Below are 57,671 nucleotides of genomic sequence, written 5' to 3' on the forward strand. Positions count from 1 at the left end.
GATGGGGAGAGGGGGAGATGGGGAGAGGGGGAGATGGGAGATGGGGAGATGGGGAGAGGGGGAGATGGGGAGAGGGGGAGATTGGGAGAGGGGGAGATTGGGAGATTGGGGAGATTGGAGAGATTGCCCAAGAGAGAGAGATGCGGTTTTTGGGAAAAATCTTAGTCTATCGATAGCGTCAGGTGCGCGAGGCGCACCCTACAGACGCTACAGAGGGCTTTTTTGTCTCAAAAGCCACCAATCAGCAGGTAGTTTTTAGCCGCAAACTCACGACTAATGACTAATGACTGATGACTAATGACTGATGACTACATCATGCCCATGCCGCCCATGCCGCCCATGCCGCCCATGCCGCCCATGCCGCCCATACCGCCCATGCCGCCCATGCCACCCATGCCGCCCATGTCGCCCATGTCACCGCCGGCTTTTTTCTTCTCGGGTTTTTCGACAATCACAGCTTCAGTGGTCAAAACCATACCAGCAATGGAACCGGCATTCTGCAAAGCCGATCGCACCACCTTAGCCGGGTCAATAATCCCGGCGGCAATCATATCTTCGTACACGTCGGTGAGAGCGTTGTAGCCAATGTTGAACTCGCTAGCCCGCACTCGCTCGATGACGATGGAACCTTCAACGCCGGCATTATCAGCAATTTGACGCAAAGGTGCTTCCAAAGCTTTCTTCACCAAGTCAGCGCCTACTTGTTCTTCGGTGTCTAAAGTATGTGCGATCGCATCTATTTTTGTAATCAGGTGAAGTAGCGTCGTGCCGCCTCCAGCCACGATACCTTCTTCCACAGCAGCTTTAGTAGCGTTGAGAGCGTCTTCGATACGCAGTTTGCGGTCTTTGAGCTCGGTTTCGGTAGCTGCGCCGACTTTAATTACAGCGATGCCGCCGGCGAGTTTAGCGATGCGTTCGGTTAGCTTTTCCTTGTCGTAGTCGGAATCCGTCGCTTCTAGCTGCTTGCGGATTTGCTCGATCCGTTTTTGCACGTCAGCTTTGTGTTCGTCGCCAGCGACAATGATGGTGTTTTCTTTGTCGATCGTAATTTTGCGGGCGGTACCGAGCATTTCTAGAGTTGCGGTATCGATGCTGAGTCCGACTTCTTCGGAAATCAGTTGACCGCCGGTGAGCACGGCGATATCTTGAAGCATAGCTTTGCGCCGGTCGCCAAATCCGGGAGATTTGGTTGCTGCAATATTCAATACGCCGCGGGCTTTGTTGACTACCAGAGTTGCCAAAGCTTCGCCTTCAATATCTTCGGCGATAATTAGCAGCGGTTGACCGGTGCGGGCGATTTTTTCGAGAACTGGAATTAGTTCTTGAATCGAGCTAATTTTTTTGTCGGTAATCAGGATGCGAGCGTTTTCGTACTCAACTTCCATGCGATCGGTGTTAGTGACGAAATACGGAGAAAGATATCCGCGATCGTACTGCATCCCTTCGACAACTTCCAATTCTGTGGTCAGAGATTTCGACTCTTCAACAGTAATTACGCCGTCTTTCGTGACTTTTTCCATTGCTTGAGCAATCATGGCGCCGACTTCTTCGTCGTTACCGGCGGAGACAGTGGCGACCTGAGCAATTGCAGCCCCTTCGACGGGTTTCGCCAATTTCTCGATTTCCAGCACCAAGTGGGCGATCGTTTTTTCAATACCCCGGCGCAGCGCGACTGGATTCGCGCCAGCAGCGACATTCTTCAAACCTTCGCGGATCAGGGATTGAGCTATAACCGTTGCGGTTGTAGTGCCGTCGCCTGCGATATCTTTAGTTTTGGAGGCGACTTCTTGAATTAAGCGAGCGCCGGCATTTTCCAGGGGGTCTTCGAGTTCGATTTCCCTAGCAACGGTGATACCGTCGTTAACGATTTGGGGAGCGCCGTATTTTTTTTCTAAAAGGACGTTCCGGCCTTTGGGGCCCAAGGTGATGCGGACAGCATCGGCGAGTTGATTGACGCCGCGTTCTAGTGCCCGCCGAGATTTGTCGCTAAATGCAACTATTTTGGTCATGTTTGTCTCCTATCGCTTACATTAGCAAATTTAGCACTCTCTGAGTCTGAGTGCTAAGCCGATCGATTTTAGATTGTAGCGCGCCCCAGCGGTGCGGGGGGTTGCGGGGGCGGATTGGAGATTTGGGCGATCGTTCCGAATGGGTAGGGACACGGCACTGCCGTGTCCTCACAGATATCCTGTCCCCGCAGATATCGTGTCCTCACAGATATCCTGTCCCCGCAGATATAATGTGGTTTGTGACATCTCGTCGATCGAATTTTGGCTCGGCCCCAAACCCAACTTTTATGGCGCGTCATCCCCAAGCAGAATTTTTATTTAAAATTTCTTAACTTGTGTTTTCGGTCATCTACCTTTCGATAGAGCTTCTATTCTTTTTTCAAACTTCTACCTTCTATAGCAACCGCCAAGACTATTAGGACGTTCTTAATTGCTGAAAACCTTGAGGAAGACTCCTTCTTCCTTCAGTATCCATCCGTTAAATCCGTTACAAAATCCGCTGCCGAACCTCCTTCCTTCTTCCTTCTTCCTTCTTCCTTCTTCCTTCTTCCTTCTTCCTTCTTCCTTCTTCCTTCTTCCTTCTTCCTCCTTCCTTCTTCCTTCTTCCTTCTTCCTTCTTCCTTCTTCCTTCTTCCTTCTTCCTTCTTCCTTCTTCCTATGGCTCGTTATTCTCGACTGCAAAAACTCGGCTCTTATATGCGCCCGCACTGGAAACCCACATTCTGGGGCATTTTTTCGCTGTTAATTGTCAATGCTGTGGGCGTTTATATTCCCCTGCTGATTCGGAATTCAGTTGACACTCTCCAAATTGCGACTAAATTTGACCAAGTTTTCAACTACGTCGCACTAATTCTGATCCTCGCCTCAATTATGTGGGTAATTCGGATGGTGTCGCGGATTTTGCTGTTTGGCGTGGGGCGTCAAGTTGAATTTGACCTCAAACAGCAAATATTTAATCATTTATTAACATTAGAACCGTCTTATTTTGCAGCCAATACGGTAGGAGATTTAATTAACCGCGCTACTTCCGATTTGGACAATATTCGCCGCTTGGTGGGATTTGCGGTGCTGAGTTTGGCGAATACGGCATTTGCCTATGCTTTGAGTTTGCCGGTGATGCTGGGCATTAATTTACGGCTGACGCTGTTGGCGATCGCAGTTTATCCTTTCATGCTAGTTTTGGTGCAGTTATTTAGCGACAAACTTCGCATCCAACAGTTAGCCGTGCAAGAAGAACTGTCAGCGATGAGCGATTTGATTCAGGAGGATATGAGCGGGATTTCTGTAATTAAAATCTACGCTCAAGAAGAAAACGAACGGCGAGCTTTTCGCGATTGCAACGCACAGTTGCTATCAGCCAACTTGGAATTAGCAAAAACTAGAAACTTTATTTTTCCCCTGCTGGGCGGTTTGGCAAGCCTCAGTTTGTTGGTGCTGCTTTCGGCCGGGGGCGGGGCAATTGCTAAGGGCGAAATTAGTATTGGCGATTTTGTGGCGTTGCTGATTTATGTCGAGCGTTTGGTGTTTCCGACGGCGCTGTTGGGTTTCACAATTACTGCTTACCAGCGGGGAGAAGTGAGTGTCGATCGCATCGAATCAATTCTGACTGTGGAACCGCAAATTAAAGATGCTGCCGGTGCAGTTGAACTGCCAACTCCAGTCAAAGGCGAAATTGCGGCTCGCCATCTAAATTTTACTTATCCGGGCGCTAAGACACCCGCACTTAAAGATGTTAATTTTACCATAAAACCGGGAGAAACTGTCGCAATTGTTGGGGCGATCGGCTCGGGAAAATCAACTTTAGCTAATGCGCTACCGCGACTGCTGGACATTGATGCAGGTGAATTATTTGTAGACGGATTAGATATTACTCAAGTACAATTGAAGGAATTGCGCGGGGCGATCGCCTACGTTCCCCAAGAAAGCTTTCTTTTCGGCACTAGCATCAAAAATAACATCCGCTACGGGAATCCTTTAGCGGAACAGCGGGAGATTGAAGCAGCGGCAAAACAAGCCCAAATTCACCCAGAAATCCTCAACTTTCCGCAGCAGTACAAAACTGTTGTCGGCGAGCGCGGAATTACTTTATCTGGCGGACAGCGGCAGCGGACAGCACTTGCTCGCGCTTTGTTAGTTGATGCTCCAGTGCTGATTTTAGATGACGCTCTTTCCAGCGTTGACAATCAAACTGCTACGGATATTTTGAATAATTTGGCAACGGGAACCGATCGCAAAACGGTGATTTTTATCTCGCACCAAATGTCGGCGGCGGCTAGTGCCGATCGCATTTTTGTGATGGAGAAGGGAGAAATAGTTCAGAGCGGAACTCACGCAGAATTGGTAGGGCAAACAGGGCTTTATCAGTATTTGTGGAACCAGCAAAAATTAGAGGAATTGCTGCACTGAACCTTGGCGATCGTGTCAAACTGTTTTGCAGTCATGACTTGAGTTATTTCAAGCTTTTAAAAATTCTGGCAACACAGAAGCAGGCAGATCATTCAATTGACCCGATCGCACAAATTCAGCATAAGTATCAGCTTCTATTGCCTGCAAATCCCCTTCGAGTTTGTCGATCGTCATCTGCCGCAGTTCAGGAGAGCGATCGTACATTTGGTTGATTTCTGCTTGCAGCAAGTTTAATTTTTCTTGAAGCTGACTCACGAGATGATTGGAAAACTCAGGCTCGATTTTACGATCGCCCGATACTTCAAATAGATGCTTGAGAACCCGATTGAGAGCAACACGTTGGGCGATCGCCTCCAGATACTTCTGACGCAACTCCTGGTTGCTCAACAACCCCAATTTTTCCAGCAGCGCCTTGGTGGTTAAACCTTGTACTAGCAGCGTAAATAAAACTATGCCAAACACGATCGCAATAATTTTTGGTCGATCGGGGAAAACCTCCGGCACGCTCAAAGCTAAAGCAATCGAGACAGAACCCCGCAATCCTCCCCACCAAATCACAGTTCTATCGGCTAATGAAATTTCTGATTTTGCCAACCTATTGCTCAACCATCCTAAACCAAAAATAGCGATCGCTCGTGTCACAAACATCGCCGCCACAGTTATGCCAATGACTCCTAAATTAGCTCCCAAACCAGCAAAACTAATTCGATCGCCAATCAGCAGGAACACGATCGAATTTACAAAAAACGCCACAAAATCCCAAAATTGTGTTACCGCCAGTCTGGTACTGGGTTGCATACCGATACGAGAGCCGAAATTTCCAAATATCAAGCCCATCACCACCACACCAATCACCCCAGAACCACCCAACTCCTCAACAATTATATAAGTGCCGTAGGCTGAAACTAAGGTTAACGATTGCTCCACCAAAGGTAAATCAAACCGTTGGGTGAGATAGGAGATACCAAAACCGATCGCACTCCCGACAGCAATCCCAATTCCCACAAAAGCTAAGAAACGCCCCACCAGAAATGGGATGCCAACTTCATCCGTCCCTAAAGAGAATCCCACCAAAAAACTAAAGGCAACAACAGCAATGCCATCATTAAATAAACTCTCTCCCTCCACCAGCAAAGCTAGGCGTTTTTCAACTCCCAGTTCCCGGAACAATGCAATAACTGAAACAGGATCTGTAGCAGATATACTAGCTCCTACCAAAAGGGCGATTCCTAAAGAAACTCCAGCTATTTGGTTGAGAGCAAAAGCCACGCCAGCAACGGAAATAACCACACCCAAAACCGCATAAAGAGCGATCGGCACTAAATCCCGCTTGAGTTTAGACCATTCCAGATTCCAAGCAGCTTCAAACAAAAGAGGCGGCAAAAAAATCAACAGAATCAGTTCGGGCGAGAGCGACACCAATCGCACATCTATAAAAGCCAAACCCAACCCGACAATTACTAAAAGCAGCGTGTAGGGAATTTGGCGCAACCAGCCCCATAGTTGCGGCAGTATCGCCACACTTAAGGAAACTAATAGCACTAAAAGAAATTTCTTCAGATTGCCCTCGATAGTCGCTTCGTGAATTAGAGTTTCTGGGCTCATACAATTAGGGATAAAATAGTTAAAATTTCGGTTTCGATCGGGACTTATTCAGGGTTGAGCGCCGCACTTCTTCAACTTGGCTGACTTGAAAAATCAGGGTAAATTTTTGACCCATTTCTTTTTCGACAAATTCTTCTAAAAGCTGCACCTGTTTAGCTGTCAAAGCTTCGCTGCTGCGAACACTCAGACGAACTTCCGGCGGTTTCGCCAACCAGTTAGTATCAGTTGCAATCAGTTCCACCCGTTGAAAAGTAATAGTTCGGTTAAGCAACGCCCGCTTCAGACTGGCTTCGAGTTGCGCTTGCTCGATCAATTCCGCAAAACTCACGCCCAGAGGAATTACAAGTATAGCCGTCAATGCTAGCGCCCAAAAGAGGGCTTTACGGGCGCGATGCAGGGGGGTGTAGCCGGCCATCAAAAAGGTTAGCATACAGGAGAGAGTAATCCCCAGCAAATTAGTAAGATACAGGAGGCTGGCTCCCAAACTGAGCGACCAATTAGCTTGAGACAAGCCTAAACCTACAACACAAATTGGCGGCATCAGAGCCACCGCGATCGCAGTTCCCGCCAGAGTAGCAGAAACTTTGGGCTGAACTTTCGCATAGCCGCTGATTCCCCCAGCGGCGATCGCAATTCCTAAGTCTAGTAATGTAGGTTTAGAACGAGCTAGAACTTCGCTCCCAAAGTCGGGAATTTGTACCAAAGCGCCCAAAAAACAAGCTAGAAAAATTGCTAGCACCGTCCCGACTGCTAATGCAACTAAACCTTTGCGGAAGATGAGAACGTTACCTTCTACCGCTCCAAATGCTAACCCTCGGATTGGCAACATCAGAGGCGCAACGATCATAGCACCGATAATGACGGCTGCACTATTGGCAAGCAGTCCAAAGGTGGCAATTATACAGGAGCCGAGAATTAAGACAAGATAGTTAATATCTAGGATTGATTCTTCCAACAAGTCAACTCGTATTTGCTTTAAATGCTCTGGAGCAATCCTGCTCCTGGTGAAATATTTAAGACGGTCTCGAATATTGTTGAGCAAAATAATCTCCTTAAGTCGGGGGCTTGTATCTCTATGCAGGTGCGGTCAGTCGATTTTAGATTTTAGATTTTAGATTTTAGATTTACTCCACAAATTTTAGATTTTAGATTCTAGATTCTAGATTTTAGATTTACTCTACAGATGAATCTAGGAGCTTGAACTACGGTCTAAAATTTGGAGCTGCTCACGACAAGAGTCGGGGGCTTGTATCCCTGTGCAGGTGAAGTCAAAAGAATCAAAATCCCAGCAAGTTTTCGAGGATGTCCCGGAACTCTAAAGCAATTGCCGCGCCACTAATACCCAGCAGTTGAATCAAATCCCCTGCCTTGAATGACAAGATCGCGATGAATAACGCGATCGGCAATAATTGATTTATAATCAAGATATCTACTCCACCTCAATAATACCGAATCATGCTCGCAGAAGCAAACGCGACACTTTGGCCTAGTCTAATTACTGTTTCAGCATTAATTCTCTATTTCGTTGTTACCATCAACGTCAGCAGAGCTAGATTCAAACACAAAGTTTCTCCCCCGCAGATGACAGGAAACCCGGACTTTGAGCGAGTGGTGCGAGTTCAGCAAAATACCTTAGAGCAAATGATTCTATTTTTGCCCTCGCTGTGGCTGTTCTCGCAATTTATCAGCCCAATTTGGGGCGCAGGTATCGGCGCAGTTTGGATAATTGGACGCATTTTGTTTGCTTGGGGTTACTATCAAGCTGCCGAAAAAAGAGCTGCTGGATTTGGCATTAGTTCCTTAGCTATTTTAGCTTTGCTTGGTGGTTCCTTAACTGGCATAATTATGTCGCTGCTGAAGGTTTGAGCGTAGCTTCCGATCGACATAATTGTTTCTCTACTCGTTTCCAGGCTCTGCCTGATAACGCAGATCCCGAGGCTCAGCCTCCAATTTTCCTGCTGAAAAATCGAGGCTGAGCCTCTCGACAGCGGTTCCCTGGCAGAGCCTGGGAACCAGTTAAATGTAATAAATGTTAGGAGTGAATATGTCAGAAACCAACAAACCCGTATTTGAAATTAACCCGAAACTTTTTCAGCAGCTTGTCGAGTGGCAAGAAAAACTTGAACGAGAAGATGAATTAGCAAGCGAGTCAGAAGACGAGAAACCAACTGAGGCAAAAACTCCTCCCGACAGTGATGAACAGCATTCTCAAACAGATAATTCCTAGCTGGTGGCTGACAGCATCTTTTGTATTTCCGGCTGCTGTCTCGGCTCAATCGCTCACACCCAGCCAAATTCAGCAAGTCAATAGCGGTTTGTTTCGTTCTAACTCTCAAGATTTCTTTCAGCAAGGAAATCGCCAACTGGAAAGAGAAATCGCAACTTTGTTGCAAAAAAATGTCGCTTCTGAAGGTGAGATTCTGGAGATTGATGAAAAATTGCGCTCTCAGCTTTGCAGGCAAGAATTAAAAATATCTTCGCGCAATTTTGATACAATAAGTGCTGCTCAGATTGCTGATTTTCAGACCAAATTAAAAGACATTTGCAGACACAATTAAAATAAAAGTGAGGTCAATATTCAAAGTTTAGTGCTAATGGATAAAGAGGCAATGGCAAAGTTAAAAACAGTCATGCTGGAAGCGGAAACCGCTGCTCATTTGGCGGCAATCATTATTGATTATACTCATGAGGAAATAATGATAGTTTTTGGTGAGCTAGAATGGGAAGAGCAGGCTAGAATTAAGGATATTTGGAAGACAGTTTGAAGACTTACGCATCTACAAAGTCGCAGATATCTGTAGGGACACGGCATTGCCGTGTCCCTACAAATATCGCTTGCGATCTATATCTAGCTGTACTCTTTAGCAAGCGATTCGAGGCATAATTGACGGAAATGATCGCCCCGCTGCTCGAAGTTTTGGTATTGATCGAAGCTAGCACAAGCTGGCGAAAGCAGCACTACTTTAGCATGATTTTGTCTGCCTAATTCTGCGGCTCTCGGGATTGCTCGTTCCATTGTTTCGACTATTTCCCAAGCGTTGTAATTGGCTTGTTTGAGCCGATCGCCAAAAAGACTCGCTGCATCTCCAATTAACAGCACAGCAGCAGCTTTCGCCTTGATTGTATCAATCCACGCGCGATCGTCCCCTTCTTTGGCGTCGCCGCCCGCAATTAAAATCGCCGGTGCGCTAACAGAAGCCAACCCGACTTGGGCGGCGTCGTAATTAGTAGCTTTGCTGTCGTTGATGAAATCTATGCCTTCCCAAGTGCAGATGTGTTCGAGGCGGTGCGAAACTCCGGGGAATTTAGCGATCGCCCGGGCGATCGCACTTTTATCTATCCCCGCCAAATTAGCCGCCGCCACCGCCATTAACAAATTCTGCAAATTGTGTTCTCCCACCATCCGCAAAGAATCAGCAGGCAAAATTTTCTCGCTTTGAGCTATTACCCAACCATCTTGAATATAGGCTCCAAAATCTGTATTTCCCAACAGTTCTTTTTCACCTTTGACACTCGTCCAACACGCATCCGGCCAAATGTCAACTCCTTGTTGCCGCAAACAAGGATCGTCGCCGTTGATTACTTGCAATTCCGACTTTTTCAGCAAATGCGCTTTAATGTTGTAGTAATTTTCCAAAGTTTTGTGGCGGCTGAGGTGATCCGGCGTCAAAGTCGTCAAAACTCCGATGCGCGGCGCTACAAACGGCGAGGATTCTATCTGATAGCTGCTAATTTCTGCGATTACCCAATCCGGCGGTTTTTCGGCTAAAGCTAATTCGCACGCAGCATAGCCAATATTGCCGCAAGCGGGAGCGTAAAGCCCGGCCTCTGCAAAAATAGCAGCAATTAAAGCAGTAGTAGTAGTTTTGCCGTTAGTGCCGGTAATTCCCACCCAAGGAGATTTGAGGTAACGCCATGCGAGAGCCATTTCTCCGATTGTTTCAATGCCTAACTCTCTGGCGCGCACTAATGCTGGACTGTCCCACGGAACGCCCGGACTTACTACTATTAATTCTATAGATTCGACTGGTTCAAAAGATTGACCTAGCTCAACATGAATTCCTTCGTTAGCGAATTCCTGTTGCTGTTTGAGCAAGTTTGGGGAAGATGAGCGATCGCTCAGCGTTACTTCCCATCCTTCGCGTTTGAGCAGTCTGGCGGCGGCAATTCCTGATTTTCCTAGTCCAATGATATGAGCGATCGGCATAAGCTGTGTGTGTGATGGAGCGAACTTCCCTGGTTTTATAAGTTTATATCTTAACCTTGCATTGGTTTTTGGCTATTGGCCATTGTGCTTAATTTGGAATAGGGCGATCGCACGCGATATTTATTTGTAGGGAAACGGCACTGCCGTGTCCTAATTCGTAGGGAAACGGCACTGCCGTGTCCTCTTTTGTGATTTCGAGCGACCTTTTTTTGAGTTTTTCAAGGAGTGCATCTTTCAAGTTGTTCAATTTTTTCTTCTAACCGGACAATCTCTCTGGATAAACAGCGAAGCTGATATGATAATCCGGCCGCAGTAAGCGCCACCATTACAAATAAATATATCTCCTCGATCGGAGGGTTTTCTTTATATACTAGATAGTATATGGTAACAACGAGTGGCGCTAGCCAGAAACTGGCGTTTGACATTTGCGCCCATTTACGAATCTGTTGTTTCTCATTCATTGTTCATATCTTCCCTTTTCAAGAGCGAGGCAGAGCCTCTGGATATGGGTTCCCAGGCAGAGCCTGGAAACCAGTTAAATTCTAAAATCTAAAATCCAAAATCTAAAATCGATTGACGATCGCCCCAAAGTCAGCTAACACCCGCGCGTGATTCCGCAACAACCCCAGTAAATTCAACCGATTTTGCTTAATTTCCGGGTCAGAATCCATCACCAAAACGCTTTCTGGGCCGTCGAAAAAGTTGCTGACAGTCGGAGCAATCTCAGTCAAACTATCTACCAACTGCTGGTAATTCCGAGTTTGTTTGGATAGCAGAGTTTGCGGCACTAACTGCACGACTGCATCATAGAAAGCTTGTTCGGACGACTTTTGAAATAACTCCGGTTTCACCGCATTTTTCGGTTCCAATTCAACTTTATCCAAATCACCTTGAGCCGCCAAACGAGTTGAACGGTTGACTGTTTCGTAAATCAGATCCAATGTATTGTCATTGCGGATTTGTTGCAGAAAAAGCGCTCTTTCCAGTGCGTCTAACAAATCTCTTAATGCTCGTTCCGTATATTCTGGGTCATTTTCTCCCAAAACTGCATTCACCAAATCATAATCTACATTCTTTTCTTCTTGCAACAAAGTCCGAATCCTTTGCAGAAAAAACTCGTATAACTGCGATAGCAATTCCGCCGATGTTTCCGGGCGCGCTGCGGTAAATTCGGCAACAACTTCTGCGAGCAACTGGTGTAAATTGATGGGCAACTGAGCCGCCCAAATAATGTTAGTGATTGCATTAGCGGCGCGGCGCAGGGCAAAAGGATCGGATGAACCTGTCGGCAACATTCCCAAGCCGAAGATGCTGACTAATGTATCTAATTTATCGGCTATTCCGACAATTTGACCTGTCAGAGTTTGCGGCAAATTGTCGCCCGCACCTTTGGGCAAATAATGTTCAAAAATTGCTGTGGCTACTGCTTCCGGTTCGCCGCTTGCTAAGGCGTATTTCTGCCCCATGATTCCTTGCATTTCGGGAAGTTCGTAAACCATTTGGGTTACGAGGTCGGCTTTACAAAGTAAGGCTGCTCTTGCTATGTAAGCTTGTTCTTCGTCTGTGATTTGCAGTTGATTTACAATTAAACTGGCAATCTTGCACAGCCGATCGACCTTTGCGCGCACAGTCCCTAAATCTTCCTGGAAAGTAACTGTTGCCAACTTGGGCAAATAATCCTCTAGAGGCTTTACCAAGTCTGCTTTGTAGAAAAACTGACCGTCTGCCAATCTCGCCCGCACGACTCGCTCGTTACCGGCGGCTATAATCGCCGCTTTAGCAGGATCGCCGTTGGAAATGGTAATGAAATAGGGCAGCAGTTCGGGATAATCGGGACTTTTGAGAATGGGAAAATACCGCTGATTGGTGACAATAATTGTGGTGATTACTTCCGGCGGCAATATCAAAAAATCCTCGTCAAATTTGCCGACAACTGCGTTAGGCCATTCTACTAAGTCGGTGACTTCTTCTAACAAATCTTCGGTAATGTCGGCGTAACCGCCTTGTTTTGTTGCTGCGGCTTCTACTTGTGCTTTAATTTGATTTTTGCGCTGGGTTCGATCGACCTCCACGCAAGCAGCCCGCAGACACTCGACATAATCCTCGGCTTGCGGAATCGAGACCCCCCCCGTCCCCCCCTTGCCAAGGGGGGGTGTAGGGGGGGTGTATAACACCCGGTGTCCTTGGGAAATTCGATCGCTCTTGACCGTATCCGAACCGCTCACCAATGTAATTGGCAGTACAGTATCATCAAACAGTGCCGCGATCGATCGAATTGGGCGCGGAAACTTCAAATCTCCGTCAGCCCACCGCATGAATCTTTTGCCTTCTAACTTATTAATCCACTGCGGTACAAGTTCAGCCAAAATATCCGCACTCATCCGCCCCGGAATCTTTTTCAGCACAAACACAAAATCGCCTTTATCGGTAGCGCGAACTTCTAAAGCATCAATTTCTACGCCCTGCTTTTTCGCAAAACCTTCGGCTGCTTTCGTCGGTTTGCCATCTTTAAAAGCCGAACTTGCGGGCGGCCCTTTTACCTCTTCTTCTCTGTCTAATTGCTTAACTGGCAGTCCTTTCACGAGAACTGCCAAACGCCTCGGAGTAGCGTATACATTAATTGAGTCATTTGTCAAGGATTCTTCTGCCAGAGTTGCAGGTACAAGTCGCTGCCACTGCTGGGCGCTGCCTGTGACAAAAGATGCGGGCAATTCTTCCGTACCGAGTTCTAATAAAAAGTTAGGCATATCGCACCGTAATGGAATTTTGTTTAGGGTAATTTAAGGTAATTTATCCGATCGCGCGTTGGCGTTAGCTTTCGCGATCCGAAGGAAAGCCCTCGAAGAGGATCGTATATCTGAAAAATACTCAAAAATCCAGGATACCACGTAAAATCGGGGGTGAAAGACAAATAGCTCAACAGCTCATGACCTTGGCCCAAAGACTGGCACAAGATTGGAAGTCTCGACTTGAACAAGATTGCCCGGACGAAAATTCTAGCACCCGCGAGAGTGTTGTCCGCTGGCTGTTGGGAGACAAGCCCGAAAGATTTGACACTCTTAGCCCAACTCAATTGTCTGTCGCCTCTGGGGCGATCGACTTTTTATATCGAATTTTGATTTCTCGGTATCTGGGAGTACCGCCAGAAAAAGCTTACCGCAACTTGATCGGGCGGCTCGGCGGTTTGGTGATGCTGCGGCAAAAAATCCAAGCGTGGGTTTCCCTGAGTCGCGACAGACAGCGGAGTGCGGTGGAGGTACTCCAAGAAGTGATTCAGGAAATGCTCAATTCCGATCGCTACCTCCAGCAGCAAGTCGCCTGGATTGCCGAATGCACCTCAGACAGACGCCTGCGAAATTCTTTGCTGCTAGCAAGCACAGAAGAATACTGCTTGCGGCCGATCCGCAACCAGCCGCTGCTAGTGTACCGCTTTGTCAACTACCTGCGGCGTTCCCAGCGGGGCGGGTTGACGCAAGTGCCTGCGGGAGACTGGGTGCGGCTGGTGTCGGAACAGGTTCTACCCGACGATACAGACGAACCGCTCAGCCTGCTAGACGAACAGGCGATGTCTGAGTATCGAGAAAATCAAGCTTGGGAAGAGCAGCAAACTCAGCGGCAGATTGTCCAACAAGAATTTGAGAATTACTTGGCCGCTGAAGTCGATCCGCTGGCTTCCCAGTGGCTGCGGCTTTACCTGCAAGGCCGTTCCCAAGAGGCAATTGCCGAGGATTTGAACGTTCCGGTGAAGCAAATTTACCGCTTGCGAGAAAAAGTTAGTTACCACGCGATTCGCGTTTTTGCTGTCAAACAAGCACCGGAATTAGTCGCCAACTGGCTGGAAACTTCGCTCAAAGAACACAGTTTGGGCTTGACTCCCGCTCAGTGGCAGCAATATTTACAAAACCTCACGCCGGTTCAGCGGCAGTTGGTAGAATCGCTCAAAGCAGGGAAAAGTGTAGAGACGATCGCATCTGAATTAAAGCTGAAAACCAATCAAGTCATCGGCGAGTGGAGCAAACTCTATTTAGCAGCTCAATCCCTCCGCAATTCGCTCTCGCCCCTCGAAGGTTAACGGCAAGGCAATTAATGGCGATCGCTGCTGCGTAGGATAAGATACTAGCAGCGCGATCGACTTTTCAGGATTTTTTAACCAATCCTAAATTAAACGGTTGCCCGTAAATCATAGATTGGGGTGCATTTGTAATACTTGTGCATTAAAGACATAATTCTGTCGTTGCCATGCACGGGAATCAATCTCGCGCGATCGGTGATAGTTGGTCTAGACTGCGCTAGTCATCATCTAGTTGTCAATTTTTTGGTAGAATTTGAGGCTGCAAAACAGAAGGGAGAAATTTCTGGGACTAAAGAATTTTATTTAATAAAAGCTTCCGGTTGTTAGACCAATTCCTCCGTCAGGGAAGTTGCAGCGTTAAATTTTTTCGCATCAGGTTGGTGCGTCGCGCTCGATCGCGCTTCCAACTACAAAGCAGCTAATGGTACATACACCTTCAACAGACTCAGCAGCTACAATGGACTCCGATCGAATCTTTCAACTAATCGACACAGTTGTCCCCTTTGAAGCTTGCCTTTACTATCAAGTTTTGCCTTTATCTCTAGAAGGTAATCGGTTTAAATTGGGCGTAGTCGATGCCCAAGATGACTCCGCCTTGGACTACGTGCAGCGGATTTTAGCTTACATGAATTGCTCAGTCACAACCGAGCCAATTGCCTCGGAAACTCAGCGCTCGATGCTCTCAGCTTACTTGCTCCACGGGAGCCAGCTCCGAACACCCAGCCAGACAGTAACCGCAGCAGCCCCAACACCCAAAAATCCCGCACCAGCAACTTCAGGCCCCAAAGCAGAAACGCTGCTGTCTGGGTACGAACCCTCGATGCCCGCGAGCGATCGGTTTAAAAGGGTCACTGCTGCAATTAAACCTCCTGGCGCTGAGGTTTCCCCGACAACTGCCGAACTGTCCGTGTTGGATGTCAAGGCCTTGCACTTGTCAAGCCCTGTCCAAGTTTTGGCAACTTTGCCCGCGCCCCAACTGCTGCAAGAATTGCTCGGTAGAGTGCTGCTAGAGGGTATAGGCCGCTTGTTTTTTGAGCGGCACCAGTCCCAAGGTCGCATTCTTTGGAGTCAAGACGGCGTTTTGAAATCGATGATCGAAGGTATCGATCTCGTCCTGTTCCAAGAGGTCATCGACGAGTTGAAGCGGCTGACAGATATGCCTGTTTGCCCGGTGGAACAGCCCAAACAAGTCGAAGTTGAACGCATATATCAAAACACTCATTTGCTGTTGCGCTTGCGGGTAATGGCGGTCGGCGGCAAGGAAGAAGCCACGCTGCAAGTGTTGCGGGGGGCAGCTTTGAGGTTTTACCAACAGCAGCAGTTGTCTACTTTGAGTCGGGATGCGCTGCGGCTGGCCGAAGAATTGCAGCGCAAAGTTAATCAAATTCGCGATCGAACTCGGCTTTCTCCTGTGCCTTTAGAGGGGTTGCCCGCTTTGGAACAGGTGATTAGAAATGTTGACGACCAAATTGAAGCTTTGCTGCACGAAAAAAATCCCGATTAGTAATAGCCGATCGATTTTAGATTTTAGATTTTAGATTCTAGATTATACCAATTTTTAAAAGTCATGCAACAGTAGCTGTAGGGTGCGTCGCCCCACACTAATTCTCAAAAAAAGCGACAATCTCACAGCGACGCACCTTACACGAGCGGGTGAGCGTAAACAAACCAAAAACTCATAACTGTTGCAAGATTTTGGAGAATTGGTATTAACTGGTTCCCAAGAAGAGGCGGGGAACCGATGTCACTCTTGCTCTGCGAAGCCAAGCTTCCATGAAACCCGCCCCTTGTATATTGAAAGAGGTAGATTGCGATTTGCCGCCCTGCGTGGGGGCGGGTTTAGGAGATTTTGGGTTTTAGGAAGTTATTATCTGTAAAACCCGCTCCTACAGACATATACAAGAATGAATCAACCGGACACCATATTATCCGTGCTCGAAAACATCCTTGTACTGCAATAAATCCAAAGTTATAAAAACCGGCAAACATTGAAAACATTGCTGTGCAACTTCCCAGCGTTCTTCTCGCTGCAACATAGCAGTCAACTTTTGTTTAGCGCTCAGCAAATAGCGGACATCGTTAGCAGCATAATTTAGTTGATCGTCAGAAAGATTAGTCGCATTTCCCCAGTCGGAACTTTGAGATGTTTTATTTAATTCTACCTTTTCGAGTTCTATAATTAATTCTTTCAATCCGTGTCGGTTGGTATAAGTTCTAGCAAGTTTACTAGCTATTTTCGTACAGAAAACTGGTGCAATGTCAATACTTAAATTGTAACGCATTGTTGCCATATCAAAGCGCGCAAAATGAAATACTTTTTCAATATTTTCGGCTTCCATTAACTTCTTTAAATTCGGTGCTGATGTCTGGCCTTTGGCAATCCGCACCACTGCAACTTTACCTTCGGGATTGCACAACTGCACCAAACACAAGCGATCGCGCCACGGTAGCAAACCCATTGTTTCCGTATCAACGGCGATCGCCGGAGCAGTCAAATAATAAGATAAAAGAGAATCGGGAATATCGCCGTCGCACACTTGAAAATCTGCAAATTCCATTATTGGTAACTGTTGACTGTTGACTGTTGACTGTTGACTGTTGACTGTTAACTGTTGACTGTTGACTGTTGACTGTTAACTGTTAACTGTTGACTGTTGACTGTTGACTGTTGACTGTTGACTGTTAACTGTTGACTGTTAACTGTTAAAAATCTAAAATCTAAAATCTAAAATCTAAAATCGGTTGACTGTTGACTGTTGACGGCCTTCTTCCCTCTTCCCTCTTCCTTCTAACTTCAGCATCTACGTCACACTCGCTAATTAATCCGTGTATCCGTGTCCGAATCAGTGTCGTGCCTTCCTTCCGCTTACCGACTGCGAACAAAAAGCTGAGTAAAATAATACTCGCCTTTGGCATTTTTTGCAATCCCAATTCCAGTCAAATTAAACTGACCCTCCATATTCTTGCGGTGGCCCTCACTTTTAATCCAACCATCAACAGCATTGCGTACCGGGTCGCTGTAGCCCATATTGTAAGCAACATTTTCAGCTACACTTTGATAAGGAATAGTAATTGCTTTCGCCCGCCCTTCAAATCCATCGTGGCTGAAACGTACTTTACCGCTAGCCATATTTTCGCTGTGAATTCTTGCTTGCTTAGTAATTCGCGGATCGATATTCAGCGGCGGCAACTTTTTAGATGCTCGGTATTGATTTATCTGTTGGTTAACCGCTTTTTCTAAGTCAGTAATTGAACTCGAAGCAACATTAGTATTCATGGGAGTTTGTGGCAGCGATCGCGCAGGAATGGACGTATCACAATTAGGCAGGATTGTCAACAATCCCAAACAAATCGAAATCAAACCTTTAGACATGAAATCAAACGAGAAATAAAGTTAATTGTTACCGATTCCTACAGGGCGATCGCCCACAATTCCGCTAAACTAGATATCGAGAATCTTCGCCACAGTGTTCACGTCTTTGTCGCCGCGTCCCGAACAGTTAAGCACAATCCGCGGATTGCCTGTTAGCTGCGGGCACAGAATCTCCAAATAGGCGATCGCGTGAGCAGTTTCCAAAGCCGGAATAATCCCCTCCAACTGCGAAAGCCGCTGAAATGCTCCCAGCGCTTCTGCATCAGTTACGCTATAATATTCAGCTCTGCCGGCATCCTTCAAATAACTGTGTTCCGGCCCCACGCCCGGATAATCCAAACCCGCACTAATCGAATGCGGCTCAATCACTTGGCCTTCATTATCTTGCAGCAAATAACTCATCGCCCCGTGCAGAACTCCCACACTTCCCTTAGTCAAAGTAGCAGCGTGTTTGTCCGTATCCACACCTTCGCCCGCCGCTTCAATACCGATCAATCTCACAGTTTCTTCCCCGACAAACTCGTGAAAAAGACCCATTGCATTAGAACCGCCGCCGACGCAAGCTAATAAAATATCCGGCAAACCAGCCCACTTTTCCTGACACTGATCCCGCGTTTCTTGACCGATTACCGCATGGAAATCGCGTACCATCATCGGGTAAGGATGCGGGCCCGCTACGGAACCGAGAATGTAATGAGTTGTTTCGACATTTGTCACCCAGTCGCGAATCGCTTCGGAAGTCGCATCTTTCAGCGTTCCCGTACCAGCCGCCACCGGCCGCACTTCGGCACCCATCAAGCGCATTCTAAACACATTTAAAGCCTGTCTTTCCATGTCGTGAACGCCCATGTAGACAACGCATTCTATACCGAAACGAGCGCAAACTGTGGCAGTAGCAACGCCGTGTTGACCGGCACCAGTTTCAGCAATTACCCGCTTTTTGCCCATGCGTTTTGCCAGCAGTGCTTGAGCTAAAGCGTTGTTAATTTTGTGAGCTCCGGTGTGGTTTAAATCTTCGCGTTTGAGGTAAATTTGGGGGCCGGTACCGTCTGCTTTAGCATAATGCTCTGTGAGGCGTTCGGCAAAATACAAAGGGCTGGGGCGGCCGACATAATCTTTAAGCAATTGTTGGAGTTGCTGTTGGAATTCCGGGTCTTTTCGGTATTGGTGGAAAGCCGCTTCTAGCTCGAATAAAGCCGGCATCAGGGTTTCGGGGACGTATTTGCCGCCGAATTTGCCGAATCTGCCGAGGGAGTCGGGGCGTTGGGCGCTGGTTTCGGGAGTGAGACGCAGGGGGGTGACAGTCATTGGATTTTAGATTTTAGATTTTAGATTTTTTAGATTCGCGGGTAAGCTAGAGGCTTGGTGTCGATCGTACCAAATCGGTTGTGGACTTGAGCCGATCGAACAAATTTCATTATAATTCTTTCAATCCTTGACGGGTTAATACAATAGGTAGAAAATGGAATCGCAAACGAGCGATCGCAACCATACCCCAATTCCCTAAAACTAGAAATACCCGTAAAAAAAGTTCAGGCATTTTAACATATGGCAGCACAAAAACGCAAAGATTCTGATATCAAGACGACAGACGGCAAACGAATAGTTTACTCCGAGTTTGGCAGTGTTGACAATTCGGCCGCCCTCGAAAGAGGAGTTGCCGAAGTCCCGCCTGCTCAACAAAATTTGAGAGTGCAAGCGTCTCGGAAAGGCCGCGGCGGCAAAACTGTCACTGTCATCACCGGGTTTCAGGGAAAACCTGAAACTTTGGCAGCTTTGGCAAAGCAGCTTAAAGCTCAATGCGGTGCAGGAGGGACGGTTAAGGAAAATGAAATCGAACTTCAGGGCGATCGATCTCAACAACTTCTCGAAATTCTCAAAAAACTCGGCTACAAAGCTAAAGTTAGTGGAGGATGATGAGTCATTAGTCATTACCGTGTTTTAATTTTTAACCTTCATGTACACTCGACCTTTAGCTCGTTTAATCGAACAATTGCAGCGCTTGCCCGGAGTCGGCCCAAAAACCGCCCAGCGTTTAGCTTTACATATTTTGAAGCGACCGGAAGAAGAAGTGCAAGCCCTAGCTAAATCTTTGATTGATGCCAAACAGCAAGTAGGTTTCTGTCAAGTATGCTTTCACTTATCTGCTGACCCTGTTTGCGAAATTTGTCGAAATACCAACCGCGACAGTCATACCATTTGTGTAGTGTCAGAATCCCGCGATGTAATCGCTTTAGAAAAAACGCGGGAATACATGGGCAAATATCACGTTGTTGGTGGCGTTATCTCGCCGATGGATGGAATTGGGCCGGAACAATTGAACATTCAACCGTTAGTCCGGCGCGTCAGCCAGCAAAAGATTAAGGAAGTAATTATTGCTATTAGTCCCAGCGTGGAAGGCGAAACTACTACTCTTTATATCGGTCACTTATTAAAACCTTTTACCCTAGTGACGCGCATAGCTTTTGGTTTGCCGATGGGGGGAGATTTGGAATATGCTGATGAAGTTACATTGGCTCGCGCTTTGGAAGGAAGGAGAGAGTTGGATTAGTTATTCAATATTATTCGGCGGTTGAAACTGAGATGTTGCATGATGCTCAATCAGCTTTTTATGAACAGGCTTTCCGGCCTGTTCCACAAAAAAAATCATCTCTTGTGGAACCGGCATCTTGCCCGTTGAAGCTCACTAAAAACAAAGGACGGGGTTTTCAACCCAATTTCCTGATAAAAGTTAAACTGAACAAAGTTACCGAGAGTAGTAAAAAATCATGGCCCAATTCGATCGACCTTTAAGCTACCCCACAACTCGCAAAATCGACCAAACAGACGACTACCACGGCGTCAAAGTATCGGACCCCTACAGGTGGCTGGAAAATCCCGAGTCAGAGGAAACCCAAGCTTGGGTGGAAGCCCAAAATGCAGTCACTTTTGCCTACCTCAACGAAATTCCGGCGCGGGAAAAAATCAAACAGCGCCTGACTCAACTTTGGGATTACGAGAAATACGGCATACCGTTCAAAGAAGGCGATCGCTATTTTTACTACAAGAATGACGGTCTACAAAATCAATCCGTACTCTACACTTTAACATCCCTCGACGGCGAACCAAAAGTATTAATTGACCCCAACACACTCTCAGAAGACGGAACTGTTGCTTTGGGTGGCATAGCTATCAGCGAAGACGGCAAATACATGGCCTACGGTTTGTCAACTTCCGGTTCCGACTGGCAGGAATGGAAAGTCCGCGATGTGGGAACTGGCGAAGATTTATCAGACCATTTAAAGTGGATTAAATTCTCAGGAGCATCCTGGACTCACGACGGTAAAGGCTTTTTTTACAGCCGCTACGACGAACCCAACGAAAAAAGCAAACACGAAGACGTTAACTATTACCAAAAACTGTTTTACCACCAACTCGGCACGCCCCAATCTGAAGACGTATTAATCTACGAGCGACTAGACCAGAAAGAGTGGGGATTTAGCGGCGGCGTCACCGAAGACGGGCGCTACTTAATTGTGTCTGTTTGGCAGGGAACGGAAACGAAAAACTTGATTTTTTACAAGGATTTAACTGCACCGGAATCAACCGTTGTAGAACTCATTAACGAATTCGAGGCCGAGTACAGTTTCATCGACAATGACGGTTCTCTTTTCTGGTTTCAAACAGACTTGAATGCACCGTTGGGCCGCGTAATTGCGATCGACACCAACAACCCACCTCCCTCATGCCTCGGTGGTGATGAAACCCCCCCGTCGCCCAGGGAGGGGGGGTTCACAGAAATTATCCCCGAAGCAGCCGAAACCCTCGAAGGCATAGGCCTCCTGAACAATCAATTTGTCGCTTCCTACTTGAAAGACGCCTACACTCAGATTAAAATCTTCAACTTAGATGGATCTTTCGTTCGAGAAATCGCCTTGCCCGGAATCGGTTCGGCGGGAGGATTCGGCGGCAAGCGGCACGACACCGAAACTTTTTATGCTTACACCAGTTTCACTGCACCTAACATCATCTACCACTACAATATGGTGACAGATGAAAGTACGATTTATCGGCAGCCAAAGGTCGATTTTAATCCCGAGGATTACGAGACAAAACAAGTATTTTACCCGAGCAAAGACGGTACGCAAGTACCCATGTTTATCACGCATAAGAAAGGCTTGCAGTTAGATGGCAACAACCCCACCTACCTTTACGGCTACGGCGGTTTTGGCATCTCGCTAACTCCGAGTTTTTCGGTTAGCAGGATCGTGTGGTTGGAGATGGGCGGAGTTTATGCGATCGCCTGTTTGCGGGGAGGCGGCGAGTACGGCGAATCATGGCACCAAGCAGGCACAAAGTTGAAAAAGCAAAACGTGTTTGATGACTTTATAGCTGGCGCTGAATGGTTGATCGAAAACAAGTACACCAAACCTGCCAAATTGGCGATCGCAGGCGGCAGCAACGGCGGTTTATTAGTGGGAGCTTGCATGACTCAGCGGCCGGAATTGTTCGGTGCAGCACTGCCGGCAGTCGGCGTTATGGATATGTTGCGCTTCCACAAGTTTACCATTGGTTGGGCCTGGACTTCTGAATACGGTTCGCCGGAAAATTCCGAAGAATTTTCCACAATTCACGGCTATTCTCCCCTGCACAACCTCAAACCGGGAACGGCTTATCCCGCGACAATGATTACAACTGCCGATCGCGACGATCGAGTAGTTCCAGCCCACAGTTTCAAGTTTGCTTCCGCTTTGCAAGAAATGCACGCCGGAGAAAAACCGGTGTTAATTCGGATTGAAACCAAAGCGGGACACGGTGCCGGCAAACCCACTGCGAAAATCATTGAAGAATTGGCAGATGAATGGGCTTTTTTAGTCCGGGAACTCGATTGAGTGATACAGCATATTCGGTGGTTCATGAAGTACAGTAGCAGCTATATTATGTGGTGTTAATCAGTAGGGTGCGTCGCTGCTTCATATTTGATAAAACTTACAGATTTTTGAGGGCGACGCACCTTACACGGGCGATCTCAAGATTGTGTGTACCGCACATAAATGGAATATGCTGTATCTACAGTCGCTGGCTGTTCCGATCGCGCTGTATGTTCGGCGCGTAAGTTCTGATTTTCAGTCCTCACATTCCGCACCAGGCAAGTGTCAGACTGCGAATTTTGGGAGTTTGGGGAAATTGGACTTGCGATCGCAAGTCTAATTTTTCCATTATTTGTATAAAAAACGATCGAGGTGGTTTTCAAAATTACGTAAAAACCGATTGTGACAGTGGAGGGTGCCGAAAGTGGGTTAAAATTCCTCAACCCGTACCGGTGAATTTGTACTACTTGCACTCCTCGAACAACTCTGCGTCAACTTCACCTAGCGACGCATAATACAGCATATTCCAGGTTCATCAAGTACAGTAGCAGCTATATTGTGCGGTACGTGTTATGTAGGGTGCGTCGCTGTCGCAGGTTCAATGGAACTTGCTCGCCAGACGGGTGGCGACGCACCTTACTTACGACTCTTATTGTGTGTACCGCACATACATGGAATATGCTGTATCAAGGTGTCCTTTGGTTGAAATCAAGCAAAAGGCGAGCCGACTTCCCATCAGCGCGCCTGCAAATCGTATTCTTTTTTCTCAAACGTCATTGAGCAGACCGTTCCGGTTGAAAAAAATTATGAAGCCGTCTTGCTAGCGCGGCGGCGGCGCGCTGCCACCAAGCCGCCCAAACCGAGAGCCAAACCAGTCATCGTCATCGGTTCGGGAACTGCTTCTGCCGTCACGGTGAAGTCTTGGAAGTCGGCGTCGCCGCCGTTACCGCCATCGTCGAAGGAGATTACTGCGCCTCCGTTAAACAGAGAAGCTGCTGCGTCTGTGAATTGTCCGGCAGCTTGGAAGGTGTTCGTAGTTTCTTTGCCGAGTGCGTTCCACAACGACGATCCGCCCAACACGGCTAGCTGGGCGCCGGCGTTCAAGGCTGAGGTCGAGTAGACAGTGCCGCCCCAGCCGCTGTCGAGTCCCAAAGTGTAAATTTGATTTGCCAGGAATGTGAATGTTGTCGCTCCACCCAAGACTGTATTGCCTAGAGATCCTTTCCATTCGTTCTCGCCGCCGTTGTCTGAGGATTTAGTTTCCGAAAACAGCGTGCTCACTAGAGATGCCACCGAGTCCTGTACTTGGTAGATTCCCAAAGAGGAAATGTACGAACCGTGAGATTCTTTGAAGTTAAAGGTGACACTTGTATCTTGCTGGAAGGTGATACCGCTGTTACCAAAGGAGAAGGCATGAGCTGGAGCTGCGGCGCCCAACATAGCTGTGGCGGCTGCGGTAGCTGTTAGGGCGGATAAGAGTTTGGTATTCATAACCTGTTTCCTTTTGTGCGAGGATGTTAATAGTTTCATTATCAGATACTTTGTTTGTATTTTTGGCACTTTCTGTGAATTTTGACATATTCTTTATCAAGCCTTTACATATCCTTCACAAATGCTGTCTAACGAATAGGCTCTGGGGCGATCGCTCCCTCACAATACACACCCAATAATTATAAAAATTATGGCTTTAAACCTTGCAGTAGCAGGCATGGGAGCGCGGAGCGACAAAACTGATTTGAGTCTGGTTTAGGCTAATTTTTTATTTGATTCCAAGTCTCAATTCTGAAAATCAAATACTTACGTATAAACACTGTAACACCCGCGCCAACAGACAGTTAAAGCAGTTTTATATTGACCAAAAACGGGGAATGTTTGTTTTTTGGGACTTGCGTATGGGAGTTAATGTAGTTTATTTATCGGGTAAATTACGTACAAACTACGATCGTTGGGTTTACGTATTTTGCTGAAATTAGAGGGAACCCCGGCAGTGATAGATCCCAAAGATTCGATCGAGATGCGATTTCCGCAGATTGAAGGGGTAAAAGAGCGGATTGCCACTCAACAAATACTGTATATATATAGAATCTCAGGGCAAGTCCTCATCCCGATCGACCGCATCAAAACAGACCGCTGTAGCGTTCCTCGGCCCAAGGTTCGCCCCGCCGGTGGTAGCCGTTGCGTTCCCAAAAACCGAGTTCTTCGGTTTCTGTAAACTCCAGGCCGTTAATCCATTTAGCGCTTTTCCAAGCGTACAGGTGCGGAACTACCAGCCGCATCGGGCCGCCGTGGTCTGGGGATAGGGGTTCGCCGAAGACGGTGTGGGCGAAAAAGTTTTCTTCTCGGAGGAAGTCGGCGCGAGCAATGTTAGTGGTGTAGCCGCCGTAGCAGTGTTCCAGGACGTGCAAAGCTTTCGGATCGACTTCTATGTAGTTCATAAAATCTGTGACTTTGACTCCCGTCCACTGCACGTCGAGTTTTGACCACCGGGTGACGCAGTGAAAATCCGCAGTAAAGTTACTTTGGGGCATGGCCTGGAAGTCCGACCAAGTGAAGGTTTTTGGTTTTGCCAATCCCCAGACTTTAAATTCCCAACTCTCAATACTGACCGAGGGTGTATCGCCGTAGGTCAGCACGGGAAAGCCGTTGGCGAGGTGTTGACCCGGGGGGACGCGATCGCTATTTTCTGATTCTGGCTTGCGAAAAAATTTTCCCAGCATTGATTCACGCTCTACAGTAACTGACTGCAATCCTGAGTATAACTTGCAGAACTCGGCGCCTCGCTATCCATCTCAAGGTAGAAAGCAAAAGCACTCCAGCAGAAAGAAAAATCCCAAAATTCTGCCTGATGCCAACCTACTTCTGCCTTCGGAGAGAGCCGAAGCTAAAAATTTAAAAATATATCCCCCCAGGGTATTAATTAACTAACCTTAAATCTTATCGCAATTTATGGTGCATTTCCGAATCTTTGATGTATTGTTACAATATGCTCAGATGTCTTATGTAAAAAAATTTTGATGGGGTAAAAACCATGATCGCAAGTTGCTTGATTCCGTTGACGCTCTGCTTGATTGCTGGGTGGGTGACTGCGGGGACCGACAACAGAACGCTAGACGGGATTCCGGCTCCCATAGCTGCAATTATTGGAGTGTGTTCGTTAATTTGGCTGGTGGCGGTGTGTCCTTGGCCTGTTGAACTCGCTCTAGTCTTCGCGGTGGTGGTTTTGGGCAAAGCTTACCTGCAAGATATCTTGAAAGTCGGCTGAATTTTCACGGCTAGCGCTTAAGAGAGTTCGGAGTGCGATCGGGTGGTGCTACTTTGTTGAAATTTTAGCTATTTGTCTGGCTAGGTTCTCAGCGAGCGTCGCAAAGGCGGAAGCAAGCCCAGGATTGGTGAAATTCAATTTAGATATTTGAGTTAAAAATTAGAACATAAAGATCGACAGAGAAACGCGGTTTATCTAAGATAAACCGCGTTTTTCGGGCATGAAATTTTCACACATCCGGCAAGACTTGCTTAGGAATTAGGCACTCGGAACTCAATAAACCGGGTTTCTGAGTCTAGGACTATTTTTGTATGTGCGTAGAATGGCGAGATGTTAAATTGGCAAGCGATTGATATCTTTATTAGAACCAACTACTACCATCGCTTCGCCCTTTTTCAAGCGTTCGTTTGGCTGCGGATTGATCTCGAACTTGTCGGCGCGACCGACTGCTAGCAAGTTCAAACCATACTTCCGCCGGAGCTCCAATTCGGAGATGGTTTTACCGTCAAACTTTTCAGGAACGAGCAACTCAACGATGCTGTGATCTGGGTCGAGGTCAAAGCGTTCTAAAATGCTGGGTTGTGTAAGAATCCGGGCCAAAGAGCAGCCCATTTCTCGTTCTGGAAAAACTACATGATCTGCACCGACTTTTTTCAACAGTTTTAAATGAGTTTCCGAAGAAGCTTTGGCTATTACGTGACTTACCCCGCCTTCCTTAAGATTTAGGGTGGTGGTAATGCTTTCTGCTAGGTAATTGCCGATCGCGACTATCACTGTTTCAAATTCAAATATACCGGCTTCCAGAAGAGCGCTAGGCTCAGTAGAATCTAACTGCACAACGTGAGCAGCAATGCGATCGCTCAAAGCTTGAGTTACTTTTTTTTCATCGGTGTCAACTCCCAGGACTTCGTAACCCAAGCCGTGCAGAGTCGAACACACAGCTTTACCAAAGCGTCCCAAACCAATAACTGCAAACTGCTTGTTGTCGGCGCGCAAAGTCCGAAAAAAATTCAAAGATGACAGGTTCACTGAATATCCAGCGCTGAGCGTCTTGCTGTTTAAATTTTAGCAGAGACAGCGCCGCCTCCTTTTGATTTTTAGGTAAGTTGTAAAAGTTGATTTGGGTTGTCACCCATTGTTTAGATTATCAGCAACTAGGCAGGATTTTTTTATCCGACTAACAAACTTTCCTCAGCATACTTAAAAGACCTGGGTTTTGGGTCGCCGAATGCAGCACTCATCAGCAGGAGCACGCCAACCCGACCTACATACATTGTAGCAATCAAAACCAACTTGCCGATCGCTGAAATCTTGGCTGTAATCCCTGTGGAAAGACCGACCGTGGCAAAAGCTGAAACTGCCTCAAGCAGCGCTGCGATAAATTCTAGTTGGGGATTGGTCAGCTCAATTAAAATTGCAGATGTGAACGCGACCAACAGGGAACCGAAGACGACGCTAATGGTTTTCAGAATCATTGCTGGCGGGATTTGACGCTGATAGCACTCCACATCTTCCTGGCCTTCGAGAACTGCTGCGGTACAGCAAAACAATATCCTAAAAGTTGTGGTTTTGATTCCGCCGCCGGTGCTGCCAGGACTCGCGCCGATAAACATCAGCGCGATCGTCAGAAATAACCCGGCTTCGCTCATTTTGCCAATGTCAATTGTATTGAATCCCGCCGTGCGGGGAGTAACAGATTGAAACCAAGCTGCCATCAATTTTTGAGGAAAATTGAGAGAACCGAAAGTTGCTGGGTTGTTGTATTCCAGCACCAAAAAGGCTAGCGTTCCTAAAATTAAAAGGACAGCAGTTGTACTGGTAACTACTTTGAAATTTAGGGAAAAAACTGTGCAAATAGGACTTTTGTTGAAGCGAGCGCGCAGCCACAGGTACATTTCCATAATTACTTGATAGCCGATTCCCCCAAATATGATTAAACCGCCGACTGTGAAGTTAATCACAGGTGAATTGATGTACTGGATTAAATTATCTGAATACAGGCTGAAACCAGCATTGTTAAAGGCATTAATGCTGTGAAATACCGCCGACCACACACCGTCTTTAAATCCGTATTGGGGGACGAAAACCGACATCAGCAAAAACACTCCAGTTAATTCAAACAAAAGCGTTGTTGCTAGAATTGACTGCACGAGTTGCACTACGCCTGCTAGCCCGGATTTGTCGAGAGATTGTTGCAGGGCAATTTTGTCTTTCAAGCCAAAGCGGCGGCCCAATAACAGCAGCAAGAAAGTCGTGGCTGTCATGTAGCCCAAGCCTCCTATTTGCACCAGTAAAACTAGGCACAGTTGCCCCCAAAAAGAGTAATATTTTCCGACATCAACCACCGATAAGCCCGTGACGCAGACAGCGGAAGTAGAGGTAAATAGTGCTGTTATTGGATCGCTCCAAGTTCCATCTATTGTGGAAAACGGCATCATCAGTAATAGAGTACCTGCGGTGATGACGGCGAGAAAGCCCAAAGCAATGGTTCGCGAGACAGTCATGCGATTTTAGATTTTAGATTTTAGATTTTAGATTTTAGATTGGAGATTTTAGATTTTAGAGGGAACCCACAAATCGATCGTCGGGCTTGAAATCAGGACATCTCTGTCTGGCTAGTACCTGCGGTCGATCGAACTAAATGGCCAAATTCGATGACAACATCGGGAAAATAACGGTAGAATTCCTTTAATAACTTGCGATCCGGCGATGACATCAACACTTTACCAGCAAATTCAGCAACTTTACGACGCTTCTAGCGGTTTGTGGGAGCAGGTTTGGGGCGAACATATGCACCACGGTTACTACGGCCCGGATGGCAATTTGAAAAAAGAGCGCCGACAGGCTCAGATAGATTTGATAGAAGAAATGCTGGGCTGGGCTGGAGTACCGTCAGAGAAGGCACTCTGTGAACCTTACCGCATTCTCGATGTCGGTTGCGGGATCGGCGGCAGCACGCTGTATTTGACTCAAAAGTTTAGTTCGATCGCTCAAAATAATTTAAAGTTGGATGGCAGGGTCGATCGTGATTTTAGCCGATCGCCCGAACAAAATAAAACGGGCGCTAGCGTTACAGCGACCGGGATTACTCTGAGTCCGGTACAGGCCAACAGAGCGACCGAACGCGCTAAAATTGCTGGACTTGAAAGCAATGTGAATTTTTTGGTAGCAGATGCTTTGAATATGCCTTTTCCTGACGAGTCCTTCGACTTGGTTTGGTCGCTCGAAAGCGGCGAACATATGCCCGACAAAATTAAGTTTTTGCACGAATGCTGTCGCGTGCTCAAGCCGGGAGGAACTTTGATTTTGGCGACTTGGTGTCACCGCCCGGTGGGAGAAACGGCGGGAGAATTAACTGATGAAGAGAGAAAGGAATTGGCAGAAATTTACCGGGTTTATGCTTTGCCTTATGTGATATCTTTGCCGGAATACGAGGAAATTGTCCGCAGTTTGCCTTTGACAAGTATTCGCACTGCTGATTGGTCAAAAGCTGTGGCTCCTTTTTGGGATGTGGTGATCGATTCTGCTTTGACTCCGAGCGCGATTTGGGGTTTGCTGACTAGCGGTTGGACGACTATTCAAGCTGCACTGGCTCTCGGATTGATGAGCCGTGGATATCAGAGCGGGTTGATTCGTTTCGGGCTGATTTGTGCTGTAAAATAACAGGCATATATCAGAGAAGTTTTGAGTCTTGAGTTGATGAGTAAGGTGCGTATTACGCACCTAAAGAATATTATTTGTTTGGTGCGGGTGTGAGTTTTATGAGCAACGATTCGATTGACAAGTCTTGGATTGATAAAAATGGCTCGGCTCCGCAAAGCTGGGTGAGGGCTTTTTGGGAGTTTTCTCGGCCGCACACAATTGTGGGTACTAGCCTGAGTGTATTGGCTTTGTACGCGATCGCCCAAAGCGCGCGGCTGTTTGTGAATCCTGTATTTTGGCCCCTAGCTTTTGCCTGGTTGGCTTGCATTTGCGGCAATATTTATATTGTGGGATTGAACCAGTTAGAAGATGTTGAAATTGATAAAATTAATAAGCCGTATTTGCCGATCGCCTCGGGAGTCTTTTCTCGAAACACCGGAGAATTAATTGTAATTGCAACGGGAATTCTAGCAATTTTGACTGCTGTTTTGCAAGGCCCGTTTTTGCTGGCTACCGTTGGCGTTAGTTTGGCGATCGGGACTGCTTATTCTCTGCCGCCAATTCGGCTGAAGCGGTTTCCTTTGTGGGCGGCGCTGTGCATTTTTACTGTGCGGGGGGCGATCGTAAATTTAGGGCTGTTTCTGCACTTTAATTGGGTGTTGGGTTTGGGAAGGGCGAAAAGCATTTTTTCTGGCTGGAGTTTGGAGAGTGTGTCTTTTGGGATTCCTGCGGAAGTTTGGGTGCTGACGGTTTTTGTTGTGGTGTTTACGTTTGCGATCGCCATTTTTAAAGATATCCCCGACATGGAAGGGGACAAGCAATATAATATTACTACGTTTACGATTGAGCTGGGCAAGCCTGCCGTCTTTAATTTATCTCGCTGGGTGTTGACGGTTTGCTATTTGGGCGCGACTTTGGCGGGAGCGATCGTATTGTCTAATGTTAATTTAGTGTTTCTGGGAGTTTCTCATTTGACTGCTTTGGGTTTGATGTGGTTTTGGAGCGTCAAAGTTGATTTGGACGATCAAAAAGAAATTGCTGATTTTTATCAGTTTATCTGGAAGTTGTTTTTCTTAGAATATCTGATTTTTCCGGCAGCTTGTTTGTTGGGGTAGAAGGGGAAGAAGGAAGAAGGAAGAAGGAAGAAGGAAGAAGGAAGAAGGAAGAAGGAAGAAGGAAGAAGGAAGAAGGAAGGGGGAAGGAAGAAGGAAGAAGGAAGAAGGAAGAAGGGGGAAGGAAGAAGGAAGGAAGAGTTAACAAATTAGAACAAGTTGGCAATTACAAGTTAGCGAACTCCCAAACGACAAAGACAACTATGGCTTCTCAAAAAAAATCTCGAAAATGTGCCTGCAAATTGAGTGCAGAAGACTCTTTGAAATTAGCTTGGGAACATCACCAAGCGGGGCGCTTGTTAGAAGCTGAGAATTTGTACCGGCAGATCGTAGAAGTGCAGCCGGAATCAGCAAACGTGCTGTGTTTGTTGGGAATCGCGGCCAGACAGCAGGGGAAAATTGCCGAAGCGATCGACTTTTACGAACAGGCGATCGCCCAAAACCCGGATTTTGTAGAAGCACATTTAAATAAAGCCCATGTTTTGATGGATGTAGGCGAATATCAAAGGGCGATCGCCACTTACGAACAAGTCATCAAAATGCAGCCAAATTCCGCACTAGCTTACAATAATTTGGGCTGGCTAAAACAGCAAATCGGCGAAATAGACTCGGCAATTTTATATTACCAAACAGCGCTCAAGCTCGACCCCAACCTGCAAGAAACAGCACACAATTTAGCAGGTTTATTTAAAAAAAATCAATTAAACGAGGCGGTAGCTTGTTACCTGCACGCTTTACAAATTAATCCCAGTTTGACATATTCTCTGATGGGGTTGGGAACAGTTTTGCAGCAGCAAAGTAAATTAGCCGAAGCTTTTAACTGCCACCAGCAAGCTGTACAACTAGAGCCAAACAATCCCGAAGCTCACAACAATGTCGGAGCATTTTACCACGAACAAGGCAATGCAAAAGCAGCAATATCCCACTACCGACAAGCATTAAATTTAAAGCCAGACTTCGTGGAGGCTATTAACAATCTCGGACACGCTTTGGTCGATTTAGGAGAATTTCAAGAAGCTTTTTCTTGTCACAGTCGAGCCTTGGAATTGCAGCCAGACAACGCCACCGCCCACCTGGAATTCGCCTTAACTTTGCTATTGTTTGGAGATTTTCAGCGCGGTTTTGCTGAATACGAGTGGCGGTGGCGCACTCCGCAACTACAACCAAGGCAATTTAAACAGTCGGTTTGGGATGGTTCAGATTTGCAGGGAAAAACTATTTTACTGCACGTCGAGCAAGGCTTCGGCGATTCGATTCAGTTTATTCGCTACGCGCCGATTCTTCGCAGCCGAGGGGCTAAAGTTATGGTGGCTTGCTATCCAGAACTGCTGCGGTTGTTTGCGACAGTTGCCGGCATTGAATATTTATCAGTTAGTCTTGAGGGTTTGCCAGAATTTGACGTTCACGCACCCCTGATGAGTTTGCCAAGAATTGTGGGGACAACTCTGGAAACAATACCGGCAAATGTTCCTTATTTAGCTTCGCCTGATGAGTGCAAGTTTGCGCTTTCTTCTGATGCAAAATTGAAGGTAGGGATTGTTTGGGGAGGGAACCCGCAGCGCCGGAAAAACAATCAGCGTTCTTGCAGTTTGAGCGATTTTATTCATTTTTTGGATGTTCCGGGAATCGCTTTTTATAGTTTACAAAAACAAATGTCCCAGAGCGATCGCACTTTGTTGAACCAACACTTAGTGCCGGATTTGAGTCCGCATTTGAGCGACTTTGCTGATACCGCTTCGGCGATATCCCAACTGGATTTAGTGATTAGTGTCGATACGGCTGTGGCGCACTTAGCCGGTGCTTTGGGAAAACCGGTTTGGGTGCTGCTTTCTTTTGCTCCTGACTGGCGTTGGCTGCTGGATCGTGAAGATAATCCTTGGTATCCAACTGCGAGGCTTTTCCGCCAAAGTCAGCCGGAAAGTTGGCAAGAATTGTTTGAGGAAGTGCAGGCGGCTTTGAGTTTATTTGCGATCGCCAATACTGCTAGTTATTCCGAGGATTCTGCCCACAAGCAGCTTGACTTCGTTTCGCTCGCCATGACTGCTAATCATACGGCTTCCCTCGATTCTGTGGCTTTTCAAATGACAGGTGCAAGCGTAGTTCAAGAGAGTAAACAAATATTTTTGATGGCGAGCGAAGGGTTAGCGGAACACTACGCAGCTAAGCAATCGCAGGGGATTGAGACATCTGTGGCGATCGGAACGGATGGCGAGAATCCGGTTGTTTTAGAGGATTTGTTGCGGCAAGCAGAACAGTTAATGGAAACAGGAGATAAGGAAGAGGCGATCGCCCTTTACGAACAGATCATATCTCTCGATCCAAATTGCGTTCAAGCCAGGATTAATTTTGGTTTTCTCAAGCAAGAGAATGGCGAATTGGACGCAGCTATCCCGCATTACCGAGAAGCTTTAGCACTCGATCCAAATATTCCTCAAACAGCTTACAACTTGGCAAAGATTTTTGAGGAACAAGGCCAAGTGGAAGAGGCGATCGCGCATTACGAACAAGCTCTTGTCGCTGAACCGAATTTCGTTCCCGCACTGATTAATTTAGCGGTGGCGCTGCAAGAAAAAGGCGAACTTTTAGAGGCTGTAAACCTCTACAGGCGAGCGCTGGAAATTCAGCCGCATAGCTGGGAAGCTTACAACAATCTGGCAACAGTGTTGCAAGAACAGGGCAATTTAGAAGATGCGCTGGAGTATTATCACAAAGCTCTAGAATTGCTGCCGGATTTTGTGGAAGCTATCAACAATTTAGGCAGGACGTTTCTGGAAAAAGGCGCGGTAGAAGATGCGATCGCCTGTTACAGACGGGCGATTCATTTAAGTCCCAATCACGCTAGCGCTCACCTGAATTTGTCCTTAGCTTTGCTGTTGGTGGGAGATTTGGAAAATGGTCTCGCCGAATACGAGTGGCGCTGGCAAATTAAAGAATTTCAAACAGGTCATTCCTGTTTTTTGACGGGGCCGGAAAATACTGTTTCGGCGAGAGAATACCGGCCGCTGTGGGACGGTTCCGATTTGCAGGGAAAGACTATTTTGCTGCACGCCGAACAAGGTTTAGGCGATTCGCTTCAGTTTATCCGCTACGCTGCGATCGTCAAAAATAAAGGCGGTAGGGTAATTGTTGGTTGTTACCCGCAATTGCACCGTTTGTTTGCAACGGTTGACGGCATTGATTTGCTAATAGTTAAAGACGAGCCGCTGCCAGAATTTGACGTGCAAGTGCCGATGTTGAGTTTGCCGTATATTCTCGGTACAAAGCTGGAAACAATACCGGCAAATACTGCTTATTTATCACCGCCTGCGGGTGCGGATTTTGCGCTTCTGCCCGATCGCAATTTGAAAGTTGGGATTGTCTGGGCGGGGAATCCCAAACACCGCAAAAACAAGCAGCGTTCGTGCAGTTTAAGTCAGTTTCTGCCACTTTTAGACGTTTCGGGGGTAAGTTTTTACAGCTTGCAGAAAGAGGTTTCCGAGGCCGATCGCGCGGTGTTGAATCAAACGCCGATCGTAGATTTGAGCCCGCATTTTGGCGATTTGGCCGATACTGCTGCTGCGATCGCCAAACTAGATTTAGTCATTAGTGTCGATACCGCTGTCGCCCATTTGGCGGGGGCTTTGGGCAAACCCGTGTGGATTTTGCTGGCGTTTTCGCCGGATTGGCGGTGGCTGTTGGAGCGCGAAGACAGTCCTTGGTATCCAAGTGCAAGGCTGTTCCGGCAGCATCAGCGGGGCGACTGGGAGGGCGTTTTCGCTCGGGTGGCGCAAGCTCTAGGCGCGGTTGCCGCAGCATTTGTGCCGTCGGATGCGGCGGATGCAGAGTTTCGGTTGGGCCTGGATTTGCAGCAGCAGGCTCAGTTTGGCGGTGCGATCGAATGTTACGAGCGGGCGATCGCGATCGATCCAAATTACGCGGCCGCGCACAGCAATTTAGGTGTTGTCAAACAGCATACCGGGCGCCTAACAGAGGCGATCGCGCACTACCGACAAGCGCTAGCAATCGACCGGAATTTGGCGGAAACTGCGAGCAATTTGGGCAGCGCGCTGGCGGAAGCAGGGGAGACTGAAGATGCGATCGCAGAATACCAGCGGGCACTGAATTTGAACCCGAATTGTGCCGAAGCGCTGATTAATTTGGGCCTGTTGCGGGAAGAACAAGGGGATGTAACGGAGGCTGTAAGCTGCTACGAGCAAGCGATTCAAGTCAATCCTAATTGCGCGGTGGCTTATTTGAATTTGGGAATTACTTTGGAGGAACAAGGGGAGGAAGCGGGCGCGAATTACGAACGGGCGATCGCGAATTACGAACGGGCGATCGCGATCGATCCAAATTATTTCGATGCCTTGCACAACTTAGCATACGCCTCGATCCGGCAGGGGCGAGTTGCAGATGCGATCGCATACTACGATCGAGCTCTGACGCTGCAACCGGATTTGGCCCAAACCGATCTTGCTTTGGGGAGTTGGCTGTCAAACCAAGATAAGTTAGATGAGGCTCTAGCTTTTTGCCAGCAGGCGATTCAGAAATTGCCAGCCTCAGCAGAGGCTCGCTGCAATCTGGGAATTGTCCTTCACAAACAGGGCAAAATTGAAGATGCGATCGCCTGCTACCACCAAGCTTTGAGCCTGAAACCAGACTTTCCAGAAGCTTTAAACAATCTCGGCAAAGCTTTTGAGGAAGCGGGAAAAATGGCAGAGGCGATCGATTGCTACCATCGGGCGATCGAACTCAAACCCGGTTATATCAATCCTCTCAACAGTTTGGCAAGTGCTTTGCACGATCGCGGACAATTTGTAGATGCTGTCACCTGCTACAGCCAAGCAGTTAAATTCAATGTCGGGAATCCCGAATCTCACCTAAATTTAGGTTTAGCTTTGCTGTTGTCTGGAGATTTTCAGCGCGGTTTTTGCGAGTACGAATGGCGGCTGCTGGTTCAACAAAAACAGTCCCCGCGCCACAAGTTTCACCAACCTATTTGGGATGGCAAAGATTTGGATGGAAAAACTATTTTGCTTTGCCCGGAACAGGGTTTAGGCGATGCAATTCAGTTTATCCGCTACGCAGATTTAGTCAAGCAAAAAGGCGGTAGGGTAATTGTTTGGTGTTTGCCGCAGTTGCAGCGCTTGTTTGCACAATTTTCGGGAATCGATGGGTTAATAATTAGTCCAGAGGATGCACCGAATTTTCAAGTTCGCGCGCCGCTAATGAGTTTGCCTCACCTTCTGGGAACAACTTTAGAAACTATACCTGCGAAAGTTCCTTATTTAGCTCCGCCGCCCGGTTTGAAATTTACTCTCAGTCCAACTGCTAATTTGAAAGTAGGGATTGTGTGGTCTGGAAATCCTCAATATTCACAAAATAAGGTGCGATCGTTACCGCTGAATTTGTTGACAAAACTGTTAGATATTCCCGGAGCAAATTTTTACAGTTTGCAAAAGGAAATGACAGCAGAGGAGCGCGCTTTGTTAGAGCAAATGCCCGTAACCGATTTAAGCTCTTATTTGCACGACTTTGCCGATACTGCGGCGGCAATCTCGGCTCTGGATTTAGTGATTTCTGTAGATACTTCTGTGGCGCACTTGGCCGGTGCGTTGGGCAAACCCGTGTGGATTTTGCTGTGTTTTGTGCCGGATTGGCGGTGGATGTTGCAGCGCGAAGATAGTCCTTGGTATCCGACGGCGCGGCTGTTTCGCCAGTCAGCAGCGGGAGATTGGGAAGGAGTTTTAGAACAAGCGGGTTTCGCGCTCAGAGAAAGAATTTCTCAGCATCAGGAAGCTCAACCGCTAATAGAAACTCAGCCCAATGTTGAATTAGCTCAAAAACAGTTCAATTGGGGAAATATTCTGAAATCGCAAGGTAAATTTTCCGAGGCGATCGCTTATTTTAAAAATGCTTTAGTTTTGCAGCCAGATTTGATAGAAGTCGCAACTAATTTGGCAGTGACGCTGCACCAAACAGGCAATTTAGCCGAAGCTGCCACCTATTATCAGCGCGCGATCGAAATCGACCCAAACTGCCCTCAAACGCAAAATAACTTGGGCATTTTGCTGCAAGATTGGGGCAATACAGCCGAGGCTTTATCTTGTTTTCAAAAGGCGATCGCCCTAAATCCAATGTACGTCAAAGCTCTCAACAATCTCGGCGCGACGCTCCAGCAGCAGGGCGAGTTGCCGAGTGCGATCGCCTGTTTTCATCAAGCACTTTCTGTCAATTCCAATTACGTGCCAGCGCTGGTAAATTTGGGCGTGGCGATGCAAGCAAAATGTCAGCTAGACGAGGCAGAACGGCTTTACGAGCGTGCAATTGAAGCAGAACCAAACAATCCTGCAGGACACTATCACCTGGGAACTTTATGCTTGGGTGCGGGCAAAATAGAACAGGCAATTTCTAGCTTAGAACGAGCCATATTTTTGAATCCTAGTTATCTAGAAGCAATCGCGAATTTAGGCAGTGCTGTAGAACAATTGGGAGACGTAAATCGAGCAATTTGGTGTTACAATAAAGCAATAGAAATCGATTCCAATTGTGCAAAAGCTCACTTCAATTTAGCCTTAGTCCTGCTGTTGACTGGGGACTTGCCGCGCGGTTTAGCAGAATACGAGTGGCGCTGGCAAACAGAACAGGCGAAAACAATGCCGCGGTTGCATTTTGAGCGGCCAGTTTGGGATGGTTCAGAGTTGAACGGGCAAACTATTTTGCTCCGCTCCGAACAAGGTTTGGGCGACGCAATTCAATTTGTACGTTACGCGGCAATTGTGCAGCAAAAAGGCGGCAAAGTAATCATTTCTTGCTATCAAGAACTGAAGCGTTTATTTAAGCAGATTCCTGGCATCCAACAAGTGGCGGTTCGGATGGAGGAATTGCCTGATTTCCAAGTGCAAGCACCGCTGATGAGTTTGCCGCATATTTTGGGAACAAATTTAGAAAATATACCGGCAAATGTTCCTTATTTAGCGGCGCCGCCGAATTGGCAATTTTCCCTAAATTGCGTGAAGCGCAGCTATCCCGTAGGGAATCGCAATTTCAAAGTTGGGATTGCGTGGGCGGGAAGTTCGGAACATTTGAAGGATTTTCAGCGATCGAGCGATTTAAGCTATTTTCTGCAATTGTTAGATATTCCCGGTGTAAGTTTTTACAGTCTTCAGAAAGAAATGTCGGCGGGCGATCGTACTTTATTAACTCAAATTCCCGTGATAGATTTGAGCGACAATTTGAACGATTTTGCCGATACTGCGGCGGTGATATCGCAACTAGATTTAGTAATTTGCGTGGATACCGCTGTCGCGCACTTAGCCGGTGCTTTGGGTAAACCTGTATGGATTTTGCTGTGTTTTATGCCGGATTGGCGGTGGATGTTGGAACGCGAAGACAGCCCTTGGTATCCGACGGCGCGGCTGTTTCGGCAGCAAACAGCGGGCGATTGGGTGGGAGTTTGCGATCGCATAAAAACAGCCTTAAAACACCTAATCTCTTCTCGTTCCCAGGCTGTGCCTGGTAACGGAGATCCCGAGGCTCCGCCTCGATTTTCCTTATCGCCCGCACAGGTAAAATTTCACATAGCAAATGCCTTAAAAAAACAAGGTAAAAAAGCAGACGCAGCCGCTCGCTACGAACAAGTAATCTCAGCCTCACCCTGCCACGCCGAAGCCCACAGTTGTTTAGGTTATTTGAAACAGGAAAACGGCCAAATAACCGAGGCAATTTATCACTACAAACAAGCGCTAGAAACCAATCCCAACCTGAGTGAAACAAACTTATATTTAGGTTGCGCCCTGGAAGAACAAGGAAAAGTTATCGAGGCGACCGACTGGTATACTAAAGCAATTCAACTATCTCCAGAATCACCCAATTGGCGCTTGAGACTAGCGTTAGCTTTGCTTTTGACTGGCAATTTTCAGCGCGGTTTTGCGGAGTACGAATCGCGTTGGCAAACTCAAGAATTGGAACCCCGCTATTTCGCCCAACCGCTTTGGGACGGCTCAGATTTGCAGGGAAAAACGATTTTATTGCACCCAGAACAAGGTTTGGGCGATACGATACAATTTATCCGCTACGCACCTTTAGTCAAGCAAAAAGGCGGCAAAGTTGTTGTGGCTTGTCATGTCTTGCTGAAGCGTTTATTTGAAGGAATTGCAGGAGTCGATCGAGTAATAGCGCGGCCGAGCGATTTGGTAGATTTTCAAGTGCACGCCCCGCTGCTAAGTTTGCCTCGAATTTTGGGGACGACTTTGGAAAATGTACCGGCGAATATTCCTTATTTAGCTCCGCCACAGGATTTTAAATTTTCTCTAGAACCGAACAATCAACTAAAAGTAGGTATTGTGTGGGCGGGCGGCCCGCTGCACCGCAAGGATCGTCAGCGATCGTGTAAATTGAGCGATTTTGTAAAATTTTTAGATGTTCGTGGAGCGAGTTTTTACAGCCTTCAGAAAGATTTGTCTGGGGGCGATATCGCTTTGTTTAATCAACAGCAAATTCAAGATTTGAGCGAACATTGCGTCGATTTTGCCGACACCGCAGCAATTATTTCGCAACTAGATTTAGTAATTTGCGTAGACACTGCTGTGGCCCACTTGGCCGGTGCTTTGGGTAAACCAGTCTGGATTTTGCTGTCTTTCGTGCCTGATTGGCGCTGGATGCTGGAACGCGAAGATACCCCTTGGTATCCCACTGTGTGGTTGTTTAGGCAGCAAAAATCCGGTGATTGGGATGGAGTTTGCGATCGCATAAAAGCAGCCTTAGAACAGCTAATTTCCCCTCCTCTCCCTCGTTACCAGGCAGAGCCTGGTAACGCATATTCAGAGGCTCCGCCTCGGCTTCAACCCCCAGAAACTCCGCCTCAAATCCAACGCCCAGAAACTCCCCCACAGATTACCGGAATCGGCATTAGTTGGCCAGTCAGCATCACCAGCGGCTGGGGAATTTACGGTATGAATTTAACACTGCAACTGCTGCGAAATCCTGCCTGGGAGGTTGCACTTTTAGAACCGCCATCAATCACCTCAGAATCGATAAATCCGCTGCATAAATCTCTCTTATTACCTGTAGTAGAAAAGCAGAAAAATTTTCAGGAATTAGTAGCAGCAAATTCCGACAAACAGATTACTTGCAACTTTCCCGTACTTTACGCTCTCGGCAATAATTTAGCATCGTCGGGAATCGAAAATCAAATTACCAGCGCTTGTCAAATAGGAGTCATATTTTTTGAAGACACGCGAATCACAGCAGAAGCACTAGAAACAGCCAAAAAATATAGCGCGATTGTCGCCGGTTCTAACTGGAATGCCGATGTTTTGAGAAGCCGCGGCTTGACTAATGTGGCGATGGTACATCAAGGAATTGACCCCGCAATTTTCCATCCTGCACCCAAATCTAATCTATTTGGCGATCGCTTCGTCATCTTCTCCGGCGGCAAACTGGAATATCGCAAAGGTCAAGATATTGTAATTGCCGCTTTCAAACGATTTCGCGCCAAACATCCAGAAGCTTTGTTACTAACAACATGGCACAACTTTTGGCCTCAGTATATGTTAGGAATCGAACAAACCGGAAACGTTGCGGGACTTCCCAATATCAACCGCGATGGAAGTTTAGGAATTTCCCAATGGTTAGCGGCTAACGGTTTGCCTGTTGACTCTTTTATCGACATCGGCTTAATTCCCAATCACCTCGCCGGACAAATTTTGCGAGAAGCTGACTGCGCTGTTTTCACCAACCGCTGCGAAGGCGGCACTAATTTAGTCGCGATGGAAAGTATGGCCTGCGGAATTCCGACTATTTTATCAGCAAATACCGGTCATTTAGATTTGATTTACAGCAACATTTGCTATCCTTTATCGAGTCAGGGACGAGTTAAACCGACTGCTCATTTTTCCGGTGTAGAAGGCTGGGGAGAGTCTGATGTTGCAGAAGTTGTCGAGGCTTTGGAGCAAGTTTATACTAATCGCGAAGAAGCAAAAAGTCGCGGTTTAGCTGCGGCTAACTTTATGCTCGATTGGACTTGGGAAAAACAGGTTAAGCGCTTTCTTGATGTTATACTCAATCTGATATAAAATCTGTTGATAAGAGTCGGCGGTTGAAATCGCACACAAACGAAATCCGCGCAACGCGAGACTAAGAACTTACGATATTTTTCAATAATTTTTCAGCATTCTTAACACTTTCTAAATCGTAAAGTTCCCGGTTGTAACAAACAATTTTTGCTACCAATTTTTGATGATATTGCTGAGCTTTTGCCAACATAGAACCCTGGGAACGCCGATAATTGACAACTACTTCTCTCGTTGCCAAAAATGGGATATTGTGTCTGTGACAATTCACCCAAAACTCCCAATCTTCGTAACCCTCTTTCATCCCAACTTTGTAACCGCCGACTAAATTCAAAATAGATTTGTGATACAGTGAAGACGGGTGAATCATGTTAGATTGCTTGATTTTTTGGGGAGAATACAACTCGTAGCTGGGTACTGTGCGATTTTCTATGCCAAACATTTGATAAGAACCAAATGCTACGCAAGGTACATTTGATTTTAAACATATTTCTAAAAGGTCAGTCAAGGCGTTTTCAGCTAGGATATCATCGGCATCCAAAGGCATGATGTACTCGCCGCTTGCTGCTGCTATGCCAGCATTTCTTGCCATTGACAGCCCTTGATTTGTTTGTTCTACAAGCCTAATTTGATATTGGGAATTTGCTACTATTAAATTTTGGGCAACTGTGCTGGTAGTATCTAAGCTGCCGTCATTGACAATGATAATTTCCCAATTTTTGTAAGTTTGGTTAATCACGCTAGTTACTGCTTGCAGCAAAAAATGAGATTGATTGTAGCAGGGAATAATCACAGATATTAAAGGTCGATCTGCTAATTGTGGCGATGCTGAAACTTGTTTGATACTTTCTGATTGTAAATTATGTGCCGAATTTCTAGCAGCTTGCAAGGTGTAAAAATAAATCTTGGGATGGACTATCGCTAATTGATTCAAATCAGTGTTTTGATACTCATTTACTAACTTTGGATATCTCGATAAGTATTCTTCTTTAACAAAAACTAAGATATTCTGAGCGTACCAAGGCTCTACTTTGTCATTGTTCCAGATTTTTTTTCTCAAGCAGTCAATAACTGCATAGCCGTTTTTTTGAAAGTAATAAACCCAATATTGTGGCCACTGTTCGTTAACGTGTTCGACGCCTCCTTGAAATGGTATCGCAGCAGAAAACAGAATCACTGGTGCTAGTTGAGTGAGAGAATTAACAAAATTTTCGGCACAGGTAGCCGGCAAATGTTCGGCCACCTCCAGAGAAATTGCTAAGTCAAACTTTCTGTTTATTTGCAGCGGTTGCTTTAAATCGGCGGATTGGAACTGATTTAAAGGAATTTGTAAAATAGTGCGATCGACATAATCGCCATCTATTCCCAAACAGTCGGCAATTCCCAACTTGTGAAACGCAGCTAACCAACTTCCTGTACCGCAGCCCACATCTACCACACTTTTAGGTAAAATGGGTTGCAGCAAGTCTAACAGCAGGGGAATAATTTCTCTAGCAGAACTGCGAGTTCCTTCTCCGATTAATTGGTAAAAATTTCTTGTATAAGATGACTGTTGCTTTTGATTGGTTTGGCTGGGTGTTTGAGAATTAATTGTCTCTAAACTGCTAATATTGTAACCCTGCAAATGTGCTGGCAACTGCCAGGAAATATTGGGGTCTGGTTGATGTTTTACTGGCTCGACATTGCCCCGCCAAGCTGCACCCATAATTTGCATTGTTTGATATACTAATGTTTGCCATCCCCTTTGCTTTAAGTAATCTAAACCTTGAGCAACATCTGGAGCAGTTAAATCGTGAAATAAAATTATTGCATCTTCCTCAGCCAATTTTTCACAAACAATTGCGTCATTTAACGGCCCCGGTTCTCCGTGTTCTCCGTCAATAAAAATTAACGACCATTTGCGGTTGAATTGAGCGGAAAATTCTTCTACTCTTTGGGGGCTGTAGCCGGGTATCAGCTCGACTGATGTTTGAACGCCAGACGCATTGAGAGCACCTTGAATTGAGTCGATTACGCTTTGTCTGATATCTTCTCTTTCTAACAGCGGATCGACGACATCTAATTCAACTCCGGCGAGGGCTAAGTGACAGGCAGACCACCCCAACCAGCAGCCTATTTCTAAGGCTTTTTTACCTTTGAATTGCAGAGCTGTATTGTAAAGGATGTGTGCTTCGTCGCGATTCAAAAACCCGATGAATGGATAGCGCTTGTCTGCATACCAATTATGCGGAACTTCCCGGCGCAAATAAGGCCAGTTACTCGTATTTGGATCGGCAATAATCATATTGGGAAAATAGGAGTCAGGTATAATTATTTGGAACCCTGGCGAGACATAATCCCCTGGATGTAATAAATTATTTTTGCTAATTTCAGGTTGTTGGTAAGTCATTTTGGGTTCTTGAAATATTTGTACTGCTTCCTGTTTTTTAGGTTGGTAACGGACGCTGATTTTCAGTATGTCGCCGTCAGTTGCCATCAATTGTACTCGGTCAAACTGCTGGCGTCCAGCTAAATGCAAAATGCCGATCGCCTCCTGCGGCAAGTACGGCTCCACAAAACAGCCTCGCTGCTTGTCCCAAACCGGAAAACCGTTGAATATCCAATTGCACCAAGCTGGTAGCATTTCAGTCATATTGAACAATTCGCCACTGTAAACAGCTAAGTTTAGGGCAAATTGATCTGTCATGACACAGCCGGATTTTTGCAATCCTCGATCTAGTTTTTCAGCCCATATTTCCCAGTGCAAAGCATCTTTTCGGAGGGCGAAAACTCCGGCATTTAATATCGGATAACTGTATAATTTCTTAGCGACTTCCTCACCAAAGTTAGCTTCGTATTTTTGATAAACCCACTGCCAAAACTGAGGCAGTTGCCCGTACTGCTGCAAGCTCGCCCTGTGAACTTCGGGAACAATTGCCAGTCCCCGGCGCGATGCTCCTGCAACCAACAAATTAATTGCTCTCCAGTCTTGAACCCAAGCATCCGCATCTATCCAAATGTATATATCAAAATTGGGAAAGTATTTTCGCAAACAAGGTCTAACTAATAATCCTTTTAAATGTTCGGGAGCTTCATTTCTGCCAGGAAAGTCAAAGTCCCAATCGGGCTTTTTAATGATATTAACTTTGGTTTTTAGCCACTGCAACTGTTCGAGAGTACAGCCGAGATCGAAAAAGCCGATCGCCACATTTTCACCCTCTGGTTTTTCCCGCACCGATAAAATAGTGCCTCGCACCAATTCAAAGTAATTTGCATCGGCGGCCGTGATGATGATAATCTGCATAAATATAGGATTTCTGGTTAAGGAATGGGCGTTGGGGATTGGGCATCGGGCATTGGGCATTGGGCATTGGGCATTGGGCATTAGTTATTTGTTATTTGTTATTTGTTATTTCATGATTGCTCCTTCTTCCTTCTTCCTTCTTCCTTCTTCCTTCTTCCTTTTTCCTTCTTCCTTAAATTATACTATCGAGGAGGACTTATGAAAAACCCAAAAGGGAAAGTTTATCTAGTCGGTGCGGGGCCCGGAGATTGTAACTTGATGACAGTGCGATCGCACAAACTGCTATCCCAAGCCGAAGTCTTAATCTACGACGCTCTCATCGACATCCCGCAACTCGAATTAATCCCAGCAACTTGTCGGAAAATCGAAGTCGGGAAACGCGGCGGCCAACCTTCCACCCAGCAGCAAGAAATTAACCGTTTGCTGGTTGAACATTGCAAACTAGGAAAACAAGTAATCCGCTTAAAAAGCGGCGACCCGTTTATTTTTGGTCGTTCTAGTTCTGAAATTCAAGCATTAATAACAGCGGGCTGCGACTTTGAAGTAATAGCCGGGATTTCATCAGCCTTAGCCGCACCTTTACTAGCAGGAATTCCCCTCACCGATCCGGTAATGAGCCGCTGTTTTGCAGTGATGAGCGCCCACGAACCGGATGCTCTGGAATGGGAAGCATTAGTGCAGATAGAAACTTTGGTAATATTGATGGGAGGGCGCAATTTAAGCGAGATAATTTGGCAATTGCAAAAGCACGGGCGATCGCCCGAAACTCCGATCGCCATTATCCGAGATTGCGGCCGCCCCGAACAGCAAATATGGCTGGGCACTCTCTCAAATATTGTACAGCAAACAGCAGGTCAATCTCTATCGCCTTGCGTGATAATAATTGGGGAAGTAGTCAGATTGCGCGAATATTTAATCCAGCCAGAAAGCACAAATATGATCGATACACCAGTCACCACTAATAACAGCCAATTACCGCTAGCAGGACAAACAATTTTAGTCACCCGCGCAGCTTCCCAGTCTGCTGAATTTAGCGATCGACTCCAGCAACAAGGAGCTCGCGTTATCGAAATGCCCGCCTTGGTAATTGGGCCGCCGTCCACTTGGGAACCATTAGACAGCGCGATCGCACAATTGTCAAGCTTTCACTGGTTAATTCTCACTTCCCACAATGCTGTAGACTGCTTTTTTCAACGATTACAAGCAAAAGGCAAAGACGCCCGCAGCTTGTTTGGTATTAAAATCGCAGTTGTCGGCAAAAAAACAGCAGAAAGTTTGCGATCGCACTCTCTACAACCAGACTTTATTCCCCCCAACTTTGTCGCCGATTCCCTAGTCGAGAACTTCCCCGATAACTTGCAAAACTGCAAAATCCTATTTCCGAGAGTGGAAAGCGGCGGCAGAGAAGTTTTAGTTAAAGAATTTACCGCCAAAGGAGCGCAAGTAATAGAAGTGCCAGCTTACCAATCTTGCTGTCCAGAAACTATCGATCCGATCGCCCTCTCCGCACTCCAAAATCAAGCCGTAAATATCATAACCTTTGCCAGTTCCAAAACCGTACAAAATTTTTGCAAGCTCATAGAACAAAGCCCGGAATTGTCGCGATCTCAGGATTGGCTAACAAATGTTTGCATCGCTTCCATCGGGCCGGAAACTTCTAAGAGTTGTTATAATTTGTTGGGTAAGTTAGATGTGGAAGCTAAGGAATATACCTTAGACGGATTGACTGAGGCGATCGTTGAATGGGTTGCAGAATATCAAAATCTGTAAGTGCGATCGAACAGTAGTTGATTATCTAATCTGTAGCTTGTCAAATGGTTGTAAGCTGTTCTACATTTAAATTGTCTGTTAAAAAACAATTCCCCGTATTGTGGGGTGGGCGTCCCGCCCGCCCTGAATATACAACTTAAATGCGCGACAGCTTAATACCAATTTAAAAAATTCCGGGTAGGGACACGGCAGTGCCGTGTCCCTACAGATGCTCGCGTAAAATCTCTGCAAGACTTTTATAAATTCGGATAAAATAGTTGTAAAATAACTAGGAGGAAAGAAACATGACAGCAAAAGACCAACTTCTTCAAGAACTCGACCAAGTACCAGAACCCGTGCTGCTGAAAGTGCTTGAATTTGTCCGTTCCTTAAAGACTGAAGAAGAACAACAAAAACTAGAAGCCAAAGCATGGCAGGCATATCTAGATTCAGAACGCGAAAGAAAGGAGGTTTACCGTCGCCTTGCCAACTCCTAATTTTGTCAGCAAAAGTATGGTTTTAAGTATCCACGCCAGACAGATAGAGAGGTTTGGTGGCACTCCCGGCGTTAGAGATGAAGGCTTGTTGGAGTCGGCTTTTGCTCAGCCACAAGCAACTTTTGGCGGGTATTTTTTCCATCCAACAATTAGCGAACAAGCTGCCGCCTATCTCTATCACATAGCGATGAATCATCCCTTTATTGACGGCAATAAACGAACGGCTTTTGCGGTGACAGATACCTTTTTGCGTTTAAATAGTTGCACTCTGAATTTGACGGACGATCGAGCATATGATTTAGTCATGCTAGTCGCACGGGGAACGATGACTAAGGCAGAACTAAGCACCGAGTTCGAGTCATGTATTTTTGAGTTTTAATAAGTAAGTTGGGCAGCCTGCGTTGAGATTAATTAAGGTGCGGCGTACTCACCATACATTGAAATAGCGAATCGCGGAACAAAAAAGCGAGTAAAATTATCACTAAAGAACAAAGCCGATCGCCTTTGCGTCAAATCACCAATAAAACTAAACACAAAAAAGCACAAACCGCCGATCGCCTTTTCTTCCCCAAATCCCGCTACCCAACTACTAATTAGCAATAGCCATGAATATAAATTTTTCTCGTTACGACACCTTAACAACCCTGCTAGCAGGAACTACCGCAGCCTTAACTATAGTCATCAGCCAACCCGCGATCGCCAAAACTCCGCAAGAAGTCGCCAACATAGCCGGGCCGCTGACAGTACAAGTTAACAGTTCCCTAGGAGACGGTTCCGGCGTAATTATTGCCAAAAACGGCAAAACTTACACAGTTTTAACAGTCAACCACGTCGTAGAAAAAGCAGACATAAAATATACTGTCCGCACGTCAAAAGGCAAAAACTATCAAGCAACCTCCGTCACCCGCTTACAAACCGCCGAAACAGACCCCGATTTAGCCGTAGTCAAATTTGAAAGCTCAGAAGACTATCCAGTGGCGACGATCGCCGATTCCGATCAAGCCGTGATCGGCACTCAAATCTTCGTTTACGGCTATCCCGCTACGGGCGGACTTTTCGGCGCCGAACGAGAACCCGAACTCTCTCCCGGACTCGTTACCAGCCGCCCCCGCAACCGCCCGGAAGGTTACACTTTGCGGTATCAAGCCGTAACTTGGAGCGGGATGAGCGGCGGGCCAGTTTTCGACTCCGAAGGCCGAGTCGTCGGCTTACACGGACAAGGCGAATTCGGTTTCGCGCAAACGAGTTCCGGCGAAGTCGCCCCGATTAAAACCGGATTTAACGCAGCAGTTCCAATCAATACATTTATCGCGAAGCTGGTGGCGGCCGGAATGAACAAATCCGAGTTGAAAGTAGACAATACTCCCGCAACGATCGGCCCGGTATCCACCGCCAATCCGCAAGACGCCCAAGCCTATTATTTTCGAGGCCTTTCGCGGTTAGATCAAGACAATCCTTCGGACGCGATCGATGATTTCAACAAAGCACTCACTTTCAAGCCCAACTACACTCCCGAATTGTACTTCAACATCGGCAATGCCCGCACTCTGATCGCCAGCTTCGAGACAACCCGCGCGCCCAGCGCTATTCAAGCATACACGCGGGCGATCGCAGCCAATCCCGGTTTTGCCGACGCTTACTACAACCGAGCTTTAGCTTACCTGGACAACCAAGACAAACCGAAAGCAATTGCCGACTTTCAGAAAGCAGCAGAACTTTACAAGCAAGGCGGAAGAACCAGCGCCTATCAAGACGCGCTCAACAGAATCAAACAATTGCAGTAGAATTTGAAGTTAATAATTAAAAAATCAAAATGGACTTATTCATTTTGATTTTTTAATTTTCTGATTGGTATAATTTATCAAAACAGCAGGTAAATAACCATGACTGCTATAACCTTAAACCTCAACTCCCTTATCGAACTAACTTCCGAACAGTTTTATCAACTGTGTGAAGAAAACCCGGATTTGAAACTAGAACGCAACGCCAACGGAGAATTAATTGTCATGCCGCCAACCGGAGGAGAAACGGGAAGAAGCAACTCAAAATTTAACTTACAGATTGGACTTTGGAACGAACAAACCCAACTCGGTGAAGCCTTTGATTCCTCAACAGGATTTACTCTGCCCAATAAAGCCGATCGATCTCCTGATGTCTCCTGGGTAGAGAAATCCCGCTGGGAAGCTTTGACACCCGAACAAAGAGAAAAATTCATCCCGCTTTGTCCCGATTTTGTAATCGAGTTGCTTTCTCAGAGTGACACCTTGAAAAAGACTCAAGACAAAATGCAAGAATATATGGAAAATGGCTGCCGTTTGGGTTGGCTGATTAACCGCAAAAAACGGGAAGTTGAAATTTATCGCCCCGGTCAAGATGTGGAAGTTTTACAATCTCCTCTCACCCTTTCTGGGGAAAATGTTTTACCGGGATTTGTTCTCAATTTGCAAAAAATTTGGAATTAGTGAATTAAATTTTGACTTATATCATCTTCGGTAAAATAACCGTTATTAGTTCGTAGTGAGGAAGGCAAGTCCGAGCGAGTTAGATGAGGACTCTCCGTCCTAACTACGAACCAATTTTGTTATAATCGCTCGACGGGACATAATATTACCTGGAAATTGATAAAATTATAAGTACCCATAAAATTAATGCGCTAGAATTATGGTTCAAACAATTCAAGCTAAAAATGTCACCTTAGAAGAATTAGAAACACTTTTTGACCTGCAACTTGTCACAGAAGACCAATTTTTCAGAGAATGGCAAGACGAGTTGCCGGAAATCACCGACTTTCAAAAACGCCAGCTAGATCAGATTAAAGCGGGTTACTTCAACTTGCTAGAGTATCCGCCGATGCTGGAAAAAACCATCAGTTTGTCGATCGTCTCTCCGCTGCTGTTCACCGGAGAATTTTACCTGCATCCATTTTATATTAAGCCGGAAAAATCCGTCGAAATTTCCGAAGAAGATGAAGGCGTTATCATCAAAGGTAGCCTCGACACTTTAGTTTTAAAAGAGCAGTTGTGGCTGATGGTAATAGAATCGAAACGAGTTTCATTTTCGATCGAAGCGGGATTGGCGCAAATCTTAGCTTATATGCTGGCAAATCCCAACCCCGACAAACCTAGTTACGGCATGATTGCTACAGGCGGCAGTTTCATCTTTGTTAAATTAGTGAAAGGAGAATCCCCTCGATATAGCACATCTGATTTATTTGGAATTAGCAATCGCACCAATAATTTACACGATGTACTCCGCATCCTCAAACGCTTGAGTCAAATAGTGATTAGTCAGTAGTTATTGGGCATTGGGCATTGGGCATTGGGCATTGGGCATTAATCTTCCTTCTTCCTTCTTCCTTCTTCCTTCTTCCTTCAGAATTACCAAGGCGAACCGATCATGGTAAAAGCGGCCCAATAATAAGGATGCGACAAATTTCGATCGCCCCTGGCGGCCAACTCCGACGGTAAAGGCAGAGCTTGATTGTTGCCCGATCGCATCAAATAACCGTCTTGCAACCGCACTTCACCCCGCAGCATCGCCAACTGCGCTTGCCGCAAAGCCTCAGCCTTAATCGGCGCTGTACGCAACTGCTGGTAAAACTCAGTCATCAGCCCCAAAGTACCGACATCGCTGACATACCACAAACTGGCCAAAGCCGATTTTACCCCCGCGTGCACCGCCAACCCCGCAAACCCCAACTCAGCTTGTTCGTCTCCCACCGCCGTAGTACACGCACTCAAAACCAACAACTCCACCTGCGGGTTAGATAACTTCAACTGATCCAACTGATTCAACCGCAACTTAGTATCCCAAAACTGAATGTAAGAATTTTCTGCCCCCCCTGGCTGAAAATCGCCGTGAGTAGCTAAATGAATAATTTTGTATTGCGATTGATTGCGCTTATCCTTCAAATTTGCCAAAGTAAAAGCTTCATTGAGAAAAGACGAACCGGGCCAAATCTTGCCCACAATTGTCGATATTTCCAGCGGCACTGCCGGCAAAGGATTTTGATCGTATTTGGCAGGAAAATTCGACGCACCCATCGCCAAAACTTCAGAACTCTTAACATCGGCATAGCGAGTATCAGTTAAACTCAAACTTGGAATCAGCCCCAAACTGTACTTTTCTACCAAAAACTGCTTGCCGTCGTAAAGAGCAGCCAAAGGCAAAGTCCGCAAACCGGCATCCATCGAAAACACTAAGGTTTCAATGTTGTTAGCATCCAATTCCGGTTGCAGCGGTGCAATTAACCACTGGTAAAGTTCCTCGGCAGGTTCCTTGTAATCAGCAGAATTCAATCTCCTGGGAGTTCTGATAGCATTAGTGAATTCTTTAGCAACTTGCAGCACTGTCTCGCGGCTTGCAGGCACGCTTTTAAAAAGACTTTTGCCGTCTGGCAATAACAGCACAAGTTCTAAATGTTTCTCTTTCGCCCACACGTAAAGGATAGCGGGTTTAACTCCCGTCAAGCGATTGACGCTGCTGAGAGTATCTCGAATGCTTTGCTGCGTGACTGACTTTCGATCGAGATTGCCCCCAAAGTAACGTTCAAATTCCTGGCCCTGAGTTCTATCTCTTTGCTGCACTGCGTCGATCGGATTTATTTGCCCGATCGAACTCGATCGAGAAATCTCAGGAACCCTCACATTCCCGATACTTTCTGCACTCACCGCACTCGCCGGCTTCTGTGCAGTTGCCGCCGCGCTGCCGTTTTCTGTCGCCGCAGGCGCGCCAAAATTGTCTGTTAACACCGACTGCGACAGCAGTACCGAGCCGGTCGCAGTCTCCTTTGACCCCGCCTCAACAGGCGCAGCAGCAGTTTCTGGTGAGACATTTGCGGTACTGCTCTTTGGCGCAGATGCTGCGGGAGCGAGACTCACCTGAGTCACAATTTGTTGAGAATTGTCTGTAGTTTTTAGTGCCACGCTGGTAGTTGGTGCCGGACTCGGCACGATCGCCAGCGGCCCGATAGCAGTTGAGGAGGTGGCAGTGTTCGACTTCGAGTTTCCAGTCCCAACAGTCGCCACCGTGCAGGTTCCCGACGAGCAAGTGCTTTGCAGCAGCGTCTGCGAACCCGATCGAACCAGCCCCTCTGTAGAAATGCTGACGCTGGCGCGATCGGCAGCCGTTCCCGTTCCCGCAGCCTGAAACGTTCCCCCAGCCTCGATTTCCACATCGCCGCCCGTATTGCCGCGAGCTTTGATCGAAACAACTTCAACATCTTTCTGCCCGGTAATTTTGCTCGAACCGGCAGGTCCCGACTCCGAACTCGAGTTGATCACCCCTGTCACGATCCGCCCCGGCGCCGCAATCGAGATATCTCCGCCGCTTTTGGCACCGAAAGCATCGATGTTGCCCGCTTCTACCGAACCGGCGCTGTGGATGTTGATATCGCCCGCCGCCCCGGAAGCCGATCGAGATGAAACCCTACCAGCAGTCAAGCTGCCTTGACTGCTAGTGATGTTAATCCCCGCAATCGAGGTAACGTCCCCAACATTCACAGTACCGGCGATCAGAGCGATCGTGGCGTTATCAGTTCCGACGATCGCACTTGTTCCCACGATCGCGCCTGTGCCAAAGGGCGATTGAATCGTCGTCGGGTCTTGAAATGTCACCGCCACTGGCGTTGAATTGGGCGTTCCAGAACCAATCGAGATCGCACCGCTACCGTCAGAAAGCCCGATCGCGATCGAAGCAAACCCGTTCCGAAAAGTGTTCAATTCAGCAGCAGTCAAGTCCAAAGCCTCTGTCTCAGCAGCACCGGCAATAGTAATATTCTGAGCCGGATCTGCCGGTTGCAGCACCAGATTGCCGTTGCTGGCGATCGAATTTTTGTCGCCCGTCAAGTCAATTTCGTTGCCCGTCAGGGTAATATTTCCTCCGGTTTGCGAGCCGCCAGCTTGGATCGCCCCTGCAGTGACTCCATTGGGCCCCGTCAGCGTCACATTCCCCGCGCGATCGCCCCTCGTGTCGATCGCCCCTGCAGTCACCGTGCCCTCTGCGGTAACGCTAACATCTCCCGCCTCCGAGCGCGGCACTTTGGCAGAATTGACAGAAGTGTTGATGGTGAGGGCAGTTCCAGTACGTAGCTGACCGGTTGTGACATTGCCCGCTGTGCTGGCGATGCGAATTTCCTGATTGTTGGTAGTGATATTTCCGGTGCGGATATTGCCGTCAGCTTTGAGAGTAATTGAGGCATTGTCGGCCCCTGTCAAGGAACTTGTGGTAGTAATTGTTCCCAAACCCGCCGGCGATTGAATAATGAGCGGGTCATAAAATGTGAAATCGTTAGCAATCAGAATCGAACCGATACCGTTGCTGCGGCCGATCGTAATTCCAGCAAACCCATTTTCCAAACTTCCAAGGTCGTTTGCCGTCAGATTCAAATAAATATCAGTGCCGACATTTCCAGAACCGCCGATCGCAATATTTTGACCTGAACTCCAAGGTTGCAGTACCAAAAAGCCTGTGCCGCTGACTGAATTTTTGCCACCAGTCAAATTAATTTCATTACCAGTCAAAGTAATGTTTCCCGAACCCCCTGCGACGAAGCTCACACCCAGAACATTCCGAGCCGTCAAAGTTACATTTCCCGCCGCTTCCTGGCCGCTGGCATCAAGTTTTTCTGCCGTTACGTTCAGGCCTTCGAGTAAAATATTCCCGCTGGTTCCGGTGCTGGAATTCGATGAAGAAATATTGGTGGCAACGGTTGTTCCCGGACTAATTAAACTAATATTTCCGCCGTTGCTCGACAAATTGCCTGCCGTAATTTGGTTTCCCGAAATGGCGATCGCACCGCCAGCCGTGCTAATTGTATCTCCAGAATTCATCGAAAAAACGCCCGCGCCGCTGCGATCGGCATCTGCTCTCAATGTTACCGAACCAGTAGTTGCTTGAAAGCTCAACTGATTGTCCGCCAAATCAGCAATTGTAATATCGTTGAGCGCTTCTAGAACCACATTTGACGTAGCCGACATACTTTCCAAAGCTCTAGCCGAAATTGTCAGCGAAGGCTCAGAATTGTTTGGCTGTGGTGGTGGCGTTCCTGTTGACAAAATATTATTGTTGGCAATTATTGCCGCATCGCCGGTACCTTCTGGGGAATCTGTAATTAAAATATTCTCTGGATCTAACAGCAAAGTCCCCAAACCGTTTGTCCCGGAAGTATCGACAGTACCGTCAAAAATCAATCTTTGCTTGCCCGAAACTTCCACAAACCCGCCAACACCTGCGGTTTCCGTTGCAGAAACGCCATTCGCGCTGATGCTGCCCAAAAATGCTGTCGTGTTGTCAGCCCAGACAAAAACTCTGCCGCCGTTGCCTGATTGAGTTGCGTTGGCGGCGATCGAACTTTTGCCATCCACGTAAGTCATCCCGGCATTCGGCACAGTTCCCTCGCCTCGGTAATCTCCCCCGATCCGCACCGTTCCGCCGCCGTCGATCCCCGAAGCCTCAATCTTCGCTCCCAACAGCCCTACCTTGTCGCCCAACACGTTGACGCTTCCTCCCGCGCCCCCCCTGGCAGACACGTCCGCATCACCCGCTACCAGCGCAGTTCCAGCACCTGCAGGCACTGTTTGGCCGCCCGTCAGCACGACTTCACCTCGATCGTTCGTAGTGATACCCGTAGCGTTAGCCGCGCCGGGGCCCGAGAGCAGCCGGGGTAAACTCTGGGGAGAGAAGGGAAGAGCTTCCGAACCCGACACTCCCGCAGCCGGAGAAACTTCTAAACTCAGCAAAAGTCCGTTTTGACTCAACCGCACCAGATTTTCGCCCGGAACAGCCGCCACAGTAATTTGACCGCCTGGGGCTGAAAGTTGCCCTGTACTGATGACCGTACCGCCCAGCAAAGTCAAATTTTCCCCCGTGCCGACAGCCAAGTTACCGGCATTGACAATACTCCCCGGCTGTGTGCCAAAAGCAAAAGCATTAGGCGTTCCGACTAGGGCTGCGTAGTCGTTCGCCCCTGTACTGTTGAACCAACGATCGTCAAAACCGATACCGCTAGCGGTGGTAGCAAAAAAAGACCCGGACACGTCGAGTCGGGCATTCGTTCCAAAAATAATCCCTGCAGGATTCATCAGCAACAAGTTAGAATTGCCGCCGCTAACTTGAATTAGACCGTTAATTAAGGAAGCGTCCCCGCCGACAACGCGGCCGAGGATATTTTTAACGGTTGGGTTGGAGATGAAATTGGCAGTTTCGCCAGAATTCAGACCGAACCGAGTAAAACTGTGGAACAGATTTGCTCCGTCTCTGGAGGGTGTGCCACCTTGAATGTCGTAGCGAGGGGGCGACCCTGTACCTGGGGCGGTGACAGTGGTTCTGGTGCCGTCTGGGGCTGGAGTAATAGATTGTGCCGCAGCAATTTGAGATTGGGGATAAATTGCCACGAGTACCCATCCGCTGCTGTTTTCTTTGAGGAAAACCAGGTTGGGGAAAAAATCTACTATCAAAAATCCAGCAAGGGGAATTGCTGCCAGAATCGACCGCACAGCACGTTGAGCATTCATAAGTTTGCCTCGGTCTAGACCTTGATTCGAGTTTAAAATTGAGATTTTAGGTAAAAAAGAGTCGATCGCACCCGAATGCTGACACTTCCTAACGCTAGTTCTCGATCGCAAATCTTAAATTTTCAGTCTAAATTTGATTGTGTCACCAACATAGCAAAGACAGATAGTAAGTGTCGAAACCCAGGAAATTTAAACAGCGAAAATTATGAGCGATCGAATTGTGCGTCTGATCGGTTTAACTGGGGGCATCGCCACCGGTAAAACCGCTATATCTAATTATCTGAGAGATGCCTGGGGATTTCCGATTTTAGATGCTGATATTTACGCCCGCGAAGCTGTGAACCCAGGTTCGCCAATACTGGACTCTATCGTAGAACGATACGGCGCCCTTATTTTGCTCCCCGACGGCAATTTAAATCGGCCAGAGTTGGGAAATATTATTTTTTGTAACGCAGCCGAGCGGGAGTGGTTGGAACAACAGATTCACCCTTATGTCCGCCGCCGATTTGTTGAGGAAACTCAAAGCTGCATTGCTGCATTGACTCCGGTATCGCAAGGCACACGTGACTTAAGTAAAAAAACTCAAGAAACCGGGTTTTTTCAGCGCGATCGCGAGCTAGAACGAAGTATTGTTGAAAAAAACCCCGGTTTCTGCGCCCCGACTGACACGTTGACTTTGGTTTTGGTAGTGCCGCTGCTGTTTGAAGCTAACATGACTGACTTGTGTACCGAAATTTGGGTGGTGTACTGTTCGCCGGCAGTGCAGTTAGAACGATTAATGCAGCGAGACGGCTTGAGTTACGATCGAGCTAATGCCCGCATTAACGCCCAGTTGCCCCTAGCTCAAAAGTGTCAACAAGCTGATGTTATTTTGGACAACTCGTCAACCCTTGACTCGCTTTTGGTGCAGGTAGATGCCCAAGTCAGTCGATTTGAGATTTGAGATTTGAGATTTGAGATTGACTCCACGATTTTGTGAACGAGCTTTTTTTCCCGAACCGCTTTCGACTCGTCCTTCGGAGCGGCGTGCTAGCCATCTTGACACAAAGCAAGAGAGACAAAAAAAGAAAAAAGGTTCACAATTCATTTCAAAATACCATAACAACCATTTATGAAGTTAATCTGAAAGATTAAACATTGCTTTCTTTCAGGAAGATCGTGCACCAAAATATTTATACAGCATATTCCATGTATATGCGGTACACACAACAAAGGTCGTAAGTAAGGTGCGTCGCCACCCGTCAATCTGCAAGTTCCATTAAACACGAGCAGCGACGCACCCTACATAACACGTACCGCACAATATAGCTTTATAGTGTACTTCACGAACCACCGAATATGCTGTATGTAGGGTGCTGATGACGCGCCTCTATAATCTGCTATTTTGTCTTTAATTCGAGGGTGGCTTCCTAATATCAATAAATTATGAAATTAATCTGAACAGTAGTAAATATTTATAATTTGCGGTTGTTGTTTCCTGGTTTGCAGAGTGTTTAAAGAGGATTTTAGGGGTGATACCATTTTAAATTATAGATTAAAAAATTGGGAATGACTTATGAGTTAAGGGTTTGGAGCGGGTCTAAAGTTGCATTTTTTTAAACTGGGGTTGAATTTTGCTGGTTGGTCGCAAGTAGCAGACAGCTCGAACTTGCGAGCGAACAAGCGAGCTAGATGAAGGGTTTCAGCCGTTTTTCAGGAAAAATCAAAATAATTGCTGGTGCCGTCAATTACTAATTGATGGTTTCGCCGCAATTATTTTTTTTTATCCTGATAGCAGAGTACAGACTCCGTATCAAGAAGGGGAAAATACAAATACCAAAATTTATGATCGGCGTTTACTCTTCCATCCTGATGTCAAGCCTGTTACTGAGCGGCACCGCAGTTAACGCTCAAAGCTTAGAAACTCGATCGACCTTTTTTGATCGACACAACTCTGCTCCCGAAATTTTAACCGCTCTAGCCGACATTCAGACCTTTTACGCAGATAACGATAACGATAAAGATACGCCGCCAGAACGAGGAAGCGGGAGATAAAGCCGAAAAAAGCGATAATTGCAGGGAATTAGGGAATTACGGGGAGAATCGAAAATTGGGAGAAGAAGAGAAAACTTGAAGATTTCAATTCATGAATTCAGGACTTACGTACTGCGTACCAAAAAACCGATTTTTTAGCGGTATTTGACGGCTCAAGACCTAATTTTTGGCTATTCCGGTTTTTTGGCCAAGCATACTTAAGATATCAGATGCCACAAACAGGCGCGAACTGTTGCACTCAAAAAAATAAAGGTAAAGCGCGAGTAGGAATTTTGCGCTTTACCTTTATTTTTTAAACTTTTGAAGCTTTAATCTTCTTCAGCAGCTTCACCACCAACAACGACATCGCGAATCCGCAAACTCGGGCCGCCGCAGCCGACGGGCAAACCGCTTTGTCCTGCTTTCCCGCAGCCGCCGGATTCATCCCAGTAGAAATCGTCGCCGATCGCCTCAATATCGGCTAAAGTGCTGAAAACATTACCCGAAAGAGTCACGTCCCGCACTGGTTCGGCCAATTTACCATTGCGAATCATCCAAGCTTCCCCAGCACCAAAAGTAAACATTTCGCCGTTAGTCATGCCGCCCTGCCAATTGCGGGCATAAACTCCTTCAGAAATGCCAGAAAATAGATCGGCCACCGGTGTGGTACCCCGTTCGATCCAAGTATTGGTCATGCGGACGATCGGCGGATAATGATAATTCAAACAGCGAGCGTTGCCAGTAGGCGTTTCTCCCAACTTGCCCGCAGTTTCCCGCGAGTGCAGCCGCCCGACTAAAGCGCCGTCTTTAATTAACTGAGTAGTAGTCGCGGGAGTGCCTTCGTCGTCGTAGAAATAGCTGCCGCGGTGTCCCTCTGGCGCTGCACCGTCGAAAATTTGCAAGTTTTCTGGGCCGAACTGGCGGCCGAGTGTCATAATTTCCAAAATGTCGGGATTTTCGTAGGCCATGTCGGCTTCGGAAAGGTGTCCGAAGGCTTCGTGGACGAACAATCCGGTCAGAATTGGG

At 46.9% G+C, this 57,671-nt stretch carries 41 protein-coding genes (1 of these 41 running past the window's edge); 22 read left to right on the plus strand and 19 right to left on the minus strand.

Translation table 11 applies throughout. The features are described from left to right. Nucleotides 1-308: 308 nt before the first annotated feature. Nucleotides 309-2,009, minus strand: coding sequence for a chaperonin GroEL (groL, locus tag QUA56_RS04400; protein WP_333353736.1), 1,701 nt, complete (start codon nucleotides 2,007-2,009; stop codon nucleotides 309-311). Nucleotides 2,010-2,435: 426 nt separating this feature from the next. After that, nucleotides 2,436-2,690 carry a hypothetical protein gene (locus QUA56_RS04405; RefSeq protein WP_333353740.1) on the minus strand — a complete coding sequence of 85 codons (255 nt, stop codon included), beginning with the start codon at nucleotides 2,688-2,690 and terminating at the stop codon, nucleotides 2,436-2,438. Here QUA56_RS04405 and QUA56_RS04410 point away from each other — a divergent pair. Continuing rightward, complete coding sequence (locus tag QUA56_RS04410; protein ID WP_333353742.1) at nucleotides 2,667-4,415, plus strand: ABC transporter ATP-binding protein; 1,749 nt, start codon at nucleotides 2,667-2,669, stop codon at nucleotides 4,413-4,415. The genes QUA56_RS04405 and QUA56_RS04410 overlap by 24 nt on opposite strands. Nucleotides 4,416-4,463: 48 nt before the next feature. On the opposite strand, the gene QUA56_RS04415 is transcribed toward QUA56_RS04410, so the two are convergent. From QUA56_RS04415 to QUA56_RS04425, 3 genes are all read right to left on the minus strand, one after another. Next, the gene (locus QUA56_RS04415; protein ID WP_333353744.1) at nucleotides 4,464-6,020 is read right to left on the minus strand and encodes a sodium:proton antiporter; all 1,557 of its coding nucleotides are present in this window, start codon (nucleotides 6,018-6,020) and stop codon (nucleotides 4,464-4,466) included. Nucleotides 6,021-6,039: 19 nt separating this feature from the next. After that, nucleotides 6,040-7,062 (minus strand): DUF389 domain-containing protein, encoded by a 1,023-nt coding sequence (locus QUA56_RS04420; protein ID WP_333353747.1) that lies wholly within the window; start codon nucleotides 7,060-7,062, stop codon nucleotides 6,040-6,042. A 235-nt stretch (nucleotides 7,063-7,297) separates the two neighbouring features. Beyond that, the gene (locus tag QUA56_RS04425) at nucleotides 7,298-7,444 is read right to left on the minus strand and encodes a hypothetical protein (RefSeq protein ID WP_333353750.1); all 147 of its coding nucleotides are present in this window, start codon (nucleotides 7,442-7,444) and stop codon (nucleotides 7,298-7,300) included. Nucleotides 7,445-7,475: 31 nt separating this feature from the next. Here QUA56_RS04425 and QUA56_RS04430 point away from each other — a divergent pair, with 31 nt between their 5' ends. The 4 genes from QUA56_RS04430 to QUA56_RS04445 all read left to right on the plus strand — a co-directional run bounded on the left by QUA56_RS04430 (nucleotide 7,476) and on the right by QUA56_RS04445 (nucleotide 8,785). Continuing rightward, nucleotides 7,476-7,886, plus strand: a complete 411-nt coding sequence (locus QUA56_RS04430; RefSeq protein WP_333353753.1) for an MAPEG family protein — start codon at nucleotides 7,476-7,478, stop codon at nucleotides 7,884-7,886. A gap of 178 nt (nucleotides 7,887-8,064) precedes the next feature. Then, nucleotides 8,065-8,247, plus strand: coding sequence for a hypothetical protein (locus tag QUA56_RS04435; RefSeq protein ID WP_333353756.1), 183 nt, complete (start codon nucleotides 8,065-8,067; stop codon nucleotides 8,245-8,247). After that, the gene (locus tag QUA56_RS04440) at nucleotides 8,216-8,578 is read left to right on the plus strand and encodes a hypothetical protein (RefSeq protein ID WP_333353759.1); all 363 of its coding nucleotides are present in this window, start codon (nucleotides 8,216-8,218) and stop codon (nucleotides 8,576-8,578) included. The genes QUA56_RS04435 and QUA56_RS04440 overlap by 32 nt, the downstream gene beginning before the upstream one ends. Nucleotides 8,579-8,614: 36 nt before the next feature. Next, nucleotides 8,615-8,785, plus strand: a complete 171-nt coding sequence (locus QUA56_RS04445; RefSeq protein WP_333353762.1) for a hypothetical protein — start codon at nucleotides 8,615-8,617, stop codon at nucleotides 8,783-8,785. A gap of 83 nt (nucleotides 8,786-8,868) precedes the next feature. Here QUA56_RS04445 and murD read toward each other — a convergent pair whose 3' ends face one another. The 3 genes from murD to glyS form a co-directional block, all read right to left on the minus strand. Next, complete coding sequence (gene murD / locus QUA56_RS04450) at nucleotides 8,869-10,227, minus strand: UDP-N-acetylmuramoyl-L-alanine--D-glutamate ligase (RefSeq protein ID WP_333353764.1); 1,359 nt, start codon at nucleotides 10,225-10,227, stop codon at nucleotides 8,869-8,871. An 88-nt stretch (nucleotides 10,228-10,315) separates the two neighbouring features. Further along, complete coding sequence (locus tag QUA56_RS04455) at nucleotides 10,316-10,474, minus strand: hypothetical protein (RefSeq protein WP_333353767.1); 159 nt, start codon at nucleotides 10,472-10,474, stop codon at nucleotides 10,316-10,318. Nucleotides 10,475-10,790: 316 nt separating this feature from the next. Then, nucleotides 10,791-12,974, minus strand: coding sequence for a glycine--tRNA ligase subunit beta (glyS, locus tag QUA56_RS04460; protein ID WP_333353770.1), 2,184 nt, complete (start codon nucleotides 12,972-12,974; stop codon nucleotides 10,791-10,793). Nucleotides 12,975-13,153: 179 nt separating this feature from the next. Here glyS and QUA56_RS04465 point away from each other — a divergent pair, with 179 nt between their 5' ends. Both QUA56_RS04465 and QUA56_RS04470 read left to right on the plus strand, forming a co-directional pair. Further along, nucleotides 13,154-14,299, plus strand: a complete 1,146-nt coding sequence (locus tag QUA56_RS04465; RefSeq protein ID WP_333353772.1) for a HetZ-related protein 2 — start codon at nucleotides 13,154-13,156, stop codon at nucleotides 14,297-14,299. A 421-nt stretch (nucleotides 14,300-14,720) separates the two neighbouring features. After that, entirely contained in the window at nucleotides 14,721-15,803 is a 1,083-nt protein-coding gene (locus QUA56_RS04470) for a GspE/PulE/PilB domain-containing protein (protein WP_333353775.1), read from the plus strand. Nucleotides 15,804-16,224: 421 nt separating this feature from the next. On the opposite strand, the gene QUA56_RS04475 is transcribed toward QUA56_RS04470, so the two are convergent. From QUA56_RS04475 to trpB, 3 genes are all read right to left on the minus strand, one after another. Then, nucleotides 16,225-16,857 carry a ribonuclease D gene (locus QUA56_RS04475; RefSeq protein ID WP_333353780.1) on the minus strand — a complete coding sequence of 211 codons (633 nt, stop codon included), beginning with the start codon at nucleotides 16,855-16,857 and terminating at the stop codon, nucleotides 16,225-16,227. 308 nt (nucleotides 16,858-17,165) lie between these two features. After that, nucleotides 17,166-17,672 (minus strand): CAP domain-containing protein, encoded by a 507-nt coding sequence (locus QUA56_RS04480; protein WP_333353783.1) that lies wholly within the window; start codon nucleotides 17,670-17,672, stop codon nucleotides 17,166-17,168. A 69-nt stretch (nucleotides 17,673-17,741) separates the two neighbouring features. Then, nucleotides 17,742-18,980: a tryptophan synthase subunit beta gene (gene trpB, locus QUA56_RS04485; RefSeq protein ID WP_333353786.1), complete on the minus strand. Its 1,239-nt coding sequence runs from the start codon at nucleotides 18,978-18,980 to the stop codon at nucleotides 17,742-17,744. Between the two features lie 240 nt (nucleotides 18,981-19,220). Here trpB and QUA56_RS04490 point away from each other — a divergent pair, with 240 nt between their 5' ends. The 3 genes from QUA56_RS04490 to QUA56_RS04500 all read left to right on the plus strand — a co-directional run bounded on the left by QUA56_RS04490 (nucleotide 19,221) and on the right by QUA56_RS04500 (nucleotide 22,543). Further along, nucleotides 19,221-19,589, plus strand: coding sequence for a translation initiation factor (locus QUA56_RS04490; protein ID WP_333353788.1), 369 nt, complete (start codon nucleotides 19,221-19,223; stop codon nucleotides 19,587-19,589). 40 nt (nucleotides 19,590-19,629) lie between these two features. Then, a complete protein-coding gene (gene recR / locus QUA56_RS04495) occupies nucleotides 19,630-20,223 on the plus strand; it encodes a recombination mediator RecR (RefSeq protein WP_172187730.1) in 594 nt (197 codons plus the stop codon). Between the two features lie 217 nt (nucleotides 20,224-20,440). Further along, nucleotides 20,441-22,543, plus strand: coding sequence for a prolyl oligopeptidase family serine peptidase (locus QUA56_RS04500; protein WP_333353790.1), 2,103 nt, complete (start codon nucleotides 20,441-20,443; stop codon nucleotides 22,541-22,543). Nucleotides 22,544-23,326: 783 nt separating this feature from the next. Here the strand turns inward: QUA56_RS04500 and QUA56_RS04505 are convergent. Both QUA56_RS04505 and QUA56_RS04510 read right to left on the minus strand, forming a co-directional pair. Next, complete coding sequence (locus tag QUA56_RS04505) at nucleotides 23,327-24,013, minus strand: PEP-CTERM sorting domain-containing protein (protein WP_333353792.1); 687 nt, start codon at nucleotides 24,011-24,013, stop codon at nucleotides 23,327-23,329. 626 nt (nucleotides 24,014-24,639) lie between these two features. Further along, nucleotides 24,640-25,239 carry a sulfite oxidase-like oxidoreductase gene (locus QUA56_RS04510; RefSeq protein ID WP_333024925.1) on the minus strand — a complete coding sequence of 200 codons (600 nt, stop codon included), beginning with the start codon at nucleotides 25,237-25,239 and terminating at the stop codon, nucleotides 24,640-24,642. Between the two features lie 311 nt (nucleotides 25,240-25,550). Between QUA56_RS04510 and QUA56_RS04515 the strand changes: the two genes are divergently transcribed. Continuing rightward, on the plus strand, nucleotides 25,551-25,784 hold the full coding sequence (locus QUA56_RS04515) for a hypothetical protein (protein WP_333353794.1): 234 nt from the start codon (nucleotides 25,551-25,553) through the stop codon (nucleotides 25,782-25,784). Between the two features lie 333 nt (nucleotides 25,785-26,117). Here QUA56_RS04515 and QUA56_RS04520 read toward each other — a convergent pair whose 3' ends face one another. Together QUA56_RS04520 and QUA56_RS04525 are read right to left on the minus strand one after the other, a co-directional pair. After that, complete coding sequence (locus QUA56_RS04520) at nucleotides 26,118-26,813, minus strand: TrkA family potassium uptake protein (protein WP_333353797.1); 696 nt, start codon at nucleotides 26,811-26,813, stop codon at nucleotides 26,118-26,120. 140 nt (nucleotides 26,814-26,953) lie between these two features. Then, nucleotides 26,954-28,288: a TrkH family potassium uptake protein gene (locus QUA56_RS04525; RefSeq protein ID WP_333353800.1), complete on the minus strand. Its 1,335-nt coding sequence runs from the start codon at nucleotides 28,286-28,288 to the stop codon at nucleotides 26,954-26,956. A 205-nt stretch (nucleotides 28,289-28,493) separates the two neighbouring features. Here QUA56_RS04525 and QUA56_RS04530 point away from each other — a divergent pair, with 205 nt between their 5' ends. The 3 genes from QUA56_RS04530 to QUA56_RS04540 all read left to right on the plus strand — a co-directional run bounded on the left by QUA56_RS04530 (nucleotide 28,494) and on the right by QUA56_RS04540 (nucleotide 40,593). After that, nucleotides 28,494-29,447 carry a methyltransferase domain-containing protein gene (locus QUA56_RS04530; RefSeq protein ID WP_333353803.1) on the plus strand — a complete coding sequence of 318 codons (954 nt, stop codon included), beginning with the start codon at nucleotides 28,494-28,496 and terminating at the stop codon, nucleotides 29,445-29,447. Between the two features lie 98 nt (nucleotides 29,448-29,545). Continuing rightward, entirely contained in the window at nucleotides 29,546-30,541 is a 996-nt protein-coding gene (locus tag QUA56_RS04535; RefSeq protein ID WP_445242871.1) for a homogentisate phytyltransferase, read from the plus strand. Then, entirely contained in the window at nucleotides 30,526-40,593 is a 10,068-nt protein-coding gene (locus QUA56_RS04540; protein WP_333353809.1) for a tetratricopeptide repeat protein, read from the plus strand. The genes QUA56_RS04535 and QUA56_RS04540 overlap by 16 nt, the downstream gene beginning before the upstream one ends. Before the next feature lie 61 nt (nucleotides 40,594-40,654). Here QUA56_RS04540 and QUA56_RS04545 read toward each other — a convergent pair whose 3' ends face one another. Continuing rightward, nucleotides 40,655-43,954 carry a glycosyltransferase gene (locus tag QUA56_RS04545; protein WP_333353812.1) on the minus strand — a complete coding sequence of 1,100 codons (3,300 nt, stop codon included), beginning with the start codon at nucleotides 43,952-43,954 and terminating at the stop codon, nucleotides 40,655-40,657. A gap of 117 nt (nucleotides 43,955-44,071) precedes the next feature. Here QUA56_RS04545 and cobA point away from each other — a divergent pair, with 117 nt between their 5' ends. The 3 genes from cobA to QUA56_RS04560 all read left to right on the plus strand — a co-directional run bounded on the left by cobA (nucleotide 44,072) and on the right by QUA56_RS04560 (nucleotide 46,498). Continuing rightward, entirely contained in the window at nucleotides 44,072-45,643 is a 1,572-nt protein-coding gene (gene cobA / locus QUA56_RS04550) for a uroporphyrinogen-III C-methyltransferase (RefSeq protein WP_333353817.1), read from the plus strand. Nucleotides 45,644-45,927: 284 nt separating this feature from the next. Further along, entirely contained in the window at nucleotides 45,928-46,119 is a 192-nt protein-coding gene (locus QUA56_RS04555) for a DUF2281 domain-containing protein (protein WP_333353820.1), read from the plus strand. Beyond that, nucleotides 46,106-46,498 (plus strand): type II toxin-antitoxin system death-on-curing family toxin, encoded by a 393-nt coding sequence (locus tag QUA56_RS04560; RefSeq protein ID WP_333353823.1) that lies wholly within the window; start codon nucleotides 46,106-46,108, stop codon nucleotides 46,496-46,498. Before QUA56_RS04555 ends, QUA56_RS04560 begins: the two co-directional genes overlap by 14 nt. 32 nt (nucleotides 46,499-46,530) lie before the next feature. Here QUA56_RS04560 and QUA56_RS04565 read toward each other — a convergent pair whose 3' ends face one another. Continuing rightward, nucleotides 46,531-46,719, minus strand: coding sequence for a hypothetical protein (locus QUA56_RS04565; RefSeq protein ID WP_333353826.1), 189 nt, complete (start codon nucleotides 46,717-46,719; stop codon nucleotides 46,531-46,533). A 5-nt stretch (nucleotides 46,720-46,724) separates the two neighbouring features. On the opposite strand from QUA56_RS04565, the gene QUA56_RS04570 reads away from it, so the two are divergent. The 3 genes from QUA56_RS04570 to QUA56_RS04580 all read left to right on the plus strand — a co-directional run bounded on the left by QUA56_RS04570 (nucleotide 46,725) and on the right by QUA56_RS04580 (nucleotide 49,413). Next, complete coding sequence (locus QUA56_RS04570; protein WP_333353829.1) at nucleotides 46,725-47,903, plus strand: tetratricopeptide repeat-containing serine protease family protein; 1,179 nt, start codon at nucleotides 46,725-46,727, stop codon at nucleotides 47,901-47,903. Nucleotides 47,904-48,002: 99 nt separating this feature from the next. Next, nucleotides 48,003-48,581, plus strand: a complete 579-nt coding sequence (locus tag QUA56_RS04575) for a Uma2 family endonuclease (protein ID WP_333353831.1) — start codon at nucleotides 48,003-48,005, stop codon at nucleotides 48,579-48,581. Nucleotides 48,582-48,780: 199 nt separating this feature from the next. Beyond that, nucleotides 48,781-49,413, plus strand: a complete 633-nt coding sequence (locus QUA56_RS04580; protein WP_333353834.1) for a restriction endonuclease subunit R — start codon at nucleotides 48,781-48,783, stop codon at nucleotides 49,411-49,413. 83 nt (nucleotides 49,414-49,496) lie between these two features. On the opposite strand, the gene QUA56_RS04585 is transcribed toward QUA56_RS04580, so the two are convergent. Next, nucleotides 49,497-54,632, minus strand: coding sequence for a CHAT domain-containing protein (locus tag QUA56_RS04585; protein WP_333353836.1), 5,136 nt, complete (start codon nucleotides 54,630-54,632; stop codon nucleotides 49,497-49,499). 205 nt (nucleotides 54,633-54,837) lie between these two features. On the opposite strand from QUA56_RS04585, the gene coaE reads away from it, so the two are divergent. Together coaE and patX are read left to right on the plus strand one after the other, a co-directional pair. Continuing rightward, nucleotides 54,838-55,575, plus strand: a complete 738-nt coding sequence (gene coaE, locus QUA56_RS04590; RefSeq protein ID WP_333353839.1) for a dephospho-CoA kinase — start codon at nucleotides 54,838-54,840, stop codon at nucleotides 55,573-55,575. Between the two features lie 881 nt (nucleotides 55,576-56,456). Continuing rightward, complete coding sequence (gene patX, locus QUA56_RS04595) at nucleotides 56,457-56,666, plus strand: heterocyst-inhibiting protein PatX (protein WP_333353842.1); 210 nt, start codon at nucleotides 56,457-56,459, stop codon at nucleotides 56,664-56,666. A 308-nt stretch (nucleotides 56,667-56,974) separates the two neighbouring features. On the opposite strand, the gene QUA56_RS04600 is transcribed toward patX, so the two are convergent. Beyond that, on the minus strand, nucleotides 56,975-57,671 hold the end of the coding sequence (locus tag QUA56_RS04600; RefSeq protein WP_333354066.1) for a TldD/PmbA family protein. It continues 710 nt past the right edge of the window; only the last 697 of its 1,407 coding nucleotides appear in the window; the start codon falls outside the window, past its right edge; it ends in the stop codon at nucleotides 56,975-56,977.

This window comes from Microcoleus sp. N3A4 (genome assembly GCF_036701805.1).
Classification (GTDB): Bacteria; Cyanobacteriota; Cyanobacteriia; order Cyanobacteriales; family Microcoleaceae; genus Microcoleus.

Coding starts and splice junctions, on each gene's coding strand:
- groL (WP_333353736.1), bottom strand. CDS start 2,009: ATGACCAAAATAGTTGCATTTAGCGACAAATCTCGGCGGGCACTAGAA.
- QUA56_RS04410 (WP_333353742.1), top strand. CDS start 2,667: ATGGCTCGTTATTCTCGACTGCAAAAACTCGGCTCTTATATGCGCCCG.
- QUA56_RS04415 (WP_333353744.1), bottom strand. CDS start 6,020: ATGAGCCCAGAAACTCTAATTCACGAAGCGACTATCGAGGGCAATCTG.
- QUA56_RS04430 (WP_333353753.1), top strand. CDS start 7,476: ATGCTCGCAGAAGCAAACGCGACACTTTGGCCTAGTCTAATTACTGTT.
- QUA56_RS04435 (WP_333353756.1), top strand. CDS start 8,065: ATGTCAGAAACCAACAAACCCGTATTTGAAATTAACCCGAAACTTTTT.
- QUA56_RS04440 (WP_333353759.1), top strand. CDS start 8,216: ATGAACAGCATTCTCAAACAGATAATTCCTAGCTGGTGGCTGACAGCA.
- QUA56_RS04445 (WP_333353762.1), top strand. CDS start 8,615: ATGGATAAAGAGGCAATGGCAAAGTTAAAAACAGTCATGCTGGAAGCG.
- murD (WP_333353764.1), bottom strand. CDS start 10,227: ATGCCGATCGCTCATATCATTGGACTAGGAAAATCAGGAATTGCCGCC.
- glyS (WP_333353770.1), bottom strand. CDS start 12,974: ATGCCTAACTTTTTATTAGAACTCGGTACGGAAGAATTGCCCGCATCT.
- QUA56_RS04465 (WP_333353772.1), top strand. CDS start 13,154: ATGACCTTGGCCCAAAGACTGGCACAAGATTGGAAGTCTCGACTTGAA.
- QUA56_RS04470 (WP_333353775.1), top strand. CDS start 14,721: ATGGTACATACACCTTCAACAGACTCAGCAGCTACAATGGACTCCGAT.
- QUA56_RS04475 (WP_333353780.1), bottom strand. CDS start 16,857: ATGGAATTTGCAGATTTTCAAGTGTGCGACGGCGATATTCCCGATTCT.
- QUA56_RS04480 (WP_333353783.1), bottom strand. CDS start 17,672: ATGTCTAAAGGTTTGATTTCGATTTGTTTGGGATTGTTGACAATCCTG.
- trpB (WP_333353786.1), bottom strand. CDS start 18,980: ATGACTGTCACCCCCCTGCGTCTCACTCCCGAAACCAGCGCCCAACGC.
- QUA56_RS04490 (WP_333353788.1), top strand. CDS start 19,221: ATGGCAGCACAAAAACGCAAAGATTCTGATATCAAGACGACAGACGGC.
- recR (WP_172187730.1), top strand. CDS start 19,630: ATGTACACTCGACCTTTAGCTCGTTTAATCGAACAATTGCAGCGCTTG.
- QUA56_RS04500 (WP_333353790.1), top strand. CDS start 20,441: ATGGCCCAATTCGATCGACCTTTAAGCTACCCCACAACTCGCAAAATC.
- QUA56_RS04505 (WP_333353792.1), bottom strand. CDS start 24,013: ATGAATACCAAACTCTTATCCGCCCTAACAGCTACCGCAGCCGCCACA.
- QUA56_RS04510 (WP_333024925.1), bottom strand. CDS start 25,239: ATGCTGGGAAAATTTTTTCGCAAGCCAGAATCAGAAAATAGCGATCGC.
- QUA56_RS04515 (WP_333353794.1), top strand. CDS start 25,551: ATGATCGCAAGTTGCTTGATTCCGTTGACGCTCTGCTTGATTGCTGGG.
- QUA56_RS04525 (WP_333353800.1), bottom strand. CDS start 28,288: ATGACTGTCTCGCGAACCATTGCTTTGGGCTTTCTCGCCGTCATCACC.
- QUA56_RS04530 (WP_333353803.1), top strand. CDS start 28,494: ATGACATCAACACTTTACCAGCAAATTCAGCAACTTTACGACGCTTCT.
- QUA56_RS04535 (WP_445242871.1), top strand. CDS start 29,546: ATGAGCAACGATTCGATTGACAAGTCTTGGATTGATAAAAATGGCTCG.
- QUA56_RS04545 (WP_333353812.1), bottom strand. CDS start 43,954: ATGCCCAATGCCCAATGCCCAATGCCCAATGCCCGATGCCCAATCCCC.
- cobA (WP_333353817.1), top strand. CDS start 44,072: ATGAAAAACCCAAAAGGGAAAGTTTATCTAGTCGGTGCGGGGCCCGGA.
- QUA56_RS04555 (WP_333353820.1), top strand. CDS start 45,928: ATGACAGCAAAAGACCAACTTCTTCAAGAACTCGACCAAGTACCAGAA.
- QUA56_RS04570 (WP_333353829.1), top strand. CDS start 46,725: ATGAATATAAATTTTTCTCGTTACGACACCTTAACAACCCTGCTAGCA.
- QUA56_RS04575 (WP_333353831.1), top strand. CDS start 48,003: ATGACTGCTATAACCTTAAACCTCAACTCCCTTATCGAACTAACTTCC.
- QUA56_RS04580 (WP_333353834.1), top strand. CDS start 48,781: ATGGTTCAAACAATTCAAGCTAAAAATGTCACCTTAGAAGAATTAGAA.
- QUA56_RS04585 (WP_333353836.1), bottom strand. CDS start 54,632: ATGAATGCTCAACGTGCTGTGCGGTCGATTCTGGCAGCAATTCCCCTT.
- coaE (WP_333353839.1), top strand. CDS start 54,838: ATGAGCGATCGAATTGTGCGTCTGATCGGTTTAACTGGGGGCATCGCC.
- patX (WP_333353842.1), top strand. CDS start 56,457: ATGATCGGCGTTTACTCTTCCATCCTGATGTCAAGCCTGTTACTGAGC.